The sequence below is a fragment of the Streptomyces populi genome, from assembly GCF_002911015.1.
In the GTDB taxonomy this organism is placed as follows: Bacteria; Actinomycetota; Actinomycetes; order Streptomycetales; family Streptomycetaceae; genus Streptomyces; species Streptomyces populi.
On record NZ_KZ626844.1, the window covers coordinates 56,892 to 112,940 of the forward strand.

Annotated in this window: 55 protein-coding genes (2 of these 55 running past the window's edge); 35 read left to right on the forward strand and 20 right to left on the reverse strand. The window is 72.8% G+C overall.

Annotation, left to right across the window (positions count from 1 at the left end; all coding sequences use genetic code 11):
* From mshB to CW362_RS04330, 7 genes are all read left to right on the forward strand, one after another.
* On the forward strand, nt 1–898 hold the 3' portion of the coding sequence (mshB, locus tag CW362_RS04300) for an N-acetyl-1-D-myo-inositol-2-amino-2-deoxy-alpha-D-glucopyranoside deacetylase (protein ID WP_103547989.1). It extends 5 nt beyond the left edge of the window; only the last 898 of its 903 coding nucleotides appear in the window; its start codon lies off the left edge, out of view; the stop codon is at nt 896–898.
* A gap of 52 nt (nt 899–950) precedes the next feature.
* The gene (locus tag CW362_RS04305; protein WP_103547990.1) at nt 951–1,376 is read left to right on the forward strand and encodes a DUF6113 family protein; all 426 of its coding nucleotides are present in this window, start codon (nt 951–953) and stop codon (nt 1,374–1,376) included.
* 160 nt (nt 1,377–1,536) lie between these two features.
* Nucleotides 1,537–3,762, forward strand: a complete 2,226-nt coding sequence (locus CW362_RS04310) for a hypothetical protein (RefSeq protein ID WP_103547991.1) — start codon at nt 1,537–1,539, stop codon at nt 3,760–3,762.
* Between the two features lie 206 nt (nt 3,763–3,968).
* Nucleotides 3,969–4,919 (forward strand): ABC transporter ATP-binding protein, encoded by a 951-nt coding sequence (locus CW362_RS04315; protein WP_206300858.1) that lies wholly within the window; start codon nt 3,969–3,971, stop codon nt 4,917–4,919.
* On the forward strand, nt 4,916–5,656 hold the full coding sequence (locus tag CW362_RS04320; protein ID WP_103547993.1) for an ABC transporter permease: 741 nt from the start codon (nt 4,916–4,918) through the stop codon (nt 5,654–5,656). The genes CW362_RS04315 and CW362_RS04320 overlap by 4 nt, the downstream gene beginning before the upstream one ends.
* A 5-nt stretch (nt 5,657–5,661) precedes the next feature.
* Nucleotides 5,662–6,882, forward strand: a complete 1,221-nt coding sequence (locus tag CW362_RS04325; RefSeq protein WP_103548083.1) for a sensor histidine kinase — start codon at nt 5,662–5,664, stop codon at nt 6,880–6,882.
* Nucleotides 6,879–7,493, forward strand: a complete 615-nt coding sequence (locus CW362_RS04330) for a response regulator transcription factor (protein ID WP_103547994.1) — start codon at nt 6,879–6,881, stop codon at nt 7,491–7,493. Before CW362_RS04325 ends, CW362_RS04330 begins: the two co-directional genes overlap by 4 nt.
* Before the next feature lie 21 nt (nt 7,494–7,514).
* Here the strand turns inward: CW362_RS04330 and CW362_RS04335 are convergent, their stop codons facing one another.
* Both CW362_RS04335 and CW362_RS04340 read right to left on the reverse strand, forming a co-directional pair.
* Complete coding sequence (locus tag CW362_RS04335; protein ID WP_103547995.1) at nt 7,515–8,387, reverse strand: transglutaminase family protein; 873 nt, start codon at nt 8,385–8,387, stop codon at nt 7,515–7,517.
* Entirely contained in the window at nt 8,384–9,457 is a 1,074-nt protein-coding gene (locus tag CW362_RS04340) for a GNAT family N-acetyltransferase (RefSeq protein ID WP_103547996.1), read from the reverse strand. The genes CW362_RS04335 and CW362_RS04340 overlap by 4 nt, the downstream gene beginning before the upstream one ends.
* Nucleotides 9,458–9,598: 141 nt before the next feature.
* Here CW362_RS04340 and fdxA point away from each other — a divergent pair, with 141 nt between their 5' ends.
* Nucleotides 9,599–9,919 carry a ferredoxin gene (gene fdxA, locus CW362_RS04345; protein WP_019058397.1) on the forward strand — a complete coding sequence of 107 codons (321 nt, stop codon included), beginning with the start codon at nt 9,599–9,601 and terminating at the stop codon, nt 9,917–9,919.
* A gap of 183 nt (nt 9,920–10,102) precedes the next feature.
* A complete protein-coding gene (locus tag CW362_RS04350) occupies nt 10,103–11,197 on the forward strand; it encodes a bifunctional succinyldiaminopimelate transaminase/glutamate-prephenate aminotransferase (RefSeq protein WP_103547997.1) in 1,095 nt (364 codons plus the stop codon).
* Nucleotides 11,198–11,303: 106 nt separating this feature from the next.
* Here CW362_RS04350 and CW362_RS04355 read toward each other — a convergent pair whose 3' ends face one another.
* Entirely contained in the window at nt 11,304–11,750 is a 447-nt protein-coding gene (locus CW362_RS04355; protein ID WP_103547998.1) for an ATP-binding protein, read from the reverse strand.
* A 366-nt stretch (nt 11,751–12,116) separates the two neighbouring features.
* Nucleotides 12,117–13,181, reverse strand: a complete 1,065-nt coding sequence (locus CW362_RS04360; protein WP_103547999.1) for a VldE C-terminal domain-containing protein — start codon at nt 13,179–13,181, stop codon at nt 12,117–12,119.
* A 128-nt stretch (nt 13,182–13,309) separates the two neighbouring features.
* On the opposite strand from CW362_RS04360, the gene dapE reads away from it, so the two are divergent.
* Together dapE and CW362_RS04370 are read left to right on the forward strand one after the other, a co-directional pair.
* Nucleotides 13,310–14,389, forward strand: a complete 1,080-nt coding sequence (gene dapE / locus CW362_RS04365; RefSeq protein ID WP_103548000.1) for a succinyl-diaminopimelate desuccinylase — start codon at nt 13,310–13,312, stop codon at nt 14,387–14,389.
* 148 nt (nt 14,390–14,537) lie between these two features.
* Nucleotides 14,538–15,296 carry an LOG family protein gene (locus CW362_RS04370; protein WP_103548001.1) on the forward strand — a complete coding sequence of 253 codons (759 nt, stop codon included), beginning with the start codon at nt 14,538–14,540 and terminating at the stop codon, nt 15,294–15,296.
* 97 nt (nt 15,297–15,393) lie between these two features.
* Here the strand turns inward: CW362_RS04370 and folP are convergent, their stop codons facing one another.
* A complete protein-coding gene (gene folP, locus CW362_RS04375; protein WP_103548002.1) occupies nt 15,394–16,254 on the reverse strand; it encodes a dihydropteroate synthase in 861 nt (286 codons plus the stop codon).
* A 173-nt stretch (nt 16,255–16,427) separates the two neighbouring features.
* Here folP and CW362_RS04380 point away from each other — a divergent pair, with 173 nt between their 5' ends.
* Together CW362_RS04380 and CW362_RS04385 are read left to right on the forward strand one after the other, a co-directional pair.
* Complete coding sequence (locus CW362_RS04380) at nt 16,428–16,778, forward strand: DivIVA domain-containing protein (RefSeq protein ID WP_103548003.1); 351 nt, start codon at nt 16,428–16,430, stop codon at nt 16,776–16,778.
* Nucleotides 16,775–17,356: a DNA-3-methyladenine glycosylase I gene (locus tag CW362_RS04385; RefSeq protein ID WP_103548004.1), complete on the forward strand. Its 582-nt coding sequence runs from the start codon at nt 16,775–16,777 to the stop codon at nt 17,354–17,356. The genes CW362_RS04380 and CW362_RS04385 overlap by 4 nt, the downstream gene beginning before the upstream one ends.
* Before the next feature lie 126 nt (nt 17,357–17,482).
* On the opposite strand, the gene chcB is transcribed toward CW362_RS04385, so the two are convergent.
* Nucleotides 17,483–18,286 (reverse strand): 2-cyclohexenylcarbonyl CoA isomerase, encoded by an 804-nt coding sequence (gene chcB, locus CW362_RS04390; RefSeq protein ID WP_103548005.1) that lies wholly within the window; start codon nt 18,284–18,286, stop codon nt 17,483–17,485.
* A 364-nt stretch (nt 18,287–18,650) separates the two neighbouring features.
* Here chcB and CW362_RS04395 point away from each other — a divergent pair, with 364 nt between their 5' ends.
* Nucleotides 18,651–18,818 (forward strand): DUF3117 domain-containing protein, encoded by a 168-nt coding sequence (locus CW362_RS04395; protein WP_003966491.1) that lies wholly within the window; start codon nt 18,651–18,653, stop codon nt 18,816–18,818.
* A 133-nt stretch (nt 18,819–18,951) separates the two neighbouring features.
* Here CW362_RS04395 and CW362_RS04400 read toward each other — a convergent pair whose 3' ends face one another.
* Nucleotides 18,952–19,587 carry an O-methyltransferase gene (locus CW362_RS04400; protein ID WP_103548084.1) on the reverse strand — a complete coding sequence of 212 codons (636 nt, stop codon included), beginning with the start codon at nt 19,585–19,587 and terminating at the stop codon, nt 18,952–18,954.
* Nucleotides 19,588–19,879: 292 nt separating this feature from the next.
* Between CW362_RS04400 and sigE the strand changes: the two genes are divergently transcribed.
* The 5 genes from sigE (at nt 19,880) to CW362_RS04425 (ending at nt 24,919) form a co-directional block, all read left to right on the forward strand.
* Nucleotides 19,880–20,578, forward strand: a complete 699-nt coding sequence (sigE, locus tag CW362_RS04405; protein ID WP_103548006.1) for an RNA polymerase sigma factor SigE — start codon at nt 19,880–19,882, stop codon at nt 20,576–20,578.
* Complete coding sequence (locus CW362_RS04410; RefSeq protein ID WP_103548007.1) at nt 20,575–21,516, forward strand: anti-sigma factor family protein; 942 nt, start codon at nt 20,575–20,577, stop codon at nt 21,514–21,516. Before sigE ends, CW362_RS04410 begins: the two co-directional genes overlap by 4 nt.
* Before the next feature lie 139 nt (nt 21,517–21,655).
* A complete protein-coding gene (locus CW362_RS04415; RefSeq protein ID WP_103548008.1) occupies nt 21,656–23,293 on the forward strand; it encodes a S1C family serine protease in 1,638 nt (545 codons plus the stop codon).
* Nucleotides 23,294–23,515: 222 nt separating this feature from the next.
* Complete coding sequence (locus CW362_RS04420; protein WP_103548009.1) at nt 23,516–23,962, forward strand: sec-independent translocase; 447 nt, start codon at nt 23,516–23,518, stop codon at nt 23,960–23,962.
* Between the two features lie 297 nt (nt 23,963–24,259).
* Nucleotides 24,260–24,919, forward strand: coding sequence for a hypothetical protein (locus tag CW362_RS04425; RefSeq protein ID WP_103548010.1), 660 nt, complete (start codon nt 24,260–24,262; stop codon nt 24,917–24,919).
* A 180-nt stretch (nt 24,920–25,099) separates the two neighbouring features.
* Here CW362_RS04425 and CW362_RS04430 read toward each other — a convergent pair whose 3' ends face one another.
* The 3 genes from CW362_RS04430 to CW362_RS04440 are packed head-to-tail and all read right to left on the reverse strand — an operon-like array spanning nt 25,100 to nt 28,273.
* Nucleotides 25,100–26,233 (reverse strand): Mrp/NBP35 family ATP-binding protein, encoded by a 1,134-nt coding sequence (locus CW362_RS04430; RefSeq protein WP_103548011.1) that lies wholly within the window; start codon nt 26,231–26,233, stop codon nt 25,100–25,102.
* A 44-nt stretch (nt 26,234–26,277) separates the two neighbouring features.
* On the reverse strand, nt 26,278–26,874 hold the full coding sequence (locus CW362_RS04435; protein ID WP_103548012.1) for a DUF1003 domain-containing protein: 597 nt from the start codon (nt 26,872–26,874) through the stop codon (nt 26,278–26,280).
* The gene (locus CW362_RS04440; RefSeq protein ID WP_240657640.1) at nt 26,858–28,273 is read right to left on the reverse strand and encodes a magnesium transporter MgtE N-terminal domain-containing protein; all 1,416 of its coding nucleotides are present in this window, start codon (nt 28,271–28,273) and stop codon (nt 26,858–26,860) included. Before CW362_RS04440 ends, CW362_RS04435 begins: the two co-directional genes overlap by 17 nt.
* Nucleotides 28,274–28,459: 186 nt before the next feature.
* On the opposite strand from CW362_RS04440, the gene CW362_RS04445 reads away from it, so the two are divergent.
* Nucleotides 28,460–29,215, forward strand: a complete 756-nt coding sequence (locus CW362_RS04445; RefSeq protein ID WP_206300859.1) for a hypothetical protein — start codon at nt 28,460–28,462, stop codon at nt 29,213–29,215.
* A 54-nt stretch (nt 29,216–29,269) separates the two neighbouring features.
* On the opposite strand, the gene CW362_RS04450 is transcribed toward CW362_RS04445, so the two are convergent.
* Together CW362_RS04450 and CW362_RS04455 are read right to left on the reverse strand one after the other, a co-directional pair.
* The gene (locus tag CW362_RS04450) at nt 29,270–29,812 is read right to left on the reverse strand and encodes a hypothetical protein (RefSeq protein WP_103548013.1); all 543 of its coding nucleotides are present in this window, start codon (nt 29,810–29,812) and stop codon (nt 29,270–29,272) included.
* A gap of 24 nt (nt 29,813–29,836) precedes the next feature.
* Nucleotides 29,837–30,949: a magnesium and cobalt transport protein CorA gene (locus tag CW362_RS04455; RefSeq protein WP_103548014.1), complete on the reverse strand. Its 1,113-nt coding sequence runs from the start codon at nt 30,947–30,949 to the stop codon at nt 29,837–29,839.
* 593 nt (nt 30,950–31,542) lie between these two features.
* Here CW362_RS04455 and CW362_RS04460 point away from each other — a divergent pair.
* Entirely contained in the window at nt 31,543–32,127 is a 585-nt protein-coding gene (locus CW362_RS04460) for a suppressor of fused domain protein (RefSeq protein ID WP_103548015.1), read from the forward strand.
* Between the two features lie 30 nt (nt 32,128–32,157).
* Here CW362_RS04460 and CW362_RS04465 read toward each other — a convergent pair whose 3' ends face one another.
* Nucleotides 32,158–33,432 carry an MFS transporter gene (locus CW362_RS04465; protein ID WP_103548016.1) on the reverse strand — a complete coding sequence of 425 codons (1,275 nt, stop codon included), beginning with the start codon at nt 33,430–33,432 and terminating at the stop codon, nt 32,158–32,160.
* A gap of 163 nt (nt 33,433–33,595) precedes the next feature.
* Here CW362_RS04465 and CW362_RS04470 point away from each other — a divergent pair, with 163 nt between their 5' ends.
* The 3 genes from CW362_RS04470 (at nt 33,596) to CW362_RS04480 (ending at nt 36,348) form a co-directional block, all read left to right on the forward strand.
* Nucleotides 33,596–34,237, forward strand: a complete 642-nt coding sequence (locus CW362_RS04470) for a DUF6758 family protein (protein WP_103548017.1) — start codon at nt 33,596–33,598, stop codon at nt 34,235–34,237.
* 148 nt (nt 34,238–34,385) lie between these two features.
* Nucleotides 34,386–35,243: a PHP domain-containing protein gene (locus CW362_RS04475; protein ID WP_103548018.1), complete on the forward strand. Its 858-nt coding sequence runs from the start codon at nt 34,386–34,388 to the stop codon at nt 35,241–35,243.
* 499 nt (nt 35,244–35,742) lie between these two features.
* Nucleotides 35,743–36,348, forward strand: coding sequence for a MarC family protein (locus CW362_RS04480; protein ID WP_103548086.1), 606 nt, complete (start codon nt 35,743–35,745; stop codon nt 36,346–36,348).
* A gap of 146 nt (nt 36,349–36,494) precedes the next feature.
* On the opposite strand, the gene CW362_RS43725 is transcribed toward CW362_RS04480, so the two are convergent.
* Nucleotides 36,495–36,647, reverse strand: a complete 153-nt coding sequence (locus tag CW362_RS43725) for a hypothetical protein (protein ID WP_020136747.1) — start codon at nt 36,645–36,647, stop codon at nt 36,495–36,497.
* A 224-nt stretch (nt 36,648–36,871) separates the two neighbouring features.
* Between CW362_RS43725 and CW362_RS04490 the strand changes: the two genes are divergently transcribed.
* Nucleotides 36,872–37,768, forward strand: a complete 897-nt coding sequence (locus CW362_RS04490) for an NYN domain-containing protein (RefSeq protein WP_103548087.1) — start codon at nt 36,872–36,874, stop codon at nt 37,766–37,768.
* A 75-nt stretch (nt 37,769–37,843) separates the two neighbouring features.
* On the opposite strand, the gene CW362_RS04495 is transcribed toward CW362_RS04490, so the two are convergent.
* Together CW362_RS04495 and CW362_RS04500 are read right to left on the reverse strand one after the other, a co-directional pair.
* Nucleotides 37,844–38,713, reverse strand: coding sequence for an alpha/beta fold hydrolase (locus tag CW362_RS04495; protein ID WP_103548019.1), 870 nt, complete (start codon nt 38,711–38,713; stop codon nt 37,844–37,846).
* A 173-nt stretch (nt 38,714–38,886) separates the two neighbouring features.
* Complete coding sequence (locus CW362_RS04500; protein WP_103548020.1) at nt 38,887–41,367, reverse strand: DEAD/DEAH box helicase; 2,481 nt, start codon at nt 41,365–41,367, stop codon at nt 38,887–38,889.
* A gap of 275 nt (nt 41,368–41,642) precedes the next feature.
* Between CW362_RS04500 and CW362_RS04505 the strand changes: the two genes are divergently transcribed.
* Nucleotides 41,643–42,404, forward strand: coding sequence for a ferritin-like fold-containing protein (locus tag CW362_RS04505; protein WP_103548088.1), 762 nt, complete (start codon nt 41,643–41,645; stop codon nt 42,402–42,404).
* Nucleotides 42,405–42,621: 217 nt separating this feature from the next.
* On the opposite strand, the gene CW362_RS04510 is transcribed toward CW362_RS04505, so the two are convergent.
* From CW362_RS04510 to CW362_RS04525, 4 genes are all read right to left on the reverse strand, one after another.
* Nucleotides 42,622–42,891: a hypothetical protein gene (locus CW362_RS04510; RefSeq protein ID WP_103548021.1), complete on the reverse strand. Its 270-nt coding sequence runs from the start codon at nt 42,889–42,891 to the stop codon at nt 42,622–42,624.
* A 231-nt stretch (nt 42,892–43,122) separates the two neighbouring features.
* Complete coding sequence (locus CW362_RS04515) at nt 43,123–43,350, reverse strand: DUF3107 domain-containing protein (protein ID WP_028801993.1); 228 nt, start codon at nt 43,348–43,350, stop codon at nt 43,123–43,125.
* Between the two features lie 187 nt (nt 43,351–43,537).
* Nucleotides 43,538–44,179, reverse strand: coding sequence for a TetR/AcrR family transcriptional regulator (locus tag CW362_RS04520; RefSeq protein WP_037620773.1), 642 nt, complete (start codon nt 44,177–44,179; stop codon nt 43,538–43,540).
* Nucleotides 44,180–44,367: 188 nt separating this feature from the next.
* Nucleotides 44,368–44,586, reverse strand: a complete 219-nt coding sequence (locus tag CW362_RS04525; RefSeq protein ID WP_103548022.1) for a hypothetical protein — start codon at nt 44,584–44,586, stop codon at nt 44,368–44,370.
* Nucleotides 44,587–44,746: 160 nt separating this feature from the next.
* Between CW362_RS04525 and CW362_RS04530 the strand changes: the two genes are divergently transcribed.
* The 9 genes from CW362_RS04530 to CW362_RS04565 form a co-directional block, all read left to right on the forward strand.
* Nucleotides 44,747–45,736: an alpha/beta fold hydrolase gene (locus CW362_RS04530; protein WP_103548023.1), complete on the forward strand. Its 990-nt coding sequence runs from the start codon at nt 44,747–44,749 to the stop codon at nt 45,734–45,736.
* 8 nt (nt 45,737–45,744) lie between these two features.
* Nucleotides 45,745–47,229: a DUF3152 domain-containing protein gene (locus CW362_RS04535; RefSeq protein ID WP_103548024.1), complete on the forward strand. Its 1,485-nt coding sequence runs from the start codon at nt 45,745–45,747 to the stop codon at nt 47,227–47,229.
* A gap of 55 nt (nt 47,230–47,284) precedes the next feature.
* On the forward strand, nt 47,285–47,377 hold the full coding sequence (locus CW362_RS45450; protein WP_318658278.1) for an Ms4533A family Cys-rich leader peptide: 93 nt from the start codon (nt 47,285–47,287) through the stop codon (nt 47,375–47,377).
* A 200-nt stretch (nt 47,378–47,577) separates the two neighbouring features.
* Complete coding sequence (locus CW362_RS04540) at nt 47,578–49,296, forward strand: ABC transporter substrate-binding protein (RefSeq protein WP_103548025.1); 1,719 nt, start codon at nt 47,578–47,580, stop codon at nt 49,294–49,296.
* A 4-nt stretch (nt 49,297–49,300) separates the two neighbouring features.
* Entirely contained in the window at nt 49,301–50,368 is a 1,068-nt protein-coding gene (locus tag CW362_RS04545) for an ABC transporter permease (protein ID WP_103548026.1), read from the forward strand.
* Nucleotides 50,365–51,363, forward strand: coding sequence for an ABC transporter permease (locus tag CW362_RS04550; protein WP_103548027.1), 999 nt, complete (start codon nt 50,365–50,367; stop codon nt 51,361–51,363). Before CW362_RS04545 ends, CW362_RS04550 begins: the two co-directional genes overlap by 4 nt.
* A complete protein-coding gene (locus tag CW362_RS04555) occupies nt 51,360–53,099 on the forward strand; it encodes a dipeptide ABC transporter ATP-binding protein (RefSeq protein WP_103548028.1) in 1,740 nt (579 codons plus the stop codon). Before CW362_RS04550 ends, CW362_RS04555 begins: the two co-directional genes overlap by 4 nt.
* A gap of 210 nt (nt 53,100–53,309) precedes the next feature.
* Complete coding sequence (locus CW362_RS04560; protein ID WP_103548089.1) at nt 53,310–55,058, forward strand: DUF3492 domain-containing protein; 1,749 nt, start codon at nt 53,310–53,312, stop codon at nt 55,056–55,058.
* Nucleotides 55,059–55,162: 104 nt separating this feature from the next.
* A protein-coding gene (locus CW362_RS04565; RefSeq protein WP_103548090.1) for a hypothetical protein crosses the window boundary here: on the forward strand, nt 55,163–56,049 show its 5' portion. The gene runs 142 nt beyond the window's last position; 887 of the gene's 1,029 nt are visible here — the first part of the coding sequence; the start codon lies at nt 55,163–55,165; the stop codon falls past the right edge of the window.

The following is a 56,049-nucleotide window of genomic DNA, read 5'->3' on the forward strand; positions in this document are numbered from 1 at the left end:
GGAACTGCCCGACCGGCGTCTGCTCCTGGTGCACGCGCACCCGGACGACGAGTCGATCAACAACGGCGCGACCATGGCCCGGTACGCGGCCGAGGGCGCCCAGGTGACGCTGGTGACCTGCACCCTCGGCGAGGAGGGCGAGGTCATCCCGCCCGAGCTCGCCCATCTCGCCCCCGACCGCGAGGGCGGACTCGGCCCCTACCGGACCGGTGAGCTGAGCGCCGCCATGAAGGAACTGGGCGTCGCCGACCACCGCTTCCTGGGCGGCCCGGGACGGTTCCGTGACTCCGGGATGATGGGCGTCGAGCAGAACCACCGCCCCGGCGCCTTCTGGGCCGCGGACGTCGACGAGGCCGCCGACCACCTCGTCGAGGTGATCCGCGAGGTGCGTCCCCAGGTGCTCGTCACCTACGACCCCGACGGGGGCTACGGGCACCCCGATCACATCCAGGCCCATCGCGTGGCCATGCGCGCCGCGGAGCTGGCGGCCGAGCCCGCCCACCGGCCCGACCTCGGCGGCGCGTGGCGGATCGCCAAGACCTACTGGAACCGGGTGCCGCGGCCGGTCGTCGAGGAGGCCTTCGCCCGTCTGCGCGAGGCCCTCCCCGGGCTGCCGTTCGACAGGGCGGCCGCCGTCGACGACGTACCGGGCGTGGTCGACCCGGAGACCGTCACCACCGAGATCGACGGAACCGCGTACGCCGCCGCCAAGGCCGCCGCGATGCGGGCGCACGCCACCCAGATCACCGTGGACGGCCCCTGGTTCGTCCTCTCGAACGAGCTGGCCCAGCCGCTCTTCACCACGGAGTACTACGAACTGGCCGGCGCACCGCGGCCCGCGGTGCGCGAGCGGGACCTCTTCGAGGGGACCGGGACGGCCGAGGGCGGCGACCTGTGACGGGCGCGGGAACGACGAGGGCCCGGGCGGCCCGGCGAGGGACGGATCTGTGATGAGCGCGAACGGACAGAGCGGCGGCGGGAGCATGCTCGCCCAGCCGCTGAGGCGCCCCTCGGGCGGGCGGATCGCCGCCTACCTGGGGCTCTTCCTGCTCGGCGCCGTGGTCGGCGTCGCCGGAGCGCTGGTGCAGCCGGGCTGGTTCCCCCTCGGGCTGCTGCTCGCCCTGGCGGGCGCCGCCGGACTCTTCCTGGGCGGCGCGCGGGCGACGGGGTCCCGGGCCGGAGCCGTGGCCCCCGCGGCGGGCTGGATGCTCGCCGTCGTCCTGCTCACCGCCAGCCGCCCGGAAGGGGACTTCCTCTTCGGCGCGGGAGTCGTCTCCTATCTCTTCCTGCTCGGAGGCATGGCCGTGGCTGTGATGTGTGCCACTCTCGCCCAGGGGCGGCAACCGGGCCCTTCCGGTGCCCGACTTGGCAAGTGACGTACCGCTTCGCCGTATCGGTCCCGTGCCGGTCCCGTGTGAGATTCCTCCATGGGCGAGGTTTGCGGGTCGGACACGGCCAGTATGGTGGTGCGCGCCGCCGAGCTGCCCGAGATGAGGTCGAGTAAACGGGCGGCGGAGCCAACCGGGAGAACCTGCCTTGAGTCGTGAAACTGACAGTTCGTCCTCCGGGCCCAACGGGCGCGGTGGAGCCGCGTACCCGTCGGGGACGCCGCCGTACGGCACCCCCGCGGTTTCCGAGAACGGCGCCGACGCGGGCCGTCCGGCCGCCGGGAAGCCGACGGAGGAGCGCAAGACCGAGACAACCCTGACGACACGGATCCGGATCAACATCCCCGGATCGCGGCCCATCCCGCCCGTGGTCGTCCGCACACCCGTCGCCGACGCCGACGCGTCGTCCGAGGACGGCGACGGCACGCAGACCGGGACGCAGGCACCGCAGGGCGCGAACTCGCCCGCGGACGCGTCGAGCTCCAGCACGACGGCCACCGTCCCGGCCCCGCCCGCGCCCGCGGAGCAGTCCGCGCCGGCCGAGACGAGCAACTGGTTCGCGCCCCGCAAGGCCGCCGCGCCCCCCAAGAGCGGGCCGGGCGGCGGCTCGGCCGACAGCGCGGGCGCGCCGGGCGGCCCGGCTCCCGCCGGCTCCGCGCCCTCCCCGGGCGCACCCGCACCGGGCGCGGGACGGCCGGCGCCGTCCGTCGGCGCCGGTCCGCTGGGCATCACCGGTGGTGTCCGCCCCGGCGGTACGAAGGGTGCCGCGCTCCCCGGTGCCACCGGCGCCGGACCCGTGGCCCCCGGCCACGGCGGCGGCACGGGCTCCTTCGACGTCTCCGGCGCGCTGCGCGACACCGGCTCCTTCCCGGCCATAGGTTCCTCCGGCGGATCCGCGCGATCCGGCGGTCCGGCGGGATCCGGCGGGTCCGCGCAGTCCGGCGAACCGCGCCGCGACGACCTCCCGTACTTCTCCGAGAACGGCCGGGGCGGCCCGGCCGGTCCGACCGGCGGCCCCGCCACCGGCGACGGTCCGCTGCGGCCTCCGGCCGGCGCGGGCGCGGCTCCCGGCAGCCTGGCCGCGCAGTCCGGCCCGGCCCGCGGCAACCGGAACAAGGGCGCGGGACGCCCCGGCACCGGAAACGGTCCGCGCGGCGGCCTGAGCGGCGGTCTCAGCGACGACACCGCGATCCTCACCCCGCAGAAGCCGGCACCCGACCCGGGACCCGGTGCCTACGGCGCCCCCGCGGAGAACGTCTCCGGGCACACGCTGACCAGCGGCATGCCCGTGGTGTCGCCCAGCCAGAACTTCGCGTACGACGGCGACTTCGACGACAGTCCCCGGTCGCCCGCCGCGCCGAAGTTCCCCGAGCCGGTCCGGCAGCAGCAGCAGCCGCCGTCCGCCCCGGCGAGGCCGGCGAAGAAGAAGGGCCGCAACAAGCCGGCGCTCCTCGCCGTCCTCGTCGTGGTCCTCGCCGGCGGCGCCTACGGTGCCGGCCTGCTCATGAACCACTCGGACGTGCCCAAGGGCACCACGGTGCTCGGCGTCGACATCGGCGGCGGCACCCGCGACGACGCCGTCAAGAAGCTCGACGCCGCCTTCGGCACCCGGACGAACAAGCCGCTCACGCTGTCCGTCGACGGTGACACGGTCCAGCTCAGGCCCGACCAGGCCGGACTCCAGATGGACAGCCAGGCCACCGTCCGCGCCGCCGCCGGCAGCGACTACAACCCGATCTCGGTGATCGGCTCGCTGTTCGGCCACGGGCGCGCGGTCGAGCCCGTGATGCCGGTCGACAAGGAGAAGCTCCAGGCCGCCCTGGAGCGTGCCGCGAGCGGCGCGGGTTCGGCGGTCGACGGCACGATCAAGTTCCAGCCGGGCAAGGCCGTCGCGGTCTACGGCAAGGCGGGCAGCGGCATCGACGTCGGGCCCTCGCTTCAGGCCGTCCAGGACGCGTACCGCGCCCAGGTGGAGACCAACGCGACCACTCCGGTGAAGGTCGCCACCACGACCCGGCAGCCCACGGTCAGCAAGGCCGAGGTGGACCGGAAGATGTCGACGTTCGCGTCGGTCGCCATGTCGGCGAACATCACCGTCCGGACGGACGCGGCCCACGCCGTCTCCTTCAGCCCGCAGAAGTCCATCTGGAAGTTCCTGAGCGTCCAGCCGGTCCAGGGCAAGCTCGTCGAGCACTACGACCTCGACGCGCTCGAGACGCTGTACGGCCATGCCTTCGACGGTGTGACGATCACCAAGGGCGACGGCAGCCAGAAGGCCGTGAGCCCGCAGGACGTGGCCTCCGCCGTCGGCAGGGCGCTCGTCGGGAAGACGGCCGCCGAGCGGATCGTGACCATCTCCACCAACCCCACCTAGCGAGCACACCGCACACGACGGAGGGCGCCCGGCCGGTTTCCACCGGCCGGGCGCCCTCCGTCGTGTCGCACGGCCCGCCACGGGGTCCGGGCACGGAGGCGGCCGCGCCGCCCGGACGGCGCGGCCGTCGGCATGACATCTGTCATGCACGGCCCAGGACACACCACACTGCCGCGCGCGCACCCCGCTCCACCACGATGGACGGCATGACAACGACTGCGGCGACCACCACCACACCGGTGGTCCGGTTCGAATCGGTGACCAAGAGCTACGGGAACGTCCGGGCCGTGGACGGGCTGACGCTCGAACTCCACCCGGGTGAGACCGTCGCCCTGCTGGGCCCCAACGGCGCGGGCAAGTCGACCACGCTGGACCTGCTGCTCGGCCTCAAGAACGCCGACGGCGGGACCGTCCAGGTGTTCGGCACCGGTCCCCGCGAGGCGATCGTCGCCGGCCGGGTGGGCGCCATGCTCCAGAGCGGCGGACTGATGGACGAGGTCACCGTCGGCGAACTGGTCCGGCTCGCCTGCGACCTGCACCCGAAGCCCTACCGCGCCACCGAGGTCCTCGCCCGCGCCGGGATCGCCCAGATCGCCGACCGCAAGGTCAACAAGCTCTCCGGCGGCCAGGCGCAGCGCGTCCGCTTCGCCCTCGCCACGGCCGGCGACAGCGACCTGATCGTCCTCGACGAACCCACCACCGGCATGGACGTCACCGCCCGGCAGGCCTTCTGGGCCACCATGCGCGAGCAGGCCGACCAGGGCCGTACGGTCCTGTTCGCCACGCACTACCTGGAGGAGGCCGACGCGATAGCGGACCGCGTGCTCGTCCTGCACCGGGGACGGCTGCTGGCCGACGGCACCGCCGCCGAGATCAAGGCCAAGGCCGGGGCACGCCGCGTCTCCTTCGACCTGGAGGGCGCGATCGACGAGGCCCCGCTGCGCGCGCTGCCCTTCCTCACCTCGATCGACGTGTCCGGGCAGACCGTCCGCATCCAGTCCTCCGACGCGGACGCGACCGTCCACGCGCTGTACGGGACCGGCGTCTACCCCCGCAACCTCGAAGTCGCCGGGCTCGGTCTGGAGCAGGCCTTCGTCGCCATCACCGAGGCCGAAGAGGCCACCCGCACCGCCGCCGAGGAGGCCGCGTCCAAGTGAACAGTCTCATCAAGCTGGAGATCACCCGCGCCCTGCGCAACCGGAAGTTCCTGTTCTTCTCGGTGATCTACCCCTCGGCCCTGTTCCTGATGATCGCGGGCAGCGCCGACGACCACACCAAGGTGGACGGCACCGGCCTGACCCTGCCGACCTTCTTCATGGTCTCCATGGCCTCCTTCGGCGCCCTGACCGCCGTCCTCATGGGCAACAGCGAGCGCATCGCCAAGGAGCGGGAGAGCGGCTGGGTCAGGCAGTTGAGGCTCACCCCGCTGCCCGGCCGCGGCTACGTGTTCGCCAAGACCGCCAGCGCCGCCGTGATCAGCCTGCCGTCGATCGTGATCGTCTTCGTGGTCGCCGCGGCGGTGAAGAACGTCCGCCTGGACGTCTGGCAGTGGTTCGCGCTCACCGGCGTGATCTGGGCCGGCAGCCTGGTCTTCGCCGCGCTCGGCGTCGCCATCGGCTACCTCGCCAGCGGGGACGCGGTCCGGCCGATCACGATGATCGTCTACTTCGGCCTGTCGATGCTCGGCGGCCTGTGGATGCCGACGACGACCTTCCCCGACTGGCTCCAGAACATAGCCAAGTGGCTCCCCACGCACGCGTACGCTGCCCTGGGGCAGGCCATCGAACTGGGGAACGCCCCGCACGCGAAGGACGTCGCCATCCTCGCCGTGTCCTTCGCCCTCTTCGCGGGCGGCGCGGCCTGGCTGTACCGGAAGGACACGCTGAAGGCGTGAACGCCATGACGGAAGACCCGATGCCCGACGGCGCCCGCACGGAACGGATCGTGAGGATGGGGGAGTCCCCGCGCAACCTCCGCGAGGCCCTGCGCAAGTCCGGGTGGATCGTCATCTGGCTGGTGTTCCTCAGCTCGCCGGTCCACGACCTCGTCTCGGGGCACCACACACCCGCGGCCACCGTGGCCGGCTGGGCGGGCCTCGCGGCCTTCGTCACGGTCTACCTGATGCTGGTCTTCCGGCACATGGGCAAGGCGTTCACGGGCTCCCTGGCCGTCACCCTCATGGTGATCGCCCTCGGCGTGCTGGCCGTCGTCCTGTGCCTGACGCTCGGCGCGTCCTGGCTCGGCCTGTTCGTGTACGTCTCGGTCGCCTGCGGGACGACGCTGCCGATGCGGGTCTCCTACTGGACGATCCCGCTGACCGCCGTCGTGATGCTGCTCGTCGGCCTGCACGGCGGCGAGGAGGAGGCGCGCAACCTCGTCCTGCTCGTCGTGCTGATCGGCTTCGCCATGACCGGCGTACGGCAGCTCGTGCGCACGACGATCGAGCTGCGCAAGGCACGGGCCACCGTCGCCCAGCTCGCGGCGAACGAGGAGCGCCTGCGGCTGGCCCGGGACCTGCACGACCTGCTCGGCCACTCGCTCTCGCTGATCACGCTGAAGAGCGAACTGGCCGGGCGGATGCTGCCCGGCCACCCCGACAAGGCGGCCCAGCAGGTCGCCGACATCGAACAGGTCAGCCGCCAGGCCCTGGTGGACGTGCGCGCGGCGGTCACCGGCTACCGCAGGCTGCGGCTGACGGAGGAACTCGCGGGCGCCCAGGTCGCGTTGACCGCCGCCGAGGTGACCGCCGACCTTCCGGCCGAGCCCGGCCTCGACGGTGTCCCCGAGGAGACCGAGTCCGCGCTGGCCTGGGCGCTGCGCGAGGCGGTCACCAACGTCGTACGGCACAGCGGCGCCCGGCGCTGCACCGTCGAACTCGTCCGGCGCCAGACCCTGGACGGTGCCGTGCTCGAACTCGTGGTGGAGGACGACGGTTCGGGCGGCGGTTCGGGCGCGCCAGGCAACGGACTGACCGGACTGGCCGAACGCCTGGAGAAGGCGGGCGGATCGATGGAGGCGGGCCGTGTCCGGCACGGATTCCGGCTGGTGGCACGGGCACCCCTGGAAGGAGGCAGGACCTCTGTGGGCGCGGCGGGCGACCCCGTAGGATCCGGTGCATGAGCCGCACGATCAAGGTCCTGCTCGCCGAGGACCAGTCGATGGTCCGCGAGGCGCTGGCCGCCCTGCTGGGACTGGAGCCGGACATCGAGGTGGTCGCCCAAGTGGCCCGCGGCGACGAGGTGCTGGCCGCGGCCCGCGCCCACGACGTGGACGTGGCGCTCCTGGACATCGAGATGCCGGGCATGACGGGCATAGAGGCGGCGGCCGAGGTCCACGAGGAACTCCCGGGCGTCAAGCTGATCGTCCTCACCACGTTCGGGCGTCCCGGATACCTGCGCAGCGCCATGGAGTCCGGCGCCGACGCGTTCCTGGTCAAGGACGCCCCGGCCGCCCAGCTCGCCGCGGCCGTGCGCAAGGTGCTGGCCGGCGAGCGCGTCATCGATCCCACCCTGGCGGCGGCCGCGCTGGCCGAGGGTGCCAACCCGCTGACCGACCGCGAACGCGAGATCCTGCGGGCCGCCGCCGACGGCTCCACCAACGCCGAACTGGCCAGGGCGCTCCACCTCTCCCAGGGCACGGTCCGCAACTACCTCTCGACCGCGATCCAGAAGCTCGCGGTGCGCAACCGGGCGGAGGCGGTCCGGATCGCCCGGGAGAAGGGCTGGCTGTGAGCGGAGCGGCCGGCCGGTGCCTCAGTTGAGCATCGCCCGTGCCGCGTGGGCCTGCCGGCGGACGCGGGACGCGGCCGGTTCGTCGACCGCCGCCACCACGTCCGCATAGGCGTCGAGTTCGGCCGCGCCGGTCAGGAAGTCGCCTCGCTGGACCAGGAGTTGGGCCCGGTCGTACCGCAGTCGCGCCGGGTGCGAGGGCAGCAGCAGGGAGAGTTCCACCGACCACAGGGCCACGTCGGAGCGCTCGGGGCGGGCGGCGGCCCAGGCGCGGATGTTGTTCAGGACGCGCAGGACGACGTCGAGCGGGTCGGCGGGGGTGAGCATCGACGGGTCGAGCGGGGCGCCGGTCGCGCCCGCGACGAGGAGATCGGCGTCGGGGCCGGTCAGCACGCGCCCGCCGTCGAAGGGGTCGGCGAGCACCTGCCGCTCGGGCGGTCCGAAGCCCACCACGAAGTGACCGGGCAGCGCGACCCCGTGGACCGGCGCCCCGGCCCGCCGCGCGACCTCCATCCACACCACCGACAGCAGGATGGGCAGTCCGCGCCGCCGCCGCAGCACCGCGTGCAGCAGGGAGGACTCCAGCCGCTGGTAGTCGCCCGCCGAGCCCCGGTATCCGCAGCGCGCGCCCAGGAGCTCGGCGAGGGCGGTCGCCCAGGGCAGGGGGCCGCCCGGGCGGAAGGGCAGCCGGCCCGCCAGCTCGTCCAGCTCGATCTGCACCGCGTCCATCCCGGCGTCGTCCAGCGTCCCGTCCGCCGCGGCCCCCACCAGCAGGCACAGCTCCGCCAGGTCGGGCCGCTCGGCCCGCGCCTCGTCGGCGAACCGCCGTCGTACCTCGTCGGCCCGCTCGGGCTGTGGTGGCTGGAGGGAACGCATAGCTGGCTCGTGCCCCGTCACGTCGATCGATACGGCTCGGCACCGGGACCGGTGTCGCCGGACGCGCCGTCCGCCGCCGGCCCGGCGTCCGCGGCGGGGTCCGGCGTCCACCGATAGTGGTGGTACGCGTGATGCGGGGCGAAGCCCATCCGGGCGTACAGCTCCCGTGCCCCGGCGTTGTCCGCCTCCACCTGGAGCCAGGCCGCCGAGGCGCCCTCCTCCAGGGCCCGGCCGGCCAGAGCGGCCATGACGGCGGTGGCGAGGCCCTGGCGGCGCCGCTCGGGGGCGACCTCCACGGCGGCGAAACCCGCCCAGCGGCCGTCCACCACGCACCGCCCGATCGCCGCCGGAGCCTCACCCTCCGTGCCGGGCACCGTCGCGAACCACACCGAGGGACCGCCGCCCAGCACCTTCAGGGCCGTCTCGCCGACGCCCTTGCGCTGATACCGGCCGAGCCACGCCTCGTCGGCCGTGCGGGAGAGCGTCACCCCGGGCGCCTCCCGGTCCGCGACCGGCGCGAGCGCCCCGGTCCACAGCTCCGCGGTCACCTCGCGCGTCCAGCCGCGGTCCTCCAGCTCCGCGCAGAGCAGCTCCTGCGTGCCCTCGGCGCCGGTGGCGGTCTGGACGAAGGCGGGCAGGTCACGCGCCGCGTACCAGTTCCGTACGTACGTCAGCGCCCGGTCGAGGGGCACGCCCGGGTCGCCCAGTGGCAGCACCGAGTTGGCGCGCCGGGTGAACCCGCCCGCCGCCCGCAGCTCCCAGTCGCCGAGCCGCTCGCTCTCCACCGGGGGCCAGGCCCGCGCGGTGACGCGCGCCAGCTCCTCGTAGGAGGCCGCGGGACCGCGCCGCCGTGCCGGGGCGGACGGGACGACCTTGGCCGCGACCAGGGAAGACTCCGCGATCCGGACCCGTTCCCCGGTCCGGCGTGTGATCAGCAGCACACCGTCGTCCCATGATGTGAGAACTCCGACCGTATCGGTGAACTTCTCCACCGTGTCTCCATTGTCGGTCAGACGCCGCACGGAGACGCGTTTACCCACGTCAGCGGCGGTTACGCGGACCTCAAGACGGCCGGCGGCAGAGAATTCCACAGGTCAGTTCACCCCTCCTGTTCGGATCGTGCCCAAGAACGGAGATACTAGGGGCGGGCATCGACGACGCCGCGCTCCCGCGCGCCAGGCGGCGGAGCCTACGACAGGCCCGCCAGCGCCCTATCGAGGAGGAACGACAGCGTGACCTACGTCATCGCGCAGCCTTGTGTCGACGTCAAGGACAAGGCGTGCATCGAGGAGTGCCCGGTCGACTGCATCTACGAGGGCTCCCGGTCCTTGTACATCCACCCGGACGAATGCGTCGACTGCGGAGCCTGTGAGCCGGTGTGCCCGGTCGAGGCGATCTTCTACGAGGACGACACTCCGGAGGAGTGGAAGGACTACTACAAGGCGAACGTCGAGTTCTTCGACGAGCTCGGCTCGCCCGGCGGCGCCAGCAAGCTCGGTCTGATCGAGCGCGACCACCCCTTCGTCGCCGCGCTTCCGCCGCAGAACCAGTAAAGCGGCCCGCTGGGGGCACCTCCCGGCGGTAGCCGGGGGAGTGCCGCCTCGGTCCCGTACGGCCTGATCACTCCGGTCGCTGTACGGGACCGAGGCGTTTGCCGTGCCGGACCGCGCAGCATCCGTGCAGCAGCCCGTACCCGCGTGTACGGGTCGTACGTACGAGAAAGTGAGCCCGATCCCGTGTCCGCAGTCTCCGACCGGCTTCCCGTCTTCCCCTGGGACAAGCTGGAGCCCTACAAGGCGACCGCCGCAGCTCACCCCGGCGGCATCGTCGACCTGTCCGTCGGCACCCCGGTCGACCCGGTGCCCGAGCTGATCCAGAAGGCCCTGGTCGCGGCCGCGGACTCGCCCGGTTATCCCACGGTGTGGGGCACGCCCGAGCTGCGGGACGCGCTCACGGGCTGGGCGGAGCGGCGACTCGGGGCACGGGACGTCACCCACCGCCACGTCCTGCCGATCGTCGGCTCCAAGGAACTGGTCGCCTGGCTGCCGACCCAGCTCGGCCTCGGACCGGGCGACAAGGTCGCCTACCCGCGCCTCGCGTACCCGACGTACGAGGTCGGCGCGCGGCTCGCCCGGGCGGAGCACGTGGTCTACGACGACCCGACCGAGCTGGACCCGACGGGCCTGAAGCTGCTGTGGCTGAACTCCCCGTCGAACCCGACCGGCAGGGTCCTGTCCGCCGAGGAACTCACCCGGATCGTCGCCTGGGCGCGCGAGCACGGCGTCCTCGTCTTCTCCGACGAGTGCTACATCGAGCTGGGCTGGGAGGCCGACCCGGTCTCGGTGCTGCACCCCGACGTGTGCGGCGGCTCCTACGAGGGGATCGTCTCGGTCCACTCGCTGTCCAAGCGCTCGAACCTGGCCGGCTACCGGGCGGCCTTCCTCGCGGGCGACCCCGCCGTTCTCGGCGAGCTCCTCGCGATCCGCAAGCACGGCGGCATGATGACCTCCGCGCCGACCCAGGCCGCCGTGGTGGCCGCGCTCGCGGACGACACCCACGTCCGCGAGCAGCGCGAGCGCTACGCGGCCCGCCGCACCGCCCTGCGCGACGCCCTCCTGGACCACGGCTTCCGCATCGAGCACAGCGAGGCGAGCCTCTACCTCTGGGCGACCCGGGACGAGTCCTGCTGGTCCACGGTGGCCCACCTGGCCGAGCTGGGCATCCTGGTGGCTCCCGGCGACTTCTACGGCGAGGCGGGAGAGAAGTTCGTCCGCGTGGCGCTCACCGCCTCGGACGAGCGTGTGGCGGCGGCGGTGGAACGCCTGCGGTAGTCCGCCGCCCGGCAGCGGAACGGGGGGGTCCGGGGAGGCGAACTCCCCGGCCCCCCGTCGCCGTACGGTGCGAGCCGCACGGCGGGTCCCGGCCCGGCGGCGGGCCTCAGCCCACCTGTAGGCCCTGCGTCGGCAGCTGCCCCGTCGGCAGGCCGCCCTTGGCCACGGCGCCCGTCGGCAGGCCACCGCCGGCCGCGCTCTTCGCGGCGTCGTCGAGGAGGCCTCCGGCCTGCCCCGCCGTCCCCCCGGCCACCTTGCGCGCGGCGGGCGCCGCCTTCTTCGTGACCTTGGCGCCGGCCTTGCCCACGCCCGGCAGCGCCTTCTCGACCGTCTCGCCGCCGGACTTGCCGGCGACCCCGGTGACGTGCTGCGCCGCTCCGTCGACCGTGCCGCCGACGTTGGCCCCGTCCAGGGCGGTCACGCCGCCGAGGCCGGGAGCGGCGGGCAGGTCGGCCGCCGCGGAGGCGGAGCCGGCCGCGCCGACCACGGGCGCCGCCCCGGCCGCGACGAGCAGCACGACACGGGCGATCCGGCGGGTCAGGGGAAGGGACATGATGCTCCTTGGACGGAAGGGAACGGGGAAGTGTTCTGCCGTGCCCGGCGGTCGGCCGACCGACCGCGTCACCGGAAGCCGATCGCCGATGCGGTCGTTCGCCGATGCGGTCGTTCCGGGCTCGGACGCAGTGACTACCGCTCGAAGTCCGCGAAGGTTGCGGTGACCCGACGTAAAGAGTTGGCAATGCGTCGCATTATCGTTTGTGGATAAAAACGGGCAAAGGATGCCCGGCGGGGGTGGTGGCGGAATCCCCGCGGCCCTTTGTTCCCAAGGGATTTCGCGGACGGGGGAGTGAGCGCCCGAAAACGCGCGCACATCGCCGGCCCGCCCGGGTCCGATCCTCCCCAGGGGTGAGGCTCCGTACTACTGCCCGGTGACGATCCGGACCTCGGCCGCGGCCTCCTCCGCCTCCGGACCGCCCTTGTCGTCGGCCGTGCGCCACGAGCCCTCCGAGGTCCCCGCGGTCCACTCGCGCCCCGCGTACGACACCCGGTCGATGTGCAGGGCCGAGGAGTTGGCCACGGCCCAGTGCGCCAGCTCCCAGCCGCGGCGGAGCGCCCCGGTCCCGGTGTCGGACTCCTCGGGCACGGGGACCGTCACGGTCCGGTCGGCGATCCCCGTGGGGGCGGGAGAGGCCGGGGAAGCCGACGAGGCCGACGGGGTCGACGAGGTGGGGGAGGCCGGGGAGGTGGAGGAAGCCGGGGAGTCCGGGGCGGCCGGTTCCGGCGACGCGGAGGCGCCCGCGGCGGCCACGGTGGCGCCCGCCTCCTGGAACACGTCGCGTCCGAAGTCCCGCGCGAGCGCGGCCCGCACCGGTGCCGGGCCGCCCGCCGGGGTCGCGGCCGGGCGTCCCTGGCAGGTCAGCGTGGCCGCCGCGCGGCCGGTCAGGGCGGCGGCGAGCAGCGTGGCGTCCGGCTCGTGCTTCGCGTACGCCTGCGGGAAACCGCTGTGCTGCACCCGCTGCGCGGCGACGGTGAGAGGCAGTCGCGAGTAGCCGGGCACCTTGGCCAGGTGCTCGTAGAAGATGCCCGCCGAGTACGTCGGGTCCATGATCTGCTTCTCGGTGCCCCAGCCCTGCGAAGGGCGCTGCTGGAACAGGCCGAGGGAGTCCCGGTCGCCGTGCCGGATGTTGCGCAGCCCCGACTCCTGGAGCGCCGTCGCCAGCGCGATGGCCACCGCGCGCTCGGGCATGCCGCGCGAGGTGCCGATCGCCGAGATCGTCGCCGCGTTCTCCGCCTGTTCGGGAGTGAACTCGTACGACGCGCCGTCGCCGTTGCCGGAGACGACCTTGCACCGGGGCGCGCCCACGCCGCCCGTGAGGTACTGCACGCCGAGATAACCCGCGACCGCGAGCAGGACCACGAGGGCCCCGCCGAAGCGCAGGAGGCGACCGCGGCGCCGGACTGGAGTGGGGGACGGCTCAGACACGCGTACAAGGTACTGGAGAGCTCTGTGGATGCACCCCGGGGCTGTGGACAACGTGAGCGGGGCCGGGGGATACGACCGCATCCGGCTGTTTTCGGTGCCCCCCGGCCGGGCGCGCTAGGGTCGTCGCCATGGCCGACACCCCGCTTGACCTCACCCTGGACGCAGCCGAGCTCACCGCGTGGCTGGTCGACTTCCGCTCCGAGAGCGGGGACGAGAAGCCGCTCGCGGACGCCGTCGAGACCGCCCTGCGCGCCCTGCCGCACCTGACGGTCGACCGGCACGGCAACAACGTCGTGGCCCGTACGAACCTGGGCCGCGCCGAGCGGGTCGTCCTGGCCGGTCACATCGACACCGTGCCGATCGCCGGCAACGTGCCCTCCCGCCTCGACGAGAACGGCGTGCTGTGGGGCTGCGGCACCTGCGACATGAAGTCGGGCGTCGCCGTCCAGCTCCGTATCGCGGCCACCGTCCCCGAACCCAACAGGGACCTCACCTTCGTCTTCTACGACAACGAAGAGGTCGCCGCCCATCTGAACGGTCTGAAGCACGTGGCCGAGGCCCACCCCGACTGGCTGCGGGGCGACTTCGCGGTCCTTCTGGAGCCCTCCGACGGACAGGTCGAGGGCGGCTGCCAGGGCACGCTGCGGGTGCTGCTGAGGACCAAGGGGGAGCGGGCCCACTCCGCCCGCAGCTGGATGGGCTCGAACGCCATCCACGCGGCCGCCCCGATCCTCGCCGCGCTGGCCGCCTACGAGCCCCGCCACCCGGTGATCGACGGCCTGGAGTACCGCGAGGGCCTGAACGCGGTGAACATCTCGGGCGGCGTCGCCGGCAACGTCATCCCCGACGAGTGCGTCGTCACCGTCAACTTCCGCTACGCGCCCGACCGCACCGAGGAGGAGGCGATCGCGCACGTCCGCGAGGTCTTCGCCGACTGCGGGGTCGAGGAGTTCGTCGTCGACGACCACAGCGGTGCCGCCCTCCCCGGCCTGTCCCACCCGGCCGCCGCCGCGTTCATCGAGGCGGTGGGGGGCACCCCGCAGCCCAAGTACGGCTGGACGGACGTCTCCCGTTTCAGCGCGCTCGGCATCCCCGCGGTCAACTACGGCCCCGGCAACCCGCACCTGGCGCACAAGCGGGACGAGCGGGTGGAAACGGCCAAGATCCTCGCGGGCGAGGAGCGGCTGCGCGACTGGCTCACCGGCTGAGGCGCGGCACGTACCCGTCGGCTGCTCACGGCGGACATGCTCACGTCCCCCCGCCGTAACCAGCGGAGATCTACGCTGGAGCGGAACGACCTTCCCTCGCACCGGTTTCGGCCGGGGCGGGGGAGATCCGTACGCGGAGGGAGTGGACATGGCTACTGGCGACCCGAGGGGAAAGAAGCGGCCACCGGACGAGCAGCGGCTGGGCCCGGTGCTGCGCAGGCGGGACCAGGTCCAGGCGAGCACCACGGACCAGCGGCTGCTGGACGCGGGCGGCCCCTCGGACTGGGTGCACACCGACCCCTGGCGTGTTCTGCGCATCCAGTCGGAGTTCATCGAGGGCTTCGGCACGCTGGCCGAACTCCCGGCCGCCATCAGCGTGTTCGGCTCGGCGCGCACCCCGGTCGACTCGCCCGAGTACGAGGCGGGCGTCGCCCTCGGCCGGGGCCTGGTCGACGCCGGGTTCGCGGTGATCACCGGTGGCGGACCGGGTGCCATGGAGGCGGCCAACAAGGGCGCGCTGGAGGCGAAGGGCATCTCCGTCGGCCTCGGCATCGAGCTCCCCTTCGAGCAGGGACTGAACCCGTACGTCGACATCGGCCTGAACTTCCGCTACTTCTTCGTGCGGAAGATGATGTTCGTCAAGTACGCGCAAGGGTTCGTGGTCCTGCCCGGCGGGCTCGGCACCCTCGACGAACTCTTCGAGGCGCTCACGCTGGTCCAGACCCAGAAGGTCACCCGCTTCCCCATCGTGCTGTTCGGCACGGAGTACTGGGGCGGCCTCGTGGACTGGCTCAGGAACACCCTCGTCGCCCAGGGCAAGGCGGCCGAGAAGGACCTGATGCTGTTCCACGTGACCGACGACGTGGACGAGGCGGTGGCCCTGATGTCGAAGGAGGCGGGCCGCTAGGCCTGCTCGGCCCCTCCCGTCCGCCCCGGGACGTCACGGGGCGCGCGGGAGGGACCGTGGAACCGGTCCCTCCCGTGCCCCTCGCGTGCTCCGTCCGCTACGCCAGCCCGCGCCGGGCCACCGCCGGTGGCCGGTGCCCGGCGATCGAGGCCACCATGTCCAGCACCTGACGGGTCTCCGCGACCTCGTGGACGCGGTACACCTGCGCCCCCAGCCACGCCGACACGGCGGTCGTCGCCAGCGTTCCGACGACCCGCTCCTTGACCGGCCGGTCGAGCGTCTCGCCCACGAAGTCCTTGTTGGAGAGGGAGACGAGGACCGGCCACCCGGTGGAGACCATCTCCCCGAGCCGCCGGGTCGCCTCCAGACTGTGCCGGGTGTTCTTCCCGAAGTCGTGACCGGGATCGATGAGCACCGACTCGCGGGGCACCCCGAGGGCGACCGCGCGCTCCGCGAGCCCGAGCGTGACCCGCAGGATGTCGGCCATCACGTCGTCGTAGGCGACGCGGTGCGGGCGCGTCCGCGGCTCGGACTCCCCGGCGTGCGTGCACACGAGCCCCACCCGGTACCGGGCGGCCACCTCGGCCAGCCGCGGATCGACCCCGCCCCAGGCGTCGTTGAGCAGGTCGGCACCGGCCTCGCAGACCGCCTCGCCGACCTCGTGCCGCCAGGTGTCGACGCTGATCACGACGTCGGGGAAGCGGCGGCGCACCTCGGCGACGAAGCCGACCGTCCGGCGCGCCTCCTCCTCGGCGGTGACCTCCTCGCCCGGCCCGGCCTTGACCCCGCCGATGTCGATGATGGCGGCGCCCTCGGCGACCGCCTGCTCCACGCGCGCGAGGGCGGGCTCGTCGCGGAAGGTGGCCCCCTGGTCGTAGAAGGAGTCCGGGGTCCGGTTCACGATCGCCATGATCACCGGCTCGTGCGCGTCGAATTCACGCCTGCCCAGCCTGAGCATCCCCTGTGACCTCTCCCGGTACGTCGCATCGATAAGCCGCCTGCGACCTTAACTGTCAGACTCGCATGGCACGATCGGAGCCTGACACTTCCAGCGTCAGACTGCTTTCGTCAGCACCAGTACTTCCGCGCCGACGCGACCCGCGCCGGCACCAGAGCGTGGGGACCTCAGCGATGTTCATGTTCTTGTTCCTGGTCGTCGCCCTCGCCGTCGTGGTCGCCGCGGTGACCCTGTCCGTGGTGGGCGGCGGCGAGAACGCGCCCCTTGCCGACGCCGAGCCCGAGCGGCTGAGCGATCCGCTGCCGTACGACCGCCCGGTGCACAAGGGCGACGTGGACGCCCTGCGTTTCGCCGTCACCGTGCGCGGCTACCGCATGGCGGACGTCGACGACGCGCTCGGCCGGCTGGGCGCCGAGATCGGCGAGCGGGACGCCCGCATCGCCGACCTGGAGGCCGCGCTCGCGGGCGCCCGCGCGGCGAACGCCACCACCTCGCTGCACAAGCACCCCGAGGACGAGCGGTGAGCGGGTCGCTGGCCGGACCCGACGGGGCGCTGCGCTGCCCCTGGGCGCTGTCCGCCGAGGACTACGTGGCATATCACGACGAGGAGTGGGGCCGGGCGGTCCACGGTGACGACGCCCTCTACGAGCGGCTGTGCCTGGAGGCCTTCCAGTCGGGGCTGTCCTGGATCACCATCCTGCGCCGCCGCCCCGGCTTCCGCGCGGCCTTCGCGGACTTCGAGATCGCCAAGGTCGCGCTGTTCACCGAGGCCGACGAGGAGCGCCTGCTCGCCGACCCGGGGATCATCCGCAACGGCGCCAAGATCCGGGCGACCGTCGCCAACGCGCGCGTGCTGGCCGGGTGGGCCCCGGGCGAGCTGGACGAGCTCATCTGGTCCTTCGCCCCCGACCACACCTCCCGGCCGGCCCCGGAGAAGCTCTCCGACGTACCGGCCGTCACCGACGAGTCGACCGCGCTGTCCAAGGCGCTCAAGAAGCGCGGCATCCGCTTCGTGGGCCCGACGACGGCGTACGCGCTGATGCAGGCGTGCGGTCTGGTGAACGACCACCTGGCGGACTGCGCGGCGCGCCACGCCGGGTGACGGGGACGCCCCTCCGGGCGCGCGCGGGCCGCGGCCCGCGCCACGACGGGCACGGGGACGCGGGACGAGGCCCCGGGGATGTCCGCCGCGGGCCTCGCGCGGTCGGCGGCGGACACCCCGGACGGGTCAGCGACCCAGGTACTCGGGCTTCTGCTTGCTCACGAACGCCTGGACCGCGATGGTGTGGTCCTCGGAGGCCCCGGCCCGCCCCTGGAGCTCGTCCTCCTTCTCCAGGGTCTCCTCCAGCGAGTGGGTGAGCCCGAAGGCGACGGACTCCTTCAGGGCGGCGTAGGCCAGCGTCGGCCCGGAGGCCAGCGCCCGCGCCACCTTCTCCGCCTCGGCCCGCAGTTCGGCGGCCGGAACCAGCCGGTTGGCGATGCCCAGCTCGTACGCCTCCTGGGCGCTGATGCTGCGCGGGAAGAGCAGCAGATCGGTGGCACGGCTCGGGCCGATCACCCGGGGCAGCGTCCAGGAGATCCCGGAGTCGGCGGTCAGCGCGACACCGGCGAAGGACGTGTTGAAGGCGGCGGTGTCGGCGACGACGCGGTAGTCCGCCGCGAGCGCGAAACCGAATCCGGCCCCGGCCGCGACACCGTTGACCGCGGCGACCACGGGCTTCGCGGCGCCGGTCAGCGCCCGCACGATGGGGTTGTAGTGCTCGCGCACGGTCCTCATCGTCCCGCCCGAGCCCGACTCCCTGTCGGCGGCCAGCAGCCCGATGTGTTCCTTGAGGTCCTGGCCCACGCAGAAGGCCCGGTCCCCGGCGGCGGTCAGCAGGATCGCCCGTACGGCGTCGTCGGCGGCGGCAGCCTGCGCCGCGTCCCGGAGAGCGACCTTGGTCTCGATGTTCATCGCGTTCATCGCCTCGGGGCGGTTCAGCGTGATCGTCGCGAGTCCGTCGCTCACCTCGTAGAGCACGGTGTCGGCCATGGTGGGTCCCTTCCGGGGGTCGCGGCTCGTCGTACCGGCCGGTACGTCCTGTGTCCGATGACAGCATGGCGGAGATCACCGGCGTCGGCGCGGGACATACATGTGACCTGCATCAAAGAATTCCGCGTCACGGAACTCCGTGCGGCGGCGCAGTATCGCAGGCACATCGCCGAATTGGGTGGTTTTGCTCAAGCGCGTTGCGTAAGCGATGCCGACTGATGTTGGTCATCGGGTCCTGAGATGCGGGATAATGGCCTGGAAGCAATGTGTTCGATGCCGGTGACGCGTGTCCTATGAGGGGACGTGCGTGCCCTCCGAGGGGGCCGTCGGCGACGATGAGCTGGTTTCAGGAAGGGGAACGAGCATGGCGGCCATGAAGCCGCGGACGGGCGATGGCCCGCTCGAGGTGACCAAGGAGGGGCGGGGCATCGTCATGCGCGTTCCGCTCGAAGGCGGCGGTCGGCTCGTCGTCGAGCTGACCCCTGACGAGGCCGACGCGCTCGGCGACGCCCTCAAGAAGGTCGTCGGCTGACGCGGGACGCGACCCATACCTCTTTCGGCTTCCCCGGTACCGCACATGGTGCCGGGGAAGCCGCTTTTCCGGCTCGCGGCACCGCCGTGCGGCTCCGGCTCGCGGGAGCGTCGTGCGCCTCCGGCCAGCGGATTCAGCGCTTGACCGCGCACAGCAGGCCGTCGCCCACCGGCAGCAGCGACGGCACCAGCTCCTGGCTCTCGCGCACCGCGCGCAGCAGTTCGCGCAGCCGGGCCACCTCGACCGGCTGCGGTCCCGAGTCCACGGTGCGGCCGTCCGCGAAGACGCCCTCGAAGGCGACGAGCCCGCCCGGACGCAACAGGCGCAACGATTCAGCGAGGTAATCCAGACACTCCAGCCGGTCGCCGTCGCAGAACACGAGGTCGTACCCGGCGTCCGCGAGGCGGGGCAGGACCTCCAGGGCGCGGCCCGGTATGAAGCGCGCGCGGTTGCTGGCGAACCCGGCCGCGCGGAAGGCCTGGCGCGCGAACTGCTGGCGCTCCGGCTCCGGGTCCACCGTGGTCAGTACCCCGTCCGGCCGCATGCCGTGCAGAAGGTGGATTCCGGAGACGCCGGTCCCGGTACCGATCTCGGCGACCGCCTTCGCGTCCACGGTGGCGGCGAGCAGGCGCAGCGCGGCGCCCGTGCCCGGCGTCACCGAGCGCAGGCCCACCTCGTGGGCCCGGTCCCGGGCCCAGCGCAGTGCCTCGTCCTCGGCGACAAAGGCGTCGGCGAACGCCGCCCAGCTCGTCTGCCGGTTGCCGGTAATGACCCTCTCCTGTCCCCGTGGTTGCCTGGCGTGACTGTATCCGTTGACGCCGGGAACCTGCGGATGGGACCGGGCGTTTAGAGGGGTGGGAGAACCGAGCGGGGGGAAGCCGATGAGTCGGTACACGGAGCGGGGACGCGGGCGGACGTCGGCGCGCCCATATGGGCCCGTATCAATTTCGCGTAAAACCGCTTATCCGGAGCTAACGGGCGAGGTGGCTATGGTAGGGGCTCCACTGGACACCACCAGAGCCGACAGGGGAGGTGCGGCTGCGCCTGTGGATCGGGGAGGAGTGCTGCGGCGCCTGCTCAGATCGACGGGTGAGCCGAAATCCGTGACCGACAACGCTGACCAGCTCCCCGTTGCCGCCCCGGCGCAGACCGCGACGTTCGCCACCGACGCGGAGTCGCAGGCGTGGACCCCTCCCACCTGGGAGGAGATCGTCAGCACCCACAGCGGTCGCGTCTACCGTCTCGCGTACCGCCTCACGGGCAACCAGCACGACGCCGAGGACCTCACCCAGGAGGTCTTCGTCCGCGTCTTCCGCTCCCTGTCGACCTACACGCCCGGCACCTTCGAGGGCTGGCTGCACCGCATCACCACGAACCTCTTCCTCGACATGGTGCGGCGCAAGCAGCGCATCCGCTTCGACGCCCTCGGCGACGACGCGGCCGAGCGGCTGCCCAGCCGTGAGCCGTCCCCGCAGCAGGTCTTCAACGATGCGCACTTCGACGCCGACGTCCAGCAGGCGCTGGACACCCTCGCGCCCGAGTTCCGCGCCGCCGTCGTCCTCTGCGACATCGAGGGACTGTCCTACGAGGAGATCGCCGCGACCCTGGGCGTCAAGCTCGGCACGGTCCGCTCCCGGATCCACCGCGGCCGCTCCCAGCTGCGCAAGGCCCTAGCACACCGGTCTCCCGAGGCCCGCGCCGAACGTCGCTCGTTCGTGTCCCGCGTGCCCGTGCTGGGAGGAGGGGGCGCGACCGCGTGAGTGGAACCCGTCCCACCCCTGCCGAGCAGCACCTGGGAGACCGGCTTTCCGCCCTGGTGGACGGAGAGCTCGGTCATGAGTCGCGCGACCGCGTCCTGGCCCACCTCGCCACCTGCGCGAAGTGCAAGGCCGAGGCCGACGCCCAGCGCCGACTGAAGAACGTCTTCGCGGAGATGGCCCCGCCGCCGCCCTCCGAAAGCTTCCTCGCCCGCCTCCAGGGGCTTCCCGGGGGAGGCGACTCCGAGGGCCCGCGACTGAACGGAGGCGGCTTCGGCGGCGGACTGTCCGGCGGTTCCACGGGCCCCGGACTGCCCGGCGTCTTCGGAGTGCGGGGCGAGACCTTCGGGTACGTGCCGGCCGGACCGCACGCCGACGTGCTGCCCTCCGCCTCGGGGCGCGGCTTCCGCATCCACGACGTCAGCCGCCACGAGGCCGAGCGGTCCGCCTCGCGCGGGCTGCGGTTCGCCTTCGTCGCCGCGGGAGCGGTGTCGCTCGCGGCCGTCGCCCTCGGCGGGGTGACCGCCGGTATGCCCGGAAGCCCGGACGCGCGCGGAGGAGCCGGCGCCGGGAGCAACGTGACCCCGTCCCGCTCCCAGGGCACGGGAGCCGCCTCGACCCCCGAGTCGCAGCGCCGCCGCTCCGTCGGACCGGTGCTCGCCCAGGGCGAGCGGTCGCTCGCCGCCGGGCCGGTGGCGCCGACCGGGGTGTCCGCCCCGCTGCTGCCCGGGGTCCCCGCCCCGGTGGGCCGCGGCCAGGACGCCGTGCGCACGCTGACGACACCGGCGGTCGCCGGTGCCACCGCGACGTCCCCGCTCATACGTCCGCTCACCGACGTCCAGCCGCTCGCCCTGACCCCGACCGTGGGACCCTTCTCCGCCCCCGCCGTCACACCGTCCCCCTCCTCGTCCCCGTCCCCCACCTCTCGTAGCGTCCACTGACACCGCCCTCTGCGCTGCGGCCCGCGAACCTGGTTGAATCCGGGGAGGGCCGCGTCCGCGGGAGGGTTCACGGGCGCGGAGTCGGCATGTCTGTGGTGGCCGGCGGCGCGCTGTGCCGTGGGCCAGGTGTGGGGAGAGCATGAACGAGGGCAGGCCCACGAAGGCGAAGTGGTGGAGTCGACCCCGGCCCGGGGCTGTGGGCGCGGACTCCGCACCGGCTCACCTCACGGAACCGGATCCCGCGCACCCCGTCGCCCCTTCCCGGGGTACCGGGGGCGGCGCGGAGCCGGACACGCCCGAGGCGCAGGCGCACCCGGGAGACGCTCACGGGCCGGAGCGGCCCATGGGCGTTCCCGGCCTCGTTCCCGGTCCCGCGGACGCGGAGCCCGCCCCCGGTGCCGGTGGCGGGGCCGCCCCCGCCGCCGGTGTCCACGCCGACGCCGAAGCGGTCCCCCCGCCGGGGATCCCGGCCCAGGGCGGTGCGCCCTTCGGCGCCCCTCCCGCCGGGGCCGGGTCCGCCGGCCCCGCCGAGTCCGCCCCCCTCGACCCGTGGCGGAACTACGACCCCTGGGCCGCGCCCGGATCCCCGCAGCGGTACGGCCACCTCCAGCAGAACGGCCCCTTCCAGCAGAACGGCGTCGCCGTGCCCACCGCGGCCGAGCGGCGCAGGCGGGCGAGGAAGGCCCTGGTGCTCGGCGCCGTCGCGCTCGCGCTGGTGTCCGGGGGCGTGGGCGGCGCCGTGGGGGCGTATCTGGAGCGGAACGGGGGACTGACGGACATCGAGCTGCCGCAGGCCGCCAAGGAGGCCCCGGGGCGCGCCCCGGACAGCGTCGCCGGGATCGCGGCGCACGCGCTGCCCAGCGTCGTCACCCTGCACGTGCACGGGAGCGAGGAGGACGGCACCGGCACCGGATTCGTCCTCGACGGCGCGGGACACATCCTCACCAACAACCACGTGATCGAGCCCGCCGGCGGCAGCGGCACGATAACCGTGACGTTCAGCGGCGGTCAGAGCGCGAAGGCCCGGGTCGTCGGACACGACAGCGGCTACGACCTCGCCGTGGTCAAGGTCTCGGGAGTCCACGGTCTGGCCCCGATGCCGCTGGGCAACTCCGACAGCGTCCAGGTCGGCGACCCCGTCGTCGCCATCGGCGCGCCCTTCGACCTCGCCAACACGGTCACCTCCGGGATCATCAGCGCCAAGGAGAGGCCCATCACGGCGGGCGGCGAGAAGGGCGACGGCACCGACGTCTCGTACGTGGACGCCCTCCAGACCGACGCACCGATCAACCCCGGCAACTCGGGCGGGCCGCTGCTCGACTCCCGGGCCCGCGTCATCGGCATCAACAGCGCCATCCGCTCCGCCGACAGCGGCTCCGACCTGGGGACCGGTCAGGCCGGTTCCATCGGGCTCGGCTTCGCCATACCCGTGAACCAGGCCAAGCGCGTCGCCGAGGAACTCATCAACACCGGCAGGGCCACCCATCCCGTGATAGGCGTCACGCTCGACATGAACTACGCGGGCGACGGAGCGCGGGTCGCTGCCAAGGCGACCGGGGGCGGGGCGCCCGTCACCGCCGACGGTCCCGGTGCCAGGGCGGGCATCAGGGCGGGCGACGTCATCACCGAGGTCGACGGCACGCGGGTCCACTCCGGTGAGGAACTCATCGTGAAGACCCGCGCCCACCGGCCCGGCGACCGCCTGCGGCTGACCGTCAGGCGGGGCGGCACGGACAGGACGGTCACCCTGGTCCTCGGTTCGGCGGACGGCGACTGAGAGCCCGCGGGCGCCGGGGTCCGCGAGTGACACGAACCTCACAGTCGAGCGGGATGTCGCAGTTCCGGACGGCAAACATCATGGAAAACCCGTGGTGCGCACGAAGCCGGAAGCCCCGGGACAGTTCCGGACGGACGGGAACGACGGGTACCGTTGGACGCGGCCCGGACCGCGGAAGATCCCCGAGGGCCGAGGACCGAGGGCATCGCGAGGAGCTACCAGGTGTTCAATGACGTAGGACCGCTTGAGCTGGTGACGCTGGTCGTCCTGGCCGTGCTCGTCTTCGGTCCCGACAAGCTCCCGAAGCTGATCCAGGACGTGTCGCGCACGATCCGCAAGATCCGCGAGTTCTCGGACAGCGCCAAGGCGGACATCCGCGACGAACTCGGCCCGGAGTTCAAGGACTTCGAGTTCGAGGACCTCAACCCCAAGACGTTCATACGCAAGCAGCTGGACAATGACGAGCTGGGGCTCAAGGAGATCCGCAACGGCTTCGACCTGAAGAAGGAGATGGCCGACGTCACGGACGCGGTGCACGGACGCGAGTCCGGATCCTCCGCGGCGGGCGGGTCCTCCGAGGGCACGGCGGGCGGCACCGTCGACATGGCGAAGAAGCCCGAGCAGCCCGCAGCCGACGAGCACCCTCCCTACGACGCCGACGCCACCTGATCCGTAAGGAGTCCCGCGGGCCGTCCCGCCGGAGCGCCCGCGGCCGGGCGGCCATGACTCCCACGGGCCGGCGAGCCCCGTCCCGGGCCGGGCGGGTCCGGCCCGGGAACACGTCCCTCCGCGGTCCGCGAACGGCCCCGCGCGGTCCGAATACGCCGTTCGTGCGCCTTACGCGCGGGCGCTTTCGCCGCCGCTCGGAGCGGGGTGGCTATGCTGCCCAGTTGTTGTGCGGACCGACAAGGTCGCCCGAGGGGGGTGGGCCGCCCGGTCCGACGAGAGCGAGGAGGCGTCCGGCAGATGGAGACGACAAGTCGGGTAGGCGCGCAGGCGCCGGTCGCGGAGGGCGGACAACAGGTCCCCTCCGCCCGGCGTACGGTCGACGGCTACCTGCTGGCGCCCTTTCCCTGGTACGGCCTCGACGAGGCCTTCACGGGGCCGCGCTGGCTGATGCAGGTGGGCACCTCCGCGGAGGGCGTGGTCGAGCACGGTTCCGTCGGACACGGGGACGAGCCCTCGGTCCGTCCCGAGCCGGGCGAGGACAAGGAGCGGTTCGCGGTGGTGGTCACCGTGGCCGCCAACCCCGTACGGCGCAGCGCGGACGGCACGGGACTGCTGGAGGCCACCTCGGTGTCCTCGGCGGCGTGGCTGGCCGGCATGGGGCTGCTGTCCTTCACCTGGCCCGGCCAGATGGACCACACCCTGCGCGACGACTGGCTGGACCAGCAGACCGAGACCGCGTGGGTGCTGGCCGACGACCTGGACGGCCCGGACTGGTCCACCCTGTCCCTCCCCGTGGACGGCGTCCCCACGCCGTTCCACTACCGCGAGTCCGAGTTCGGCTGGGTCCTCGCGGGTTCCACCCAGGAGGGCGTCCACGTGGGCGCGTACGGGCGGGGGATGAGCGCGTACGGACTCGGCTTCGCGATGATCAAGGACATCACGGCGTACGACCGGTAAGGCCCCGCGGGCGGCCGTGGGGGCCGGGGGGACCGCCACGGGCGCCCACGAGCCGCTCAGGGGCCCTGGTGGCCGTCACGAGGAAGGGGGCGCCGTCCGCACGGACGGCGCCCCCTTCTCCGCGGGGACGGTGCCGGAGCCTCCTCGGGAGGCCCCGGGGTCCCGGTACTCCTCGGAGCCCTAGAACTTGTTGCGCGGGGTGATGCCCAGCGACATGCCCGACAGGCCGCGCTGACGGCCGCCCAGCTTGCCCGCGATGGCGCGCAGGGCCGAGCCGGCGGGGGAGTCGGGGTCGGTCAGGACCACGGGCTTGCCCTCGTCGCCGCCCTCGCGCAGACGGACGTCGATCGGGATGGAGCCGAGGACCGGGACGGTCGCGCCGGTGGTGCGGGTCAGGCCGTCGGCGACCTTCTGGCCGCCGCCGGTGCCGAAGACGTCGACCATCTCGTCGCAGTGCGGGCACGGGAGCCCCGACATGTTCTCGACGACACCGACGATCTTCTGGTGCGTCTGCACGGCGATGGAGCCGGCCCGCTCGGCCACCTCGGCCGCCGCCTGCTGCGGGGTCGTGACGACCAGGATCTCGGCGTTCGGGACGAGCTGGGCGACGGAGATCGCGATGTCGCCGGTGCCCGGCGGGAGGTCCAGGAGCAGGACGTCCAGGTCGCCCCAGTACACGTCCGCCAGGAACTGCTGGAGGGCGCGGTGGAGCATCGGGCCGCGCCAGACCACCGGCGCGTTGCCCGGGGTGAACATGCCGATGGAGATGACCTTCACGCCGTTCGCGGACGGCGGCATGATCATGTTCTCGACCTGGGTCGGCCGGCCCTCCGCGCCGAGCATGCGCGGGACCGAGTGCCCGTAGATGTCGGCGTCCACGACACCGACCTTGAGTCCGTCGGCGGCCATCGCGGCCGCGAGGTTCACGGTGACCGAGGACTTGCCGACGCCGCCCTTGCCGGAGGCGACCGCGTACACCCGGGTCAGCGAACCGGGCTTGGCGAAGGGCACCTCGCGCTCGGCGGTGCCGCCCTTGAGGGCGGTCGCCAGCTCGCGGCGCTGTTCGTCGCTCATCACGTCCAGTTCGACGTCGACCCGCGTGACGCCCTCGACCCGCGAGACCGCCTCCGTCACCCGTTGGGTGATCGTGTCGCGCATCGGGCAGCCGGAGACCGTCAGGTACACGGCGACCGCGACCACACCGTCCGCGCCGATCTCCACCGATTTGACCATCCCCAGTTCGGTGATGGGTCGGTTGATCTCGGGGTCGTTCACCGTCGCCAGTGCTTCGCGCACCGCGTCTTCCGTAGCCATAGGGACGATGGTACGGCGCGACCCATGTGCCCCGGAAAGCCCTGTCACCGGTCTTCTACGTCACGTCCCGGTGACCGTTCCGCCGGGAATACGACCTGTCCGTCCCCGCGACCGCCGGGATGGCGGTCCTCCAGCTCCTTGACCAGGTCCTGGAGCTCGTTGCGGATCCAGTCGCGGGTGGCGACCTCGCCGAGGCCCATCCGCAGCGCGGCGATCTCGCGGGTGAGGTACTCGGTGTCGGCGATGGAGCGCTCGTTCTGCTTGCGGTCCTGTTCGAGGTTGACCCGGTCCCGGTCGTCCTGCCGGTTCTGCGCGAGCAGGATCAGCGGGGCGGCGTAGGAGGCCTGGAGCGACAGCATCAGGGTCAGGAAGATGAACGGGTAGTTGTCGAAGCGCAGGTGGCCCGGCGCGAAGATGTTCCAGGCCACCCACACGATGATGACGACCGTCATCCAGACGATGAACCGTCCGGTGCCCAGGAAGCGGGCGATGCGCTCCGAGAGCCGCCCGAAGGCCTCGGGGTCCCACTCGGGCAGGAACCTGATCCGCGGCGGCTTCGGCTGGTCGAGCCGGGTGCGCGGGCGGGTGGTCGCCGTCGCCCCCGTGGCGGCCCGCTCCCGGGCCTCACGGTCGGGCGCCATGGCGGCCCTCTCCGTCCTGCGGCCCGTCCGGCTCCCGGCGGCCGTCCCCCCGGCCGGGGCCGTCCTCGGGAACGTCCCCGCGGCCGGTCCCGTCACCGCCGCCGCTGTCGTGGCTCTCCGCGTGCACGCTCTCGTGCATGTCCTCGTCGAGGTGGAACTCCGTCTCCCGCCAGTCCTCGGGCAGCATGTGGTCCAGCACGTCGTCCACGGTCACCGCTCCGAGCAGCGATCCGCTCTCGTCGACGACGGGGGCCGCGACCATGTCGTACGTGGCGAAGAACCCGGCGACCACCGGCAGCTCGTCCTCGGGGGCCAGCGGCTGGAGGTCGTCGTCGACGAGCGAGCCGACCAGGGTGAACGGCGGGTCGCGCAGCAGCCGCTGGAAGTGCACCGCCCCCAGGTACTTGCCCGTCGGCGTCTCGTCCGGCGGGCGGCAGACGTACACCTGGGCGGCGAGCGCGGGGGAGAGGTCGGGGTTGCGGACCCGGGCGAGCGCGTCGGCCACGGTCGCGTCGGCCCGCAGCACGATGGGCTCGGTGGTCATGAGCCCGCCCGCCGTCCGTTCCGCGTACGCCATCAGCCGCCGGACGTCCGCCGCCTCGCCGGGCCGCATCAGCCTCAGCAGCCGCTCCACGTCCTCGGTGGGCAGCTCCGCCAGCAGGTCGGCCGCGTCGTCGGGGTCCATCGCCTCCAGGACGTCCGCCGCGCGCTCCTCCTTGAGCTTGCCGAGGATCTCGATCTGGTCGTCCTCGGGCAGCTCCTCCAGCACGTCGGCGAGGCGGTCGTCGTCGAGCGCGGCGGCCACCTCGCCGCGCCGCTTCGGCGACAGGTGGTGCAGCACGTTCGCGAGGTCGGCGGGCCGCAGCTGCTCGAAGGTGGCGAGAAGGCTCTCCGCGCCCTGTCCGTGCTCCTCCAGCGAGAAGCCGGTGACGGAGGACCAGTCGACCGTCATCGTCTCGCCCTTGGCGCGCCGGAAGGCGCCGGCGCGCCCCTTGCGCACGAAGACCCGGCCGATCTCCCACTCCCTGCGGGCCGGCAGCTGCTGGATCGACACGTCCAGGACCGTCACCTCCTCACCCGTCTCCACGAGGGTCACGAGCCGGTCGAGCAGCTCGCCGAAGACGAGCCGCTCGGTGGGCCGCTGCTCGAAGCGGCGCACGTTCAGGACGCCGGTCGTGATCACCTGGCCGGACTCGATGCCGGTCACCCGGGTCATGGGCAGGAAGATCCGGCGGCGCGTGGACAGTTCGACGACCAGGCCGAGCATGCGGGGCGGCCGCCGTCCCACGCGCAGCATGGCGACGAGGTCGCGCACCCGGCCCACCTGGTCGCCGTTCGGGTCGAAGACGGCGACGCCGGACAGGTGCGAGACGAAGATCCGGGGGGCGGCTGCGGCCATGCCCGCGCCTCCTTCGCTTCGATGCGTTCTGTGTGGGTCTGTCCGCTCGGGTGGGCTTCAGGCTAGCCCGTCCCGGTCGGGTACGCCCTGGTGGGCGGTCCGGACGGACTGCCTCCGCCGGACGGGTGCCGCACCGGTACGCTGCCGTACGCCGTTTGAGGACCGCGCACGAGAGGCACCCCACCTGTGACCGCAATTCCCCAGGGCCGTACCCGCAGAGCCGTGACGGTGGCCGCGATGTGCGCGCTGGCCGTGACAGGTACGGGACTGACGGGGTGCGGCAGCGGGGATCCGGACGCGGGCACGAACGGGGTCGGCAAGCTGTCCGCCGCCGCCATCCAGGCGAAGGCGAAGCAGGCGGCCGAGAAGGCGCCCGCCGTGCGGCTCTCGGGGACCGTCGTCTCGGGCGGCACCACGTACACCCTCGACATGCGCCTCAAGTCCGGCGGCGGCACCGGCTCGGTCACCTCGAAGGGGGCCGGTTTCCATCTGCTGCGGGTCGGCGAGCACCTCTTCCTCAAGGCCGACGCCGAGTTCTGGGCCCATGAGGAGGGCAAGGACGGCGGCAAGGCGGACACCGCGGCGGCGGACAAGCTGGAGGGCATGTACGTGAAGGTGCCGACCGGCGACCCCGCGTACAAGCGCTTCAGCGGCTTCACCGACAAGAACGTCCTGCTCGACGGGCTGCTCGGGCTGCACGGCGTCCTCGCCAAGGACGGCCACCACGAACAGTCCGGCGTCCGCACCATCCGCATCACCGGCGACAAGGGCTCGGGCGGAACCCTCGACGTCTCCCTCCAGGGCACCCCGTACCCGGTCGTGCTGGGGCGCGCGGGCAACGCGGGCACCCTCCGTCTGTCCGACTGGGGCAAGGACTTCCCGCTCGCGGAACCGCCGAAGAAGGACACGGTCGACTACGGGCAGCAGCTGCCCTCGTCGTAGCCCCGCGCGGCCCGGCCGCGGGCGCCGCCCGCGGGACCGCCGCCCTGTGGTTCCCTAGCCGCGCCCGCGCCGCTTCAGCAGGAGGCGGGGCAGTGCCGCCGGAACCGGGCGGCGGGTCGTCACCGGGGTCGGCAGCGGCGGTTCGGCGAGCGAGCCCTCGGGCAGTTCCTCGGTCGCGCCCGTCGGCTCCAGGCGTACCACCCGGCACTCGCGCCCCCAGCGCTCCGGCATGGCCTCGCCGTCCGGGGCGTTCAGCCGCTTGCCCTTGAGCTCACCGACGGCCGCCTCCCACTCCGGGGTGCCCGCGGTGAGCTCCACGACCGTGGCCGACCAGGTGACGAGCCGTCCGCCCTTGTCCTTGCTGCGCACGGTGACCACCGCACGGCCCCCGTCGGCCAGGCCCGGCAGCGGCTGCTCGCCGGGCCCGTCGCCGACCAGGCAGGCCGCGCCGTCGTGCCACACGTGCCACAGCGCGCGGGTGGGCGCGGGCCCGTCCGGACCGGCGGGCGCGGGTGTACCGCCGCCCCGCACCCAGATCAGCCCGGACTTCTTGGTGGCCTCCTCGACGAGGGCCTGGTCGAGCAGCTCTTGCGTCATGGGGCCCAGACTATCCAGCCCGCCCTACAGCCAGCCGTTGCGCTTCAGGATGCGGTGGATGGACAGACACAGGCCGACCGTGATGCCCATGACCACCGGATAGCCGTAGCGCGCGTGCAGCTCGGGCATGTGCTCGAAGTTCATGCCGTACACACCGCAGACCATCGTCGGGACGGCGACGATCGCGGCCCACGAGGTGATCTTGCGCATGTCCTCGTTCTGCGCCACGGAGGCCTGCGCGAGGTTGGCCTGGAGGATCGAGTTGAGGAGTTCGTCGAAGCCGAGGACCTGCTCCTGCACGCGCGCGAGGTGGTCGGCGACGTCGCGGAAGTACTTCTGGATGTCGGGGTCGATCAGCCGCATCGGGCGCTCGCTCAGCAGCTGCATGGGGCGCAGCAGCGGCGAGACCGCCCGCTTGAACTCCAGCACCTCGCGCTTGAGCTGGTAGATCTGCCCAGCGTCCGTGCCGCGCGGAGTGCCCTTGCGGCCCGGCGAGAACACCTCGGTCTCGACCTCGTCGATGTCGTCCTGCACGGCGTCCACGACCGCGATGTAGCCGTCGACGACGTGGTCGGCGATCGCGTGCAGCACCGCCGAGGGGCCCTTGGCGAGCAGCTCGGGGTCGTCCTGGAGGCGGTGCCGCAGCCCGCGCAGCGACCCCTGTCCGCCGTGCCGGACGGTGATGAAGAAGTCCCCTCCGGTGAAGCACATGACCTCGCCGGTCTCGACGATCTCGCTGTTCGCCGTCAGCCGGTCGTGCTCGATGTAGTGGATGGTCTTGAAGACGGTGAACAGGGAGTCGTCGTAACGCTCCAGCTTGGGCCGCTGGTGGGCCTGGACGGCGTCCTCCACGGCCAGCGGGTGCAGCCCGAACTCGCGGGCGATACCGGCGAATTCGTCCTCGGTGGGCTCGTGCAGGCCGATCCACACGAAGCCGCCGTCGCGCCGCACCTGGCGCATGGCCTCCTGGGGCGTGAGCGGGGTGCGGGTGGCGACGCGGGCGCCGTCGCGGTAGACGGCGCAGTCGACCACGGCCGACGGGGTGCCGGGGTCGCGGGTGGTGTCGTACGAGCCACTGTCCTTGCGCAGGGACGGGCGGGGGCGGACCGCGGCGCGCAGGTCACGGATCATCGACATGGCAGGCTCCTTCTCGCGGCGGAGGCGGCCGGGCGACGGTTGGAACTACCCGGAATGGGGACGTCCTTGCTGCGGATGTTTGGCACGTCCACAAAGCGGGGAGCACCGCACCGTCGCGGTGGCAGCTTCGCTACTGATTCAGATCAGACAGATCAGGCGGAAACGAAGCGCTCTTCCGTGGTGCACCGGGCAACGCTGACACGTGTGCACACGATTGCGGGAGGCGGCAGCCGACAGGGCCGAAGGCCCGGTGGAACCAGCTGTGAACTCAGCGACCGGAAGAGCGGGTGGTACTGCACGATCGACTTCGGTCCATTGCAGCCCCACCTCCTCCGGTCGGTCCCCCGTGGGGGACGATCCATCCCCCGCGGGGGAGTCCGGCTCCCTCCGAGGGGGAGTCGGATCAGTCTCAGTGCGCCGGAGTCCGGGAGCAACTCCCGCAGTGCCGCGAGGGTCTGGGGGCCCTCGGTCATGCACTGCTCCGACCAGCGGCCAAGAGTATCAGCGCACCGATACGTCAAGACCCCGCTTTGCGCGTTGTTGACCGGGGTCCGCTGCGCCCTGGCGGAATTGACGCGGCCTATGCTCGATTCATGACTGATGTTCTTCCTCTGGTCGAGGCCCGTTTGCGCTCCGCGCTGGGCGAACCCGACGCCCGGGCCGCGGTCACCTTCCTGGGCACCGACCGCATCGAGGTGCTGCGCTTCACCGAGGGCGACATCGTCCGCTACGCCACGCTCGGCATGTCCGCCCAGCCGATGGCGGACCCCACCGCCGTGCTCGCCGATCCGGTGAAGGGCCCGCGCGCCGAACTGGTCCTCTCCGTCCGGCCGGCCGGGGCCGACACCGACAAGGTGCTCCGCCCGCTGGCCGTGCTCGCCGCCTCCCCCCAGGTCGAGGGTCTGGTCGTGGCTCCCGGCGCCTCGCTCGACGTGGGTGAACCCCTGTGGCCCGGCGCGCCGTTCACCTCCGTCCTGGTCGCCGAGTCCGGCGGTCTGGTGGAGGACCTGGAGCTGGACGCCCCCGCCGATCCCGTGCGTTTCCTGCCGCTGCTCCCCATGACGCCCAACGAGGCCGCCTGGAAGCGCGTCCACGGTGCCGGCGCCCTCCAGGAACGCTGGCTGAACGGCGGAACGGACCTGCGCGATCCGCTGCGCAGGTCCGTCGCCCTGGACTGAGCGGTCCCGGGGCCCGTACGTGACGGGACCTCACATCGCCCTTCCGGCGGCTCGGTCGGCGAAGACGGCGACACCGTCCTCGACGGCGTGGACGGGCGCCTGCTCCCCGGCCTTCTCCGTGAGCGCGCCGCGCCGTACGTGGACCACCGCGGCGCCCAGCAGCGCGGTGACCGCGGCGACCACGAACGGGACGTGGACGTCGCTCCACTCCTCGATCTTCGGGGCGAAGTACGGCGCCGCCGCGGCCGCGAACCAGCGCACGAAGTTGTAGCCGGCGCTCGCCACGGGACGCGGGGCGTCGGAGACCCCGAGGGCCAGTTCCGTGTAGACGGTGTTGTTCACGCCGATGAAGGCGCCGGACAGGACCGTGCAGACGACGGCGGTGGCGTGGTCGCCGTACCCGAGGACGAGCACGTCGGCGGCGAGCAGCACCAGGGAACCGCCCAGCACCTTCGGCGATCCGAACCGGGCCTGGAGCCGGGGAGCCACGACCACCGAGAAGACCGCGAGCAGCAGACCCCAGCAGAAGAACACCGCGCCGGACCGGTAGGGCGTCATGTCCAGCACGAACGGGGTGAAGGCCAGCACGGTGAAGAACGTGTAGTTGTAGAAGAAGGCGGAGGCCGCGACGGAGGCGAGGCCGCCGTGGCCGAGGGCGCGCAGCGGGTCGAGCGGCGAGGTCCTGCGCGCGGGCTTCGGCTGCTCCTTCAGGAACGCCGTGATGCACAGGAAACCGACCGCCATCAGGAACGCGGTGCCGAAGAACGGGTAGCGCCAGCTGGCGTTGCCGAGCAGGGCTCCGAGCAGCGGGCCGCAGGCCATGCCGAGGCCCAGCGCGGACTCGTAGAGCAGGATCGCCGCCGCGCTGCCGCCGGCCGCGGCGCCGACGATGACCGCGAGGGCGGTGGAGACGAACAGCGCGTTGCCGAGGCCCCAGCCGGCCCGGAAGCCGACGAGTTCGCCGACCGAGTCCGAGGTTCCGGCGAGGCCGGCGAAGACCACGACGAGGGCGAGGCCGAGCAGCAGGGTCCTGCGGCCGCCGATCCGGCTGGAGACGAAGCCGGTCAGCAGCATCGCGACGGCGGTGATCAGGAAGTACGAGGTGAAGAGCAGCGACACCTGGCCGGGGGTGGCGTCGAGGCCCCGGGCGATGGACGGCAGGATCGGATCGACGAGTCCGATGCCCATGAAGGCGACGACCGACGCCCCGGCGGTCGCCCAGACGGCCCTCGGCTGCCGCAGGACGCCGCCCGCGCCGATGCCGGACGTGTCGCCCTCCGCGGGACCTTCCGTTCTGTTGATCATGCCCGCTCCCTCACTGTGCGCCGACTGGATCGTTGGGCTATACACACGATAAATTAGCTAGGCTAATAAATGCAAGATACACTTAGTTTTCGGCGTGGCCGGCCCGCGGCGGACGGGTGATCGTCCTTGACGTGGGGAAGGACGGGGAGGACCGTTGGGGCCTATGAGGGGCGAACCCAGTTGCCCGAAGTGTGGTGGCCGGGTCAGGGCTCCCGGCCTCTTTGCCGACTCCTGGCAGTGCGATGTGCACGGCACGGTGCATCCGCTGCAGCCCGTGATCCCGCCCAGCGTCGAAGCCCTCGGTGTGGTCGTGCACCGCGCCCGGGTACCGGTGTGGATGCCGTGGCCGCTGCCGGTCGGCTGGCTGTTCACCGGAGCGGCGTTCGCGGGGGACGACCGCAGCGGGGGCAGGGCCACCGCCGTCGCGTGCTCGGGGCCCGGGCCGTTGGGCGGCATGGGTGAGCTGATCCTCGTCGCCGAGGAGTTGGGCGTCGGCCTCGGCGCGCGGTACGCGGGCATGGACGGACCCGACCCCGGCCCGTACATGAGCGTTGAGAAACCGCCTCAGGCGAAGGTCCTCGCCGCGGGCCGGCCCACTCCGCTCTGGCACGTCTCCGGTTCCCCCGACGACCGCGCCGTCTTCGCGGGCGAGGCGATGGGGCTGTGGCTGTGGGCCGTCGTCTGGCCCGAGCAGACCGGACTGCTGATGTACGACGAACTGGTCCTGACGGATCTGCGTGACGCGGGCGCGGAGGTCGACCTGCTGCCGTGCGGCGCGTTGTCGCCGCGCATCCTGGAACCGTAGGGCCGCACGGCGCGGTGCCAGGGCCGGGTGTACCCGGACGGCGGAGAGTGTAGGGGGCGCTCCCCCGGTACGGGTGTGACGTCGGAGGGTGGACTCCCGCTATCCTTGAGCGTCCCCGTCCGTTCCGTCACCGCTTGGAGTCCGCGTAGTGCGCATCGATCTGCACGCCCACTCCACCGCCTCCGACGGTACGGACACCCCGGCCGGTCTGGTGCGCAACGCGGCCGCCGCCGGTCTGGACGTCGTCGCGCTGACCGACCACGACACCACGCGCGGGTACGCCGAGGCGATCGCCGCACTGCCCGAGGGGCTCACCCTCGTCACGGGCGCCGAACTCTCCTGCCGGATCGACGGCATCAGCATGCACATGCTGGCCTACCTCTTCGACCCCGAGGACCCCGCACTGCTCGCCGAGCGCGAACTGGTGCGGGACGACCGGGTGCCGCGGGCCCGGGGCATGGTCGCCAGACTCCAGGACCTCGGTGTGCCGGTCACCTGGGAGCAGGTGGCGCGCATCGCGGGCGACGGCTCGGTCGGGCGCCCGCACGTCGCCTCCGCGCTGGTCGAGCTGGGCGTCGTCGACAGCGTCTCCGACGCCTTCACCGAGCAGTGGCTGGCCGACGGGGGCCGCGCCTACGTCCCCAAGCACGAGACCGACCCCTTCGAGGCGATCCGGCTGGTCAAGGGGGCCGGAGGCGTCACCGTCTTCGCCCACCCGGCCGCCGCCAAGCGGGGCCGCACCGTGCCGGAGTCGGTGATCGCGGAGCTGGCGTCCGCGGGCCTCGACGGCATCGAGGTCGACCACATGGACCACGAACCGGCCACCCGGGCACGGCTGCGCGGCCTGGCCTCCGAACTGGGGCTGCTGGCCACGGGCTCCTCCGACTACCACGGCAGCCGCAAGACCTGTGTGCTCGGGGAGTTCACGACCGACCCCGAGGTCTACGGGGAGATCACCCGCCGCGCCACCGGGGCGTTCCCGGTACCGGGCGCGGGCGGAGCCTGAGTCCCCGGACGTTCCGCGTCGCGCGGGACCGGTGACCGGGGGCGCGTGCCCGCCGTCGCCCCGGCGAGCCGGTGCCGTCGCGGCCGGCGCGTGAGGGTCGTAGGAACCGGGCCGGTGCCGTAGGGCCCCTGCCCTGGTCCCTTCCGGCCCCCGTCGTCCGGCCCCGTCGCCCGGCGTGCGCCGAGGCCCGCGCCGGGCACGTGCCGGCCGGGGCCACGCGCTCCGGGCCGGGTCCGCGGCGCGTGCGGCGGACCTGCGTCCACTCGGCTCGGTGCGTGCCTCCGGGCCGTGCGGCGGACCCGTGCCGCCCGTGCGCCCGCGGCGCGCATCCGGTGCCCACGTCCCGCCGTCCCGCCGGAACCGTGTTCACCGACCCGTTCCCAGGCACCCGGCCCCGCCGGCCGTGCCCCCCGTTCCGCCCCCGCGGGACGACTGCCCGAAGCGGTGGCCGGAAGACCCGCCCGCCCGCTCCCACCACCTCGCAAGGCTCTTCTCCAGCATGTTCGACGTCGCCGTCTTCGGCTCCCTCTTCCTCACGCTCTTCGTCATCATGGATCCCCCCGGGATCACCCCGATCTTCCTGGCGCTGACCGCGGGCCGCCCCGCCCGGGTGCAGCGGCGGATGGCCGTCCAGGCGGTCTGCGTCGCCGGCGGCGTCATCACCGTCTTCGGGCTTCTCGGGCACCAGATCCTGGACTATCTGCACGTGTCCGTGCCCGCGCTGATGATCGCGGGCGGACTGCTGCTCCTGCTCATCGCCCTCGACCTGCTCACCGGCAAGACGGACGAGCCGAAGCAGACCAAGGACGTCAACGTCGCCCTCGTGCCCCTGGGGATGCCGCTGCTCGCCGGGCCCGGCGCGATCGTGTCCGTGATCCTCGCGGTGCAGAAGGCCGACTCGGTCGCCACCCAGGTCTCCGTGTGGACCGCGATCCTCGCGATCCACGTCGTGCTGTGGGTCGTGATGCGCTACTCGCTGCTGATCATCCGCGTCATCAAGGACGGCGGAGTGGTCCTGGTGACCCGGCTGGCGGGCATGATGCTCTCCGCCATCGCGGTGCAGCAGATCATCAACGGCGTCACCCAGGTGATCCACGGGAGCTGACGGCCCTCCGGCCGGACGCGCGGAGCCCCGCACGGCGATGCCGTGCGGGGCTCCGAAGTCTCAGAAGCGTCTGCTGTCCGCTACGCGTCTCGTCCCACGAGGCGCTTTCGGCGCGTCCTCGTTCGGCGAAGCGGACCCTCGTCGTGTCAAGAAGCGGTGGTGTCGGCCGGGCGGATCCACAGGCGCTGCCCGATGGCGGCGGCCTGCTGAACGATCCGGTTGACGGAGGCGGCGTCCACGACAGTGCTGTCCACGGGCGTGCCGTCGACATCGTCGAGTCGCATGATTTCGAAGCGCATGGGCTTCTCCCTTCGTCTGGTCATCCTCCTGAGGAGAACTACTCGTGTGAGGAGCGAGGCGCCAGTGTCCTCGCTCACGTAGGGAGTCAACGGGATGCGTGTTACAAACATTCCCTACGCTAAGGAAAATTTTCGAGAACCTAATTACTGACCGGTAGGCCGGGTGGCGGAGACTGAACGGCGCCGGTTGTGTTCGCAGCGTGACCGCCGGGACAATGGTGATGATGAACGACGACCAGGCGGCCCTCGCCGCCCGCATAGACCGTACGAACGAGCTGCTCCAGCGCATGCTCGCCGAGGTCGCGAAGACCCCCTCCACCCATGCGATCTTCGTCGACGCCGGATATCTGTACGCGGCCGCGGGACGCCTCGTGGCGGGCACGGAGGACCGCCGTTCGTTCGACCTGGACACCGAGGGGCTCATCGAGGCGCTCATCGACCGGGCCCGCACGATCTTCGCCGACAGCCGGCTGCTGCGCGTCTACTGGTACGACGGGGCACGACGCCGCATCCACACCGCGGAGCAGCAGTCCATCGCCGAACTCCCGGACGTCAAGGTCAGGTTGGGGAACCTGAACGCCAACAACCAGCAGAAGGGCGTCGATTCGCTCATCCGCTCGGACCTGGAGTCCCTCGCCCGGCACCGCGCCATCAGCGACGCGGCACTGCTCGGCGGCGACGAGGACCTGGTCTCCGCGGTCGAGGCGGCCCAGGGATACGGCGCCCGGGTCCACCTCTGGGGCATCGAGGCGCCCGAGGGCGGCAACCAGGCCGAACCGCTCCTCTGGGAGGTCGACAGCCAGCGCACGCTCGACCTCGACTTCTTCAAGCCGTATGTGGCCAGGCGGACCGCCCAGTCGTACGACCCGACGGCAGCGGTCCGGCCCACCCGGGAGGACGTGCGCTTCGTGGGGGCCCAGATCGCCGCGAAGTGGCTGGCCGCGCGCGGCCGTGAATCCCTGGCCGAGCTGCTTCCCGGACACCCTTACCTGCCCGGCTCGGTCGACCAGGATCTGCTGGTCGAGGCCGAGGGGCTGCTCCAGTACTCCCTGCGCGGTCAGTCGGACCTGCGCCGCGCCCTGCGGGACGGCCTCTGGGAGCACCTCCAGGCGCAGTACTAGGCGCGGTACTAGGCGCGCCCCGTGCCAGGAGCGGTACCCGGCGCCGGTACGGGCCGGCCGTCCGGGGGACAGGGCCTAGAGGGCGGTGCCGTCCCAGAACGCGGCCAGGGCGCGGGCGGTCTCCAGGGGCTGGTCGGCGTTCGGTGAGTGCTCCGCCCCCTCGACGACCGTGCGGTGCGCGTCGAGCCGGGCGGCCATCGTGTCCAGCAGGGAGACCGGCCAGGTGTCGTCATGCTCCCCGGACAGCACGTGCTTGGGGAGGGGGACGGCGGCCAGTTCGGCGACGCGGTCGGGCTCGCCGCACAACTGGCGGCCCGTGGCGACGAGTTGGGCGGGACTGTTGGCGAGCCAGCGGCGGCGCAGGTCGGCGAGGTCGTCGAGCCCCGCGTCCAGCCCGCCCGTCTCGGTCTCCTCGGGCGGCTCCATCGCCTGGATCGCCTCCCAGACCTCGGCCATGCTCATCACGGCCAGCGCGTCCCGCAGCAGCTTGACGCGCTGCTGCTGCTCCTCGGAGATCTGCGCGGGGCCGGAGGCCATGAGGGTCAGGGACACGAACGGCGACGCGTCGGCCAGCACCGCGGCGCGCGCGATCTGACCGCCGAGCGAGTGCCCCACGAGGTGCACGGGAGTGCCGACGGCGGCGGCCTGCGCGAGCACGTCCTGCGCCAACTCGCTCTGTGCGTAAGCCGTTTCGTCGTCCCGCGGCCCCTCGGTCTCGAACTGTCCGCGTCCGTCCACGGCCACCGTGCGGTAACCCGCCGCGGCCAACGGCGCGTGGAGTGCGATGAAGTCCTCCTTGCTCCCGGTGAACCCCGGCAGCAGCAGGGCGGTTCCCTTGGGCCGTCCCCGGGGCGCGGCGTCGAGCACGGCGAACTCGCCGCGCGCGGTGGACAACCGGTACGCGCGGACACCGGCGGGCGGAACGAACGTGTAAGGCCTGCTCATGCGAAGGAGGCTATCGGGCGCCGGTGACGGCCGCTCGACGGGTGCGTCGCTCCCGGACCGGCGCCCGGTGAAGTCCGTCGCGGGCCGACGGGCGGGGCGGAGCCGGTGTCGGAGGCGGGAAACGCCGACGGCCCGGCCCCACCGGATGGGGGACCGGGCCGTCGGACGGGAGATCAGCTCTCCGTGGGCTCCGTGGCGACCGCCTTGCGGGTGCGTCGGCGGGGGGCGGGCTTGGTCTCCGTCGCCTCGCCGGCCTGGGCCGGGATGTCGGCGTCGGCGACGGCCTTGCGGGTGCGTCGGCGTACGGGCTTGGCGTCCGTCTCCTCGGCGGCCGGGGCCGTCTCGGTGGCCGTGGCCGCGGTCTTGCGGGCGCGCCGCGGCTTGGTCTCGGCGACCGTCTCGGCGACCTCGGTGGCGGCGGCCTCGACGGTGTCGACGACGGCCTCCGCCGCCTTGCGGGTGCGTCGGCGGGGGGCGGGCTTGGTCTCCGTCGCCTCGCCGGCCTGGGCCGGGATGTCGGCGTCGGCGACGGCCTTGCGGGTACGTCGGCGTACGGGCTTGGCGTCCGTCTCCTCGGCGGCCGGGGCCGTCTCGGTGGCCGTGGCCGCGGTCTTGCGGGTACGCCGCGGCTTGGTCTCGGCGACCGTCTCGGCGACCTCGGTGGCGGCGGCCTCGACGGTGTCGACGACGGCCTCCGCGGCCTTGCGGGTCCGGCGCCGCGCGGGCTTGGCCGGAGCCTCGGTGACCTCGGCGGCCTCGGTGACCGTCTCGACGGCGGGCGTCGGCTCGGCGGCCTTGCGGGTCCGGCGGCGGACCGGCTTGGCCGGAGCCTCCGTGACGGTCTCGGCGGCGGCGCTCTCGACCACGGCCTCGGCGGCGGTCACCACCGCCTCGGCCGTCTCGACGGCCGTCGCGGCGGCCTTGCGGGTGCGGCGGCGGCGCGGCGCGGCCGGCTCGTCGGTGACACCCTCGGCCGTCGCCACGGCGGCTTCCGCGGCCTCGGTCACGGGGGCGGCGACGGCCGCCACGGGCTCGCCCGCTCCACCACGCGTGCGCCGACGGCGGCGCGGCGTGCGGGGCTCGCCCGCCTCGACGGACGCGGGCGCGTCCGTGGCCGCCGGAGCGTCCGTGGTCGCGGGAGCACCGTCGGCGGGTGCACCGCCGCGTGTACGGCGGCGCTGGCGCGGAGTGCGCGGCGCGCGCTCGCGTTCGCGCTCGGCGGGCGCGGCCGAACGGCCGGCGCGGCCACGCGGACCGCCACGGCCACCGGTCTCGCCCAGGTCCTCGACCTCCTCGGCCGCGAGCCCGGCGCGGGTGCGCTCGGAACGCGGCAGGACACCCTTGGTGCCGGCCGGGATGTTCAGCTCCTCGAAGAGGTGCGGGGACGTGGAGTACGTCTCCGGCGGGTTGCCGAAGTCGAGGTCCAGCGCCTTGTTGATGAGCTGCCAGCGCGGGATGTCGTCCCAGTCGACGAGGGTGATCGCGATGCCCTTGGCGCCCGCGCGGCCGGTGCGGCCGATGCGGTGCAGGTACGTCTTCTCGTCCTCGGGGGACTGGTAGTTGATGACGTGGGTGACACCCTCGACGTCGATGCCGCGGGCCGCGACGTCGGTGCAGACGAGGACGTCCACCTTGCCGTTGCGGAACGCGCGCAGCGCCTGCTCGCGGGCGCCCTGGCCGAGGTCGCCGTGGACCGCGCCGGAGGCGAAGCCGCGCTGCTGGAGCTGGTCGGCGAGGTCCGCCGCCGTCCGCTTGGTGCGGCAGAAGACCATCGCGAGACCGCGGCCCTCGGCCTGCAGTATGCGCGCGACCATCTCCGGCTTGTCCATGTTGTGCGCGCGGTACACGAACTGCTTCGTGTTCGCGACCGTCGCGCCCGAGTCGTCCGGCGCGGCGGCGCGGATGTGCGTGGGCTGCGACATGTAGCGGCGCGCGAGACCGATGACCGCGCCCGGCATGGTCGCCGAGAACAGCATCGTCTGACGGCGGGCCGGCAGCATGTTCATGATCTTCTCGACGTCGGGCAGGAAGCCCAGGTCGAGCATCTCGTCGGCCTCGTCCAGGACGAGCGCCTTGATGTGCTTGAGGTTGAGCTTCTTCTGGCCCGCGAGGTCCAGCAGTCGCCCGGGGGTGCCGACGATGACGTCGACGCCCTTCTTCAGGGCCTCCACCTGGGGCTCGTACGCCCGGCCGCCGTAGATGGCCAGAACGCGTACGTTGCGGACCTTGCCCGCGGTCAGCAGGTCGTTGGTCACCTGGGTGCACAGCTCGCGCGTCGGGACGACGACGAGGGCCTGCGGGGCGTCGGTGAGCTGCTCGGGCTTGGCCCGGCCCGCCTCGACGTCCGCGGGGACGGTGACGCGCTCCAGCAGGGGGAGGCCGAAGCCCAGCGTCTTGCCGGTGCCGGTCTTGGCCTGGCCGATGACGTCGGTGCCGGAGAGGGCGACCGGGAGCGTCATCTCCTGGATGGGGAAGGGGTTGACGATGCCGACGGCCTCAAGGGCCTCGGCGGTCTCAGGGAGGATTCCGAGCTCTCGGAAAGTCGTAGTCAGGGTGCTGCCTCTTCTGTGTACGCGGTGCGAGGCGAGCGCGGGGGTCGTGTCGGGACCGTGCCGGGGACGTCGGCCGCTCTTGACGGGCGGGCCGGGTGGCATGGGACCACTGCCGACGCTCGAGCTCTCGTACCGCTGAGGGTCCCTCCGGATGTCGTACGCAATGTGCCGTACCGACGAGGAGGGCTGTCGGGTCGGAGCCGATCGGGCCACCGACCGGGCATCCTCATTCGTGCGGCCCGTCGAATACTCGGCGGGCGCATTACCACCATACCCCGGAATCGCGCACATGTGATGGCCGATTTGGTCACGTAGTCGTCATCACACAGGTTGAGCAGGAACTTCCCCCGTGCGGTGGGCGGGCTATTGTGCGCTTCATGACGACGCCTGACAACGCCGCTGAGAAGCCCGCCGAAGCCCCCGCCGACACCGCCCCCGCGGCCACCGGAGTCGCCGCGCAGGACTGGGAGACGGCCTCGGCCGAGCCCCAGTACCGCGCCGCGGTCGTGGACCTGCTCGGAGCGCTCGCGTACGGCGAGCTCGCGGCGTTCGAGCGGCTCGCGGAGGACGCGAAGCTGGCGCCCACGCTCAGCGACAAGGCGGAGCTGGCGAAGATGGCGTCCGCCGAGTTCCACCACTTCGAGCAGCTGCGGGACCGGCTCGCCGCGATCGGCGCGGAGCCGACGGAGGCGATGGACCCCTTCGTCGCCGCGCTCGACGGCTTCCACCGGCAGACGGCTCCCTCGGACTGGCTGGAGGGTCTCGTCAAGGCGTACGTCGGCGACTCGATCGCCAGTGACTTCTACCGCGAGGTCGCGGCCCGTCTCGACTCGGACACCCGCGGGCTCGTCCTCGGCGTCCTCGACGACACCGGTCACGCCGGTTTCGCCATCGAGAAGGTGCGGGCCGCGATCGACGCCGATCCGCGCGTGGGGGGCCGGCTCGCGCTGTGGGCGCGACGGCTGATGGGCGAGGCCCTGTCCCAGTCGCAGCGCGTGGTCGCCGACCGCGACGCCCTGTCGACGATGCTCGTCGGTGGTGTGGCGGACGGCTTCGACCTCGCGGAGGTCGGCCGGATGTTCTCCCGGATCACCGAGGCGCACACCAAGCGGATGGCGGCGCTGGGCCTGGCGGCCTAGGACACCCGGGGCCCGTAGGGCCCCACGGCCTCAGGGCGGCCGGGGTCTCGTGAGCGCACGGGCCCCGGGCACCCGGACCCTCGGGCCGCCCGGACGCCGGGGCGTCGGCGGCCCGTCCGTGGCGCGGAACGCCGGAGCCCTCGTGGTCCGAGGACCCGAGGGCCGCGCCGCCTACGGGCGCGGTTCACGGTCGCGGGAGCCGGGCCTCCGCAGCGGCTTACGCCGTCGCCGAGCGGCGCCGAAAGCGCTCCTCGGGGCGCAGCAGCAGCGACAGCAGCGCCGCGGAGACGGCCGCCGCGCCGACGAGGATGGCCAGGAAGTGGCCCGAACCCAGGGCCGTGTGCGTCAGGAAGGCGCCGAACAGGGCTCCCGCCACGCCGGTCGACAGGACCAGGCTGCGTGACGGCAACCGGTGGGGCAGGCGGTACGAGGCCGCCCACGCCAGCGCGAGACCGAGCAGTGCGGAGCCGAGCGTTTCCAAGAACATGATGGGGTCCCTCCCGCACGGCCGGTGCAAATCGGTCGTAGCCGGTCCTACCCCTGACGTCCGGAACGCAATCCTCCCCGGTGCCCGGCATGTGCTCCATCTGCGTCCGCGCGGGTGCCGGACGCGGGGCGGCGGCCCGGAGCGCCACGGCCTGCGGGAGCACGGACGACGTGAAGGGCCCGGTGACGTCGTCACCGGGCCCTTCACGCACTGCTTCGTCGCCCTGTCGCCCTACAGAGCGCTGAACCCGACCTTGCGCTGCGTGGGCTCGCCGAGCTCCACGTACGCCAGCCGGTCGGCGGGAACCAGGACCTTGCGGCCGTGGTCGTCCACGAGGCTCAGCAGCTGCGACTTGCCGGCCAGCGCCTCGGACACCGCGCGCTCGACCTCTTCCGGGGTCTGACCGCTCTCCAGAACGATCTCGCGGGGCGCGTGCTGCACGCCGATCTTGACCTCCACGGCTTTGTCCCTCCGACGGTCAGTCATGTGCGCGTTCGTACGCGCCGTACGCAGCACACATTAGCCCGGCGAGGGGACGTGCACGCTCCGCCCGGGAACGCCACGAGCGAACAGCCGACGGGAACAAGAAGCGGCCGGGACGCGCCCCGGCCGCTTCCTTCGCCTCGGTGATCCGATGATCCGGTGATCAGTGGTGGTCGGTGCCGTGCAGCGGGAAACCCGCGATGCCCCGCCAGGCGAGCGAGGTCAGCAGCTGGACCGCCTGGTCGCGCGGGACGCTGCGGTCGCTGTGCAGCCAGGAGCGGGCCACCACCTGGGCCAGACCGCCGAGGCCGGAGGCGAGGAGCATCGACTCGGCGCGCGAGAGACCCGTGTCCTCCGCGATGACGTCGCAGATCGCCTCGGCGCACTCGTGCGTCACCTTGTCGACGCGCTCGCGCACCGCGGGCTCGTTCGTCAGGTCCGACTCGAAGACCAGCCGGAACGCGCCGCCGTCGTCCTCCACGTACGCGAAGTAGGCGTCCATCGTCGCGCGGACGCGCAGCTTGTTGTCCGTGGTGGACGCGAGCGCCGTGCGCACCGCCAGGAGCAGGGACTCGCAGTGCTGGTCGAGCAGGGCGAGGTACAGATCGAGCTTGCCCGGGAAGTGCTGGTAGAGGACCGGCTTGCTGACGCCCGCACGCTCGGCGATGTCGTCCATGGCGGCCGAGTGGTATCCCTGCGCAACGAAAACTTCCTGGGCGGCGCCGAGGAGCTGGTTGCGCCGTGCCCGGCGCGGCAGGCGAGTGCCCCGCGGGCGTGCCGCCTCTGTCTGCTCGATGGCTGTCACGCCGCCTCCCAAAGTTGTCCACGTGCGGTGTGCGCCGCGCCGCCATCGTACTTTTCGGTAACCCCGCTGTGTGCGGTGCGAGCGCAGAATTTCACGGACCGGACCCCCTCCGGGACGGCGCACAGTGTGCCGAAGGGGACGAGCCGGTCACCCGGGCCGCCGTGACGGGCCTGATCAGCGGAGTCGGGTCACCTGTAGTCGTCCTCGTTCAGCCGGACGACCCGGGCCTGCTCGGCCAGATCCGCGTCATCGGCGTTGAGGCGGTCGCCCGGGGGTTCCAGGTCGACGTCGTCCACGGGGTCCAGCTCGGCGGACTGCTCGGCGGCGTCGGCCTCCGGGGTCTCCGTGTCGGGGACCTCCCGGAACTGGTCGTCGAAGGTTGCGGGGTCTGTCGGGTCGACTGTCATGGTTCCTCTTCCCGAACGGGTACGAGTGCGCTCCTGATGTGCGTACGAGTGCCCTCGTTCGAAGCCTAGGAGACACACGATCCGGCCGCTATGCGATCCGTCCGCTGTCTGTGACGGCGAACACATGAGCCCCCGCGTGATCGTCTCGTAACATTGCGGCATGTCTTCGACCGAACTCCCTTCCGCGCCGGCCGCCAGTGTCACGCCGAGGGTGGGCGCCGTCAGGGTCGCGGAGGGAGAGCGGCTGCGATCGGCCGGGCTGCCCGGCATCACGCTGACGATCAGGTCGAGACCGCCGGCCCGGGAGGGACTTCCGCCCGCGCTGTACGTGCACGGTCTGGGCGGTTCCTCGCAGAACTGGTCGGCGCTGATGGCCCGGCTCGACGGGCTCGTGGACAGCGAGGCCCTCGACCTGCCGGGCTTCGGCGACTCGCCGCCGCCGGACGACGGCGACTACTCGGTCACCGGGCACGCGCGCGCGGTGATCCGCCACCTCGACGCGTCCGGACGCGGTCCGGTACATCTTTTCGGCAATTCACTCGGTGGAGCCGTCGCGACCCGGGTCGCGGCCGTCCGTCCGGATCTCGTCCGGACGCTCACGCTGGTGTCCCCCGCGCTGCCCGAGATCCGCGCCCAGCGCACCGCCTGGCCGACCGCCCTGCTCGCCCTCCCCGGGGTGGCGGGACTGTTCACCAGGATCACCCGGGAATGGAGCGCTGAGCAGCGCGTACGGGGGGTGCTGGCCCTCTGTTACGGCGACCCCGGCATCGTGACGCCCGAGGGGTTCCGGGACGCGGTGGAGGAGATGGAGCGGCGGCTCGCCCTGCCCTATTTCTGGGACGCCATGGCGCGTTCCGCGCGCGGGGTCGTGAACGCCTACACGCTCGGCGGGCAGCATGGACTGTGGCGTCAGGCCGAACGCGTGCTCGCCCCGACGCTCCTGGTCTACGGAGGCCGTGACCAACTTGTCGGCTACCGTATGGCGCAGCGCGCGGCCCGTGCCTTCCGTGACTCCCGGCTGCTTTCCCTGCCGGAGGCGGGACACGTCGCCATGATGGAGTATCCGGAGACGGTCGCCACCGCCTTCCGTGAACTCCTGGCGGATCTGGGAGAGTTGACCTCTCCGATGGCAGTCGGCGCGGAGAGCTGAGGCGGGAAGTGGGACGACACAGTCGTCGGGGGCGGGCCGACAAGACGGACACCGCGCGGACGCGGAAGGTTCCGGCGGAGGGGGCCGCGCCCGCTCCGGCGCCGGGCCCGGACCCCGTCCACCGCGCGGCGGCACGCCCGCCCGGCGCCCCGGGGCCCCACCCGCCCGCGGGCGGGAGCCCGCGGCAGGGCGCACCCCGTTTTCCCGACGGCACTCCGGCGCACGGCGTTCCCCGGTACCAGGACGGCACCCCGGCCCAGGGCGTGCCGCGTCTCGCCGACGGCACTCCGGCGCACGGTTTTCCGCGGATGGCCGACGGCACTCCCGCGCGCGGGGTGCCGCGGTTCGCGGACGGGACCCCGGCCCACGGTGCCCCGCGGCACCAGGGCGGCACCCCGGCGCACGGGGCGCCGCAGGTGCGGGGCGGACATCCCGAGCAGCGTGAACAGGGCGGCGGCTGGGGGGAGTCCGGGGCCGGCGGGGCTCCTCAGGGCGCGTCCGCGGGGTCGCGGGTGCCCCGGCAGCGCCGACAGGCCGCGCCGGGACCCCGGCAGGCGTACCTCGACGCGTTCGACTTCGACGGGTCCCGCGCCGCGGGCTTCGACGACTCCGCCGACTGGAGCGCCCGGGCCACCGACGCCGGTGAGCGGCCGCTCCCGGAGGCCGGCGGCCAGGGTGAGGGCAAGGCCCGCAAGGGATGGGCGTTCACCGGGATCGCGGCGGCCGCCGTCACCACCGTGCTGGCCGTCGTCGTGGCCGGACAGATGGCCACGGGAGGCCATGACGCCGACGCGCGGACACAGTCCGCGGGTGGTGGCCGGGCGACCCAGGACCCCGCCTCGCGCGGGGACGACCGGCCGACCCAGCCGCAGGTGGCCGCGGCGCCCCTGACGTACGACCAGCAGATGGCCAGGACGTACCCGCTCGGGGCGAAGCTCAAGGGGTCGGGGAAGTTCGAGGTGGTGCCCGGAGTCGCCAAGGCACCCGGCAAGGGGCGCAAGTACACCTACCGCGTCGACATCGAGAAGGGCCTCGGTCTCGACGGCGCCCTCTTCGCCGACGCCGTGCAGAAGACCCTCAACGACAAGAGGAGCTGGGCCCACGGCGGAGCCCGCACCTTCGAGCGGGTCGACTCCGGCGACGCGGACTTCGTCATCACGCTGGCGAGCCCCGGCACCACCGCCGAGTGGTGCGCCAAGTCGGGGCTCGACACCACGGAGGACAACGTCTCGTGCGACTCGGCGTCCACCGAGCGCGTCATGATCAACGCGTACCGCTGGGCCCAGGGCTCCAAGACCTACGGCTTCGGTGACGAGATCCACGCCTACCGCCAGATGCTGATCAACCACGAGGTCGGCCACCGGCTCGGATACGGGCACGTCACCTGTGAGAAGGACGGCGACCTCGCCCCGGTCATGCAGCAGCAGACCAAGTTCCTCGACCACGACGGAATCCACTGCCGGCCCAACCCCTGGGTCTATCCCGAGAGTTGACGGAAAGCACGCGAACGGCTTTGACATGCGGAAAAAGATCGTTCATATTTTCCGCATGTCCTCCCGTCACGCCTCCGTTCGCGCCGCCATCGAGCTGGCGCTCATCGGCGTGACCGCGCTCTGCGTGGCCGACATCCACTGTTGCTGACGCCCGCCCCCGGCGAGTGCGTCGCTCTCCTTCCCGTCTTGTACCCGTGCGCCCTTGAACCTCCGCGGTTCCGTGCGCCCGTGCCCCTTTCGGTCCGGTCGGACTCCGACGCCTGACGCCCTGGGCGAGCCCTGCGCTCCTCCGTCTCACTCCGTGTCATTCCGTCTCAGTATTCGAGTCATCCGAGAGGTCGTCTTCCGATGCGTCAACCGTCCGTCACAGCGCGCCGTGTGGCCGCGGCATCCGTCAGCCTGATCGTGGCAGCGGGCGCCGCCGCCTGCGGGCCGAAGGACAACGATGCCAAGAGCCCCGGCGGCGACTCCCAGCCCCACAAGGGCGGCACGCTCACCGTCCTGAACTCCAATCCGCAGTCGGACTTCGACCCCGCGCGGCTCTACACCTCCGGCGGCGGCAACGTGCCCTCGCTCGTCTTCCGCACGCTCACCACCCGCAACCGTGAGAACGGGGCCGCCGGCGCCCAGGTCGTCCCCGACCTCGCCACGGACACCGGCCGCCCGAGCAAGAACGCGACCGTGTGGACGTACACCCTGAAGGAGGGCCTCAAGTTCGAGGACGGCACGCCGATCACCTCCGCCGACATCAAGTACGGCATCGAGCGCTCCTTCGCCGCCGAACTCTCCGGCGGCGCGCCCTACCTGAGGGACTGGCTGATCGGCGGCGCCGACTACCAGGGGCCCTACAAGGACAAGAAGGGCCTCGCCTCGATCGAGACGCCCGACGCGCGGACCATCGTCTTCCACCTGAACAAGCCCGAGGGCGAGTTCCCCTACCTGGCCACGCAGACGCAGTTCACGCCCGTCCCCAAGGCCAAGGACACCGGCACGAAGTACGAGGAGCACCCCGTCTCCTCGGGTCCGTACAAGGTCGTCAAGAACGAGAACGACGGCGAGCGCCTCACCCTGGAGCGCAACACCCACTGGTCCGCGTCCACCGACGCCGAGCGCAAGGCCTACCCGGACAGGATCGACGTCCGGTCCGGCCTGGACTCCTCCGTGATCAACCAGCGACTGTCCTCCTCCCAGGGCGCCGACGCCGCCGCCGTCACCACGGACACCAACCTCGGCCCGGCCGAGCTCGCCAAGGTGACCGGGGACAAGGAACTCGCCTCCCGCGTCGGGACCGGGCACTTCGGCTACACGAACTACATCGCCTTCAACCCGAAGGTGAAGCCGTTCGACAACCCGAAGGTCCGCCAGGCGATCGCGTACGCCGTCGACCGCACCTCGGTGATCAACGCGGCGGGCGGCTCCTCGCTCGCCGAGCCCGCGACGACCTACCTGCCGAACCAGAAGTCCTTCGGCTACACGCCGTACGACCACTTCCCGGCGGGTGCCTCCGGCAACGCGGCCAAGGCCAAGGCGGTGCTGGCCGAGGCCGGCTACAAGAACGGCCTGAGCGTGACGCTCACGCATTCCAACAGCAAGGACTTCGAGACCAGCCCGGAGATCGCGACCGCGATCCAGGACGCTCTCAAGAAGGCCGGCATCACGGTCAAGCTCCAGGGCCTGGAGGAGAACGACTACAGCGACAAGATCCACGGCGCGAAGACCGAGCCGGGCTTCTTCCTCGCCCACTGGGGTGCCGACTGGCCCTCCGGCGGCCCCTTCCTGGCCCCGATCTTCGACGGCCGGCAGATCGTCGAGGACGGCGCCAACTTCAACACCGGCTTCCTCGACGACAAGTCCGTCAACGCCGAGATCGACGCGATCAACAAGCTGACCGACCTCGGCAAGGCCGCCGAGCGCTGGGGCGCGCTGGACAAGAAGATCGGTGAGCAGGCGCTGACCGTCCCGCTGTTCCACCCCGTCTACAAGCGCCTGTACGGCAAGGGCGTCAAGAACATCGTGATCAGCGACTGGACCGGCGTCCTGGACATCTCCCAGGTCGCGGTGAAGTAGCACCGTGAGCGAGGCACTCGTCGCCTCCCCGGCCCCCGCGGCGGACTCCTCCGCCTCGGGGGCCTCGGGGGCCCGTCAGTTCTGGCGGCGGCTGCGTGCGCAGCGCGCCGCCCTCGTCGCGGCCGCCGTCGTCGCGCTGCTCGTCCTGGTCGCGCTCGCGGCACCGCTGCTCACGGCGATCGAGGGCCAGGACCCCACCACCTACCACCCCTCGCTGGTGGACTCCGCGCGCGGCGGCGTCCCCGTCGGCCCGCTCGGCGGCATCGGCGCCGACCACTGGCTCGGCGTCGAACCCCAGACCGGCCGCGACCTGTTCGCGCGCCTGGTGTACGGCGCGAGGGTCTCCCTCGGCGTCGCGATCGCCGCGACCCTGGTGCAGGTCCTCATCGCCGTGGTCGTGGGCGTCTCGGCGGCGCTCGGGAACCGGTGGGTCGACCAGGTGCTGAGCAGGACCACCGAGATCATCGTCGCCCTGCCGCTGATGATCATGTCGCTGGCCCTGCTGGCGATCGTGCCCGGCAGCTTCCCGCGGCCCGTCCTGGTCGCCCTCGTCATCGGTCTGATCGCCTGGGGCACCCTCGCGAAGATCGTGCGCGCGCAGACGCTCACGCTCAAGCAGCTCGACTACGTCGCCGCCGCGCGGCTCAGCGGCTGGAGCACCTGGCGGATCGCCCGCCGCGACCTGCTGCCGGGGCTCGCCGCCCCGCTCATCACCTACTCCGCGCTCCTCGTGCCGATGAACATCGGCGTCGAGGCCGCCCTGTCCTTCCTCGGTGTCGGCGTGAAGCCGCCGACACCGTCCTGGGGACAGATGCTGACCGCCGCCGACGTCTGGTACCAGGCCGCCCCGCAGTACCTGCTGCTGCCCGCGGGCGCGCTGTTCGTCACCGTCCTCGCCCTGACCGTCCTCGGCGACGGCGTGCGCACCGCCCTCGACCCGCGCGCGGCCTCCCGCCTGCGCGTCGGCACGGGCCGCAGGGGAGAGGCCAGGGCCGACGCGGGCACCACCGCGGGCACGGACCTGCCCCGGCCGGGCACGCCCGCCGACGGGACGAAGGAGGCCACGGCATGAGCGGCTTCGGCGGATTCGTCCTGCGCAGGACCCTCGGCACCGTGATCACCCTCTTCGCCATCTCGGTGATCGTCTACGTCGTCTTCTACGCCACCCCGGGCAACGTCGCCCAGATCACCTGCGGCCCGCGCTGCTCGCCCGCCCAGGTGCACCAGGTCGCCGAGCAGTTGCGCCTCGGGGACCCGCTGTACGTGCGCTACGGGCACTTCCTCCAGGGACTCCTCACCGGCCAGGACTACTCGACGGGCACCTCCGTCCAGCACTGCCCGGCCCCCTGCCTCGGGCTGTCGTACCAGACGGACCAGCAGGTCATGCGGCTGATCCTGACGAAGCTGCCGGTCAGCCTGTCGCTGGTGTTCGGCGCGATGGCCGTGTGGCTCGTGCTCGGCGTCGGCACCGGCGTGCTCTCCGCGTGGCGGCGCGGCCGGCTCAGCGAGCGGGTGCTGACCGGGCTCACCCTCGCCGGCCAGGCGACGCCCGTCTTCGTCATCGGCCTGATCCTGATGATCGTCGTCTGCGGCCAGCTCGAACTGCTGCCCTTCCCGCAGTACGTGAACCTCTCCGACGACCCCGAACAGTGGGCGTGGAACCTGGTGCTCCCCTGGCTCTCGCTCGCCCTCGTCGAAGCCGCCGCCTTCGCCCGGCTGACCAGGTCCTCGATGCTGGAGACGCTGGCCGAGGACCACATCCGGACCTTCCGCGCGTACGGCGTGGGGGAGCGGTCGGTCATCGGGCGGCACGCGGTCCGGGGAGCCCTCGCCCCGATCATCGCGCTGAACGCCAACACCTTCGGGTCGGCGGTCGGCGGCGCCGTGCTCACCGAGACCCTCTTCGGACTGCCCGGCATCGGCCAGGAACTGGTGCACGCCGTGAACGTCGTCGACCTTCCCGTGGTCGTCGGCATGGTCCTGGTCATCGGCTTCTTCGTGGTCATCGCCAACGCCGTCGCGGACGTGCTCTACGCGGTGGCCGACCGACGGGTGGTGCTGGCATGAGCGACTCTTCCCCGACTCCTTCCGTGACGGCTCCTTCCGTGACGGCTTCTTCCGTGCCGCGTCCGGCGGTGCCTTCCCCGGCTCCCGTGCCGGCTTCCGCCGGCGCCCCGCTGGTCGAGGTGAGCGGCCTCGTCGTCGACTTCGGGGGGCTGCGGGCCGTCGACGGAATCTCCTTCCGGCTGGAGAAGGGCGCCGCGCTGGGCCTGGTCGGCGAGTCCGGCTCGGGCAAGTCCACCGTGGCGTCGGCCCTGCTGGCGCTGCACCGGGGCACCGGAGCGCGCGTCGACGGCACGGTACGCGTGGCCGGCGTCGACGTCCGGCGGGCGTCCGACGGCGAACTGCGCGGGCTGCGCGGCGGGAAGGCGGCCATGGTCTTCCAGGACCCGCTGTCCTCCCTCGACCCGTACTACGCGGTCGGCGACCAGATCGCCGAGGTGTACCGGGTGCACACCAAGGCGTCCCGGCGAGCGGCACGCGCGCGTGCGGTACAGGTGCTGGACCGGGTCGGCATCCCCGACGCGGCACGCCGGTCCCGCTCGCGCCCGCACGAGTTCAGCGGCGGCATGCGTCAGCGCGCCCTCATCGCCATGGCCCTGGCCTGCGAGCCCGAGCTCCTGATCGCCGACGAGCCGACCACGGCCCTCGACGTGACCGTCCAGGCCCAGATCCTCGACCTCCTGCACACCCTGCGCCAGGAGACCGGGACCGGGCTGCTGCTGGTCACCCACGACGTCGGGGTCGCTGCCGAGAGCGTCGACGAGATCCTGGTGATGCGGCACGGACGCGCGGTCGAGCACGGTCCGGTCTCCGCCGTCCTCGGCGCGCCCCGCGAGCCGTACACCCGCGAACTCCTCGGCGCCGTACCCCGCGTGGACACCCCCCGGACGGCCGGACGGACCGGCCCCGAGGACGGCGCCGGCCTCGCCGGGGACGTCCGGCCGGACGACGTGGTCCTCGAAGCGGTCGGGCTCCGGCGGGAGTTCGGGCGCGGGAAGCGCAGCTTCGCGGCCGTCGACGACGTGTCGCTGAGCGTCCGCCGGGGCGAGACCCTCGGTGTCGTCGGCGAGAGCGGCAGCGGGAAGACGACCCTGGGAAGGATGCTGGTCGGACTGCTGGAGCCCACGGCCGGCGTGGTCCGGTACGAAGGACGCGAGCAGTCCGGCGTCCGCCCCTCGGTGCAGATGGTCTTCCAGGACCCGGTGTCCTCCCTCAACCCCCGGCGCAGCGTCGGCGAGTCCATCGCCGACCCGCTGCGGGCGCGCGGGGAGAAGGACGAGGGACGCGTCCGAGGACGCGTACGGGAACTGCTGGAACGCGTGGGGCTCGACGGGGCGCACTACGGCCGCTACCCGCACGAGTTCAGCGGCGGACAGCGCCAGCGGGTCGGCATCGCGCGGGCACTGGCCGCCGATCCGGCCGTCATCGTGTGCGACGAGCCGGTCTCCGCGCTCGACGTCACCACGCAGGCCCAGGTCGTGGCCCTGCTCGGCGAGCTGCAGCGGGAACTCGGGCTGGCGCTGGTGTTCGTGGCGCACGACCTCGCGGTCGTGCGCCAGGTCAGCGACCACGTGGCGGTGATGCGGCGCGGCCGGATCGTCGAGCACGGTCCCGCCGACGAGGTCTACGACAGCCCCCGCGACCCGTACACCCGACAGCTGCTGGCCGCCGTACCGGCACTCGACCCGGAGGTCGCGGCACGGCGCCGCGCGGAGCGGGGAGAGCTGTCCCCGGCGTGATCCGAGGGCCCGGGGCCCGCGAGGACGTGCCCACGTGATCTCGTAGCGCGACGGAACGCGGCCCGCGCGGGAAAGTTACGACCGTTCACCCCTTCTGGTGGTACGACGGACAACCGTCCGTCGTACCACCGCCTTGTCCGCATACCTTCGTCCCGCTGCGAGCCGCCGGGTCAACGGAGGCTCCCCATACGGGAGATCGGGGGTGTGGTCGTGCGCATCGGACTGCTTACGGAGGGTGGTTATCCGTACGTGGGCGGTGACGCCGGACTCTGGTGCGACCGGCTCGTGCGCGGGCTCGGGCAGCACGAGTTCGACGTCTACGCGCTCAGCCGCACCGAGCGCCAGGAGGACCAGGGCTGGATCCAACTGCCGCCCCAGGTCGGCCGCGTGCGCACGGCACCGTTGTGGACGGCGCACAGCGACGGGGTGGTGTACGGGCGCCGCACCCGGCGCCGGTTCGCCGAGGCGTACGGAGAGCTGCTGGCGACGGTGTGCGGGGCCCCCCGAGCCGCGGGCGCTGAAGCCCCGGGAGAGCCGGAGGACTCCGCCGACGCCGAGGCGGACCGTTTCGCCAGCGCCCTGTACGGGCTGGCCGAACTCGCCCGGGACGAGGGCGGGCTGGCCGGCGCGCTGCGCTCCGAGACCGCGATGCGCGTCCTCGAACGCGCCTGTCGCGCACCGGGCGCACTCCGTACCGCCCGCACCGCGCGCGTGCCCGATCTGCTCACCGTCGCCACACACCTCGAGCGCACCCTGCGCCCCCTCTCGCTGGACTGGTACGAGGACGACGCGCTCGGCTCGGCCGACCTCTGCCACGCCGCGGCGGGCGGGGCGGCGGCCCTGCCCGGCCTCCTCGCCCGGCACTTCCTCGGTGTCCCGCTGCTGGTCACCGAGTACGGCGTGCAACTGCGGGCCCGTTACCTGGCCGCCGCGACCCTCGAAGAGGCCCCCGCCGTCCGGGCGCTGCTCGCCGCGTTCCACGGCAGGCTCGCCACCGAGGTCTACCGCGCGGCCGCGATCGTCACCCCCGGCAACACGCACGCCCGCCGCTGGCAGGAGCGCTGCGGCGCCGACCGCGCCAAACTGCGCACCGTCCACCCCGGCATCGAGGCCGCGCGCTTCGCGGACGTGGGGGAGGGGGTGCGGGGCAGCCGGTGCGCGGACCCCGACACGCTGGTGTGGGTCGGCCGCATCGAGCCCTCCAAGGACCTGATCTCCCTGCTGCACGCCTTCGCCGAGGTCCGCAGGGCCGAGCCGGGGACCCGGCTGCGGATCGTCGGCGCCCCCGCCGAGGCCCCGGAGGCCGCCACCTATCTGACCCACTGCAAGGCGCTGGCCGCGCAGCTCTTCCCCGACGAGGCGGAGGGCGCGCACGCGGTCGGCGACAACCCGGTCTCCTTCGAGGAGATCGGCGGTCCGGAGATCCCGAGCCTCGAGGAGGCCTACGCCTGCGGAGCCCTGGTCGTCCTGTCCAGCGTCGTCGAGGGCTTCCCGGTCGGCCTCGTCGAAGCCATGTTCTGCGGCCGGGCCACCGTCTCCACGGACGTCGGCGCGGTCGTCGAGGTCATCGGCGGTACGGGTCTGGTGGTTCCGCCGCGCAACCCGCGGGCGCTCGCGGAGGCGTGCGTGGCACTGCTGCGCGACCCCGAGCGCCGTGAGCGGCTCGGCGCGGCCGCCCGCGCACGCGCTCTCGAACTCTTCACCGTCGAGCAGAACGTCACGGCATTTCACGGCATTTACCTGGAGATCGTCTCGCACTCCCCGGTGCGCCGGGTCGTCGTGGACGACGAGGGGGAGCCGTTGCCCTTCGGCGTCCCCGCCGAGGCCCATGTGCCCGGCCGCTGGACCGTGACCCGCTTCATGACCGAGCGCCGGCCGCGCTGGGCGGAGGGCGCGCCGGTACGGGCCACCGTGCCCCCGCCCGCGCCGGTACGCGTCTTCGCGGGGGAGGGCGCGTGACGATCGACAGCGTGGGACCGGGCGCCCCGGGCGGACTCGACGCCCCGGGCGAAACCGGCCGGCCCGCCGGGCACCGCGGAGCGGTGGACCCGGTGAAGGCGCTCATGCACCGGCACCGGGAACTCTGCGAGCGGGCCGTGGACCCGCTGGAGATCGCGGCGGGCCTGGAGGCGCACGGTGTCACCGACCGGACCGCCGCCCGGCTGCGGCACCGGGACGTCTTCTCGCTCGCCGAGGAGATGTACGCCCGCGCGGCCCGCGACGGGGAGGACCCGCCCCGCGCCGAGACCCCGGGGCGTCCCGGACCGCGCGCCTACTGGGCGGTGCTCGCCCTGGTCCCGGGTGTCCTCGGTACGGCCGTCGTCGTCGCTCTGCGGCTCACCGACGGACCGTCGCGTCCGGCCGTCGCCGCGTTCGGCGCCCCGGCCATGGCGGCGGGCCTGTACCTCGCCTTCCGGCGCGGCCCCCTGAGCACCCGGAACCGCACGACGGGCGCCGCACGCGCGTGGACCTGCTGGCTCATCGCGTACTCCCTCGTCGGCGACGGACTGCTGAGCGCCGGCCTGGACGGCGGCCCGCACGGCCCCTGGCCCCTGGCCACCGCGTCCGTGTCGGCCCTCTTCCTGGCCTGCGCCCCGGCGGCCTGGTGCGCCCACCTCTTCGCCGCCCGCGCCCGTCGCCGGCTGAGCGCCAGCCGAGGCCTGGAGGAGTTCGCCGCCTCCGTACGCCCTCTGTTCATCGGGGTGTTCGGCCTGTTCCTGTCCGCGCTGTGCGGGCTGCTCGCGCTGTGCGGGACGGTACTGGACGAGTCACCCGCCTACGCCGGAGCCGGCGCGCTCGGCGCACTGCTCCTCCTCGCGCGGATGCTCGTGTCACGCGGCTTCACCCGCGTACCGGGCCGCGTGCTCGTCGGCGCGGGTGCGGCGGAGGCCACCGCTCTCGCCACGGTCCTCGCCGCGCGGCTGCCCGGCTGTTCCTTCCTGGCCGCCCC

Excerpts from the sequence above, each read along its gene's own strand:
- CW362_RS04370 (WP_103548001.1), top strand. The coding sequence starts at position 14,538 with ATGGCTACTGGCGACCCGAGGGGAAAGAAGCGGCCACCGGACGAGCAG.
- CW362_RS04555 (WP_103548028.1), top strand. The coding sequence starts at position 51,360 with ATGAGCGACTCTTCCCCGACTCCTTCCGTGACGGCTCCTTCCGTGACG.
- CW362_RS04430 (WP_103548011.1), bottom strand. The coding sequence starts at position 26,233 with ATGGCTACGGAAGACGCGGTGCGCGAAGCACTGGCGACGGTGAACGAC.
- CW362_RS04510 (WP_103548021.1), bottom strand. The coding sequence starts at position 42,891 with ATGTTCTTGGAAACGCTCGGCTCCGCACTGCTCGGTCTCGCGCTGGCG.
- CW362_RS04550 (WP_103548027.1), top strand. The coding sequence starts at position 50,365 with ATGAGCGGCTTCGGCGGATTCGTCCTGCGCAGGACCCTCGGCACCGTG.
- dapE (WP_103548000.1), top strand. The coding sequence starts at position 13,310 with ATGGCCGACACCCCGCTTGACCTCACCCTGGACGCAGCCGAGCTCACC.
- CW362_RS04395 (WP_003966491.1), top strand. The coding sequence starts at position 18,651 with ATGGCGGCCATGAAGCCGCGGACGGGCGATGGCCCGCTCGAGGTGACC.
- CW362_RS04325 (WP_103548083.1), top strand. The coding sequence starts at position 5,662 with ATGACGGAAGACCCGATGCCCGACGGCGCCCGCACGGAACGGATCGTG.
- CW362_RS04505 (WP_103548088.1), top strand. The coding sequence starts at position 41,643 with ATGACGACGCCTGACAACGCCGCTGAGAAGCCCGCCGAAGCCCCCGCC.
- CW362_RS43725 (WP_020136747.1), bottom strand. The coding sequence starts at position 36,647 with ATGCGCTTCGAAATCATGCGACTCGACGATGTCGACGGCACGCCCGTG.
- CW362_RS45450 (WP_318658278.1), top strand. The coding sequence starts at position 47,285 with ATGTCCTCCCGTCACGCCTCCGTTCGCGCCGCCATCGAGCTGGCGCTC.
- CW362_RS04540 (WP_103548025.1), top strand. The coding sequence starts at position 47,578 with ATGCGTCAACCGTCCGTCACAGCGCGCCGTGTGGCCGCGGCATCCGTC.
- CW362_RS04415 (WP_103548008.1), top strand. The coding sequence starts at position 21,656 with ATGAACGAGGGCAGGCCCACGAAGGCGAAGTGGTGGAGTCGACCCCGG.
- CW362_RS04525 (WP_103548022.1), bottom strand. The coding sequence starts at position 44,586 with ATGACAGTCGACCCGACAGACCCCGCAACCTTCGACGACCAGTTCCGG.
- folP (WP_103548002.1), bottom strand. The coding sequence starts at position 16,254 with ATGCTCAGGCTGGGCAGGCGTGAATTCGACGCGCACGAGCCGGTGATC.
- CW362_RS04315 (WP_206300858.1), top strand. The coding sequence starts at position 3,969 with ATGACAACGACTGCGGCGACCACCACCACACCGGTGGTCCGGTTCGAA.
- CW362_RS04470 (WP_103548017.1), top strand. The coding sequence starts at position 33,596 with ATGAGGGGCGAACCCAGTTGCCCGAAGTGTGGTGGCCGGGTCAGGGCT.
- CW362_RS04490 (WP_103548087.1), top strand. The coding sequence starts at position 36,872 with ATGAACGACGACCAGGCGGCCCTCGCCGCCCGCATAGACCGTACGAAC.
- CW362_RS04480 (WP_103548086.1), top strand. The coding sequence starts at position 35,743 with ATGTTCGACGTCGCCGTCTTCGGCTCCCTCTTCCTCACGCTCTTCGTC.
- CW362_RS04500 (WP_103548020.1), bottom strand. The coding sequence starts at position 41,367 with ATGCCACCCGGCCCGCCCGTCAAGAGCGGCCGACGTCCCCGGCACGGT.
- CW362_RS04455 (WP_103548014.1), bottom strand. The coding sequence starts at position 30,949 with ATGTCGATGATCCGTGACCTGCGCGCCGCGGTCCGCCCCCGCCCGTCC.
- CW362_RS04330 (WP_103547994.1), top strand. The coding sequence starts at position 6,879 with ATGAGCCGCACGATCAAGGTCCTGCTCGCCGAGGACCAGTCGATGGTC.
- CW362_RS04435 (WP_103548012.1), bottom strand. The coding sequence starts at position 26,874 with ATGGCGCCCGACCGTGAGGCCCGGGAGCGGGCCGCCACGGGGGCGACG.
- CW362_RS04440 (WP_240657640.1), bottom strand. The coding sequence starts at position 28,273 with ATGGCCGCAGCCGCCCCCCGGATCTTCGTCTCGCACCTGTCCGGCGTC.
- CW362_RS04425 (WP_103548010.1), top strand. The coding sequence starts at position 24,260 with ATGGAGACGACAAGTCGGGTAGGCGCGCAGGCGCCGGTCGCGGAGGGC.
- chcB (WP_103548005.1), bottom strand. The coding sequence starts at position 18,286 with ATGGCCGACACCGTGCTCTACGAGGTGAGCGACGGACTCGCGACGATC.
- CW362_RS04460 (WP_103548015.1), top strand. The coding sequence starts at position 31,543 with ATGACTGATGTTCTTCCTCTGGTCGAGGCCCGTTTGCGCTCCGCGCTG.
- CW362_RS04380 (WP_103548003.1), top strand. The coding sequence starts at position 16,428 with ATGTTCATGTTCTTGTTCCTGGTCGTCGCCCTCGCCGTCGTGGTCGCC.
- CW362_RS04355 (WP_103547998.1), bottom strand. The coding sequence starts at position 11,750 with ATGTCCCTTCCCCTGACCCGCCGGATCGCCCGTGTCGTGCTGCTCGTC.
- CW362_RS04450 (WP_103548013.1), bottom strand. The coding sequence starts at position 29,812 with ATGACGCAAGAGCTGCTCGACCAGGCCCTCGTCGAGGAGGCCACCAAG.
- CW362_RS04465 (WP_103548016.1), bottom strand. The coding sequence starts at position 33,432 with ATGATCAACAGAACGGAAGGTCCCGCGGAGGGCGACACGTCCGGCATC.
- CW362_RS04495 (WP_103548019.1), bottom strand. The coding sequence starts at position 38,713 with ATGAGCAGGCCTTACACGTTCGTTCCGCCCGCCGGTGTCCGCGCGTAC.
- CW362_RS04305 (WP_103547990.1), top strand. The coding sequence starts at position 951 with ATGAGCGCGAACGGACAGAGCGGCGGCGGGAGCATGCTCGCCCAGCCG.
- CW362_RS04530 (WP_103548023.1), top strand. The coding sequence starts at position 44,747 with ATGTCTTCGACCGAACTCCCTTCCGCGCCGGCCGCCAGTGTCACGCCG.